Raw genomic sequence first — 57,671 nt, 5'->3', positions numbered from 1 at the left:
TGCGTTCACGCCCCCAAACAGCGTCATTCCCTAGAGCGAAGAATGAGCGAGTAGGGAATCTCTCACTTCCAATTGCGCAGACAAACGAGCCGTTAACTCGCAAAGAACTCGCGACGAAAATCTGCCACCTCTTGCTCGTAATAACGCTGCCATTCCGAGTCCGATAAACCCGCGTGGCTAGTCGCTCTTTGTGTGGCCAGTTTGGATTCAAGCTGCTGCAACTCACTCTGATAATCGCGCACTTGCTGCTTTTGCTCGGCGACTTGTTGTTCGCGAGCGCGTATCTCTTCACTCTCTTGCTCAGAAAGGTAAGTTTGTTGAAGCTCCTCAATCAAAGCCTCGCGCTCTGTTTGGCTTACGTTATCCGGAATTAACGCCACCGCACGCTCATACTTTGCTTGCTCGCTGGCTAATCCCAACGTTTCTTCATTGCCTTGCCACTCTTGAACTAAATCCTCAAAGGCTTGCACGTAGTCTTGAGCGGGAGTCGAATTCAACTGCTCTGCCTGCAAACTAAAATCGTAAAGGGCAAATTCATCAGCAAAAATGACTTCGGCCAATTCACCCCATATTTTTCTTGCTTCCGCTTTGAGAAGAGCAACACGAGAGGCGAGCGGTTGCTGCTCATCAAACAACAAATCACCCACACTTTGCTGCCACAAACTATTGAGTTGATGGTAGTTCGCCAGTAAAGCAAAGCGCTCACCCGACATATAACTTTCCAGTTCGGCCAGCTTAGATTCGCAGTTATGATCAGACATACACGTGTGCCAGAAGGTCTCTATCTCGGCTTTTAATGCACGACCTCTGGCGTCATTCAAACGTCCAGCAATGGCTTTAATTGGAGAAGGGGTATCTTTGGCTTTCGGGACAATTTTTTTACTGGCAGTTTGATTTACTGATGAAGAAGAATGACCACTAGTATTTTGCTCAGCACGCCCTTCAATCACAGCAGAAAACGGCAACAAGCTTTCACGCTTATCACCTGCCATTGAGAACCAAATCGTGCCCGCCACAACGGCGGACACAGTAACTAACGCAATACGCTTCATGGTTTGATCACAGCGCTAACAGGGAAGTGATCCGACAGATTGTAATGCTTCCACAAACTCTCTGCGGTAGAGCGCGGAACGTCGACACGGTTATCGTTAAACGACTTCACGCCATATTCATTGCTCACCATCACGTAGTCGAGGTACTCCACATTCTCGCCACCAGATAAAGCCTCTCCGGCAAAGTTATTGATGCGAGGATCGAAAGTCGAAGCGGTATAACCTGAGTACTGGGGTTCTATCGCACTTAAATTCGTAATCATCTGCTGATAGTCACCAGGGAACTTCAACTTGTTCACGTTAAAGTCGCCGCTGTAAACCACAGTCTCGTTGGCAGGGATATTCAGAGATTGAGCCATTGTGCGCATTTGCTTGAACTGGCGCTGACGATATTCGCGCGCCGTATCCGTATCAAAAGACGCAGTATGAGTCGCGAACACATGATAAGCCTGACCACCTTTGATGATCTCCGCATAATTCACGCCCTTATCGGCAAAACAATCCGTACCCGAGCAATCTGGGAAGACGTATTGAGCCTGATTGACGATAGGGTAGCGGCTCACAATGATCACGCCGCCGTCGTAAATATTGAAGCCATCTTTATCCAACATCTTAGTCTGGTATGGGTATTCCTTTGCAAGTTCACGCAAGAACGCATCACGTCCACTTGCAAACACCTCTTGCAGTGCCAGTACATCGTAACCTTTGACGTAATCAGGAATCAGCTCGTAACGATCGCCAATGTGAGAAGCAATCGCAGGCAGTGCCCAGATGTTATAAGTCATCAGCTTTAGGTTCTGCTCATCGGTATCGACGACTTCATCCACCTTGTTTGGCGTGATGGTGTAATACAAATCATCATAACGAGCCGTGCTGGCAGATTTGAACGCTAGTTCTGACGTCCGATCGCCAAATGCATCGGTACTAGAGCGGTGAATATTGCGATCGTCTTTAAGAGCTAAGCCCACATCCGCCGCAGACAAGCCATATTCAATCGTAGAGTTATACCAATGGCCTTCCATCACTTGGTTAAGCGTGATGCTCTCACCTTGTGGGTTAGACACTACGGTTTCAAAGCGATAGTTCTGACCAGATTTCACGCCTTCCCAGCGATTAAAGCTCAGTACGGATTTGGTTTCCCAAGGGCCAAGCACTTGCACATGCTGCTGCCATTCTTCTCCGTATTTCAGTAAATCACTGCCTTCGTGTTTCACCTGAATGGTTAACGGTTGGTCTGAGTTATTGGTGAGGTATACGTCCGTATCTGCCAAGCTTGGTAATGCCACTAAACCGCTTAGCAAAAGACTCCACTGCGAAAATTTCATCTTGTTTATCCATAAGTTGTGTTAGAGCAATAATTCTTATTTATAAATATGACTAGCACGTTAAATATGGATGACAGAAAGGCACTCAGCAGAAATAGTTAGCGAGTTGTGATCTTTGTTCGGATTTACCGCTCGGGAATATAAAGCGCATATGGTGATATTTTGCTCTACAGGTAAAAGAATTATGCATCAGAACATGGGATTATCTTGAATTGAAGAATGCTGAGTGGAAATTAGTTAAGAGTAAATAAGATATGGAAATCACATGCCATTGCGGGAACATCGTTGTTCAAGCTGACGTACCGAAAGAGATAGCGTCATGTAATTGCTCTATCTGCCGTCGGTATGCAGCTTATTGGGCTTACTACTCGCCAGAGCAAGTATCAGTTCGTTACGTTAAAGAGCCTTCTGTCTTTTATATCTGGGGTGATAAAGAAGTCGAGTTTCACCGCTGCAATCTGTGTGGGTGTTTGACACACTACGTAACGACAGAGAAATGTGACGTTGATATCGTCGCCATCAATATGAGGATGGCAGAAGAGGAAGTCTTGAAAGATATCCCGCTGAGACTCATTGATGGTAAGCGCTACTAACCAAAAAGCCAGACACATGTCTGGCTTTTCTCTTTCTAGTTAACTGACTTTATCTTTGATATTTCAATCAGTTGTGTAACGTTTTCGGCGAGAGATAATCTGCAAATCTGGCAATTTGTTTATAAATTAGAGTTAAATATCTAATTTCTGAACTAACTTCATAAATCCTATGCAACTCAATTCACCTTGTTTGTTGTAAGGAATATAACAGCGCCCTCAAACATATAACTAATTAATGAGTGTTGTTATGTCTCATACCCGTCTATTCCCACGTCATCGCTTGGCGCTAGCTTGTATGCTTGCCAGTGTTTCCAGTTTCTCATTCGCTCAAGAACAGTGTGATATTCCTGATCTTCAACAGGCGCCTGATCTTGCTTTAGCCGTTTCTGAGGCGACTCATCATTGTTATGGTGCTTGGTTCTCTGCGCCTGCTGATTCGCTGAACGACATCTACAGTGAAGCGAGCTTAAGCCGTATTCAAATCGCGTTAAACCAAGCCATTGCAAGTTACCGCGGTGAGGCAGAACAAGCGCGCAAACTCGAAAACCTTGGTGAGTTTGTCCGCGCGGCTTATTACGTTCGCTATAACGCGCAACAGCCGGACTTTTCTCAGGCATTAGGCCAACGTTTTGCTCAGTCGATTAATGCGTTCTTAGCAAATCCACACGCGCTAGACCAAGGACGCGAACAAGTCGGGGCGATGAAAAGCCTGACGTTGATGGTCGACAATGTGAAGCAACTTCCTCTAACGATGGAAGCACAACTTGCGTCACTGCGTCACTTCAATCGCGAAACGGCGCAAGATACACAGTGGGTCGATGGGTTGAATAACCTTTTCCGTGCGATGGCTGGCCATGCTTCGCGAGATGATTTTTACCAATACATGGCCAGCCATACGCAACACATTGATACGTTAGCGGCGTTTGCTCGTGATAATGCTTGGGCATTGGATACGGATGCGAGCTTCTTGGTTTACAACGCTGTTCGCGAAACCGGACGTTTACTAGCCAGCCCAAACCAAGCAACCAAAGAGAAAGCGCTGCGTGTGATGCAACAAGTGATGGAGCAAAACCCGCTTGGTAGTGAACACGATAAGCTTTGGTTAGCCGCAGTAGAGATGATGAGCTACTTCGCGCCAGAGGGTTTAAATGGTCTGGATTTAGATCAAGCGAAGCGTGATTTAGCGGCTCGCGTGCTACCGAATCGTCATGAGTGTGATGGTCCGGCCATCATTCGTTCTCAAGATTTAACCCAAGCCCAATCTATTGAAGCTTGTGAGGTTTTAGCTGCAAAAGAGGCCGACTTCCACCAAGTGGCAAACACAGGGCATCAACCTGTGGCGGACGACAACAACGAGCGAGTGGAAGTAGCTGTGTTTGCGAATAACGGCAGCTACGTAGATTACTCGTCTTTCTTGTTTGGTAACACGACGGATAACGGCGGTCAGTACCTTGAGGGGAATCCGGCACAAGCAGGCAACGTGGCGCGCTTTGTCGCTTACCGTTACGACAATGGTGAGGCGCTTTCTATTCTCAATCTAGAGCATGAATACACCCATTACCTAGATGCGCGATTCAACCAATATGGCTCATTCAGCGATAACTTGGCACATGGTTACATTGTTTGGTGGCTAGAGGGCTTTGCTGAGTACATGCATTACAAGCAAGGTTACGACGCGGCGATTGGGCTGATTGCTGACGGTAAGATGAGCCTATCGGACGTGTTGGCGACCACTTACTCTCACGATACCAATCGAGTTTATCGTTGGGGCTACTTAGCGGTTCGCTTTATGTTGGAAGAGCATCCGCAAGAGGTAGACAGCTTACTAGCGCTTTCTCGTTCTGGTCAGTTTGCTGAGTGGGCAAAACAGGTTCAATTATTGGGTGAACAATACAATGGCGAGTTTGACCGTTGGTTAGATTCAGTCTCTAGTGAATCTCAGCAGCCTGATCCAAACCCAGATCCAAATCCGGGTGAGCCGACAGAGCCTTCTGATCAAGTAACGCAACTCGCAGCAAATCAAAGTGTGGTGCTCAGTGGCGCAGCATACAGCGAGCAACTGTTCTATGTGGATGTGCCAGAAAACACAACTCACTTTGACGTGGCGATTCATAGCAATAGCCAAGGCGATGCCGATTTGTACATGAGCTTTGAGAAAGAAGCCCATTACTATGACTTTGAGTTCAGCCAATATGGTGATGGCAGCAACGAGTTAGTGACGTTTGAGCCGGAGCAATCGGGTTACATTAAGCCGGGTCGTTACTACATCAGCATCGCGGGCCGTTCGGACTTTAATGACGTGACATTACAGGCGTCATTAGTGACAGAAACCCCAACACCGCCAGCACAAGAGCAAGATGACTTAACCCCAGTGGTATTGGAATCTGGCCAAGCACAAACCTTAACGGTGCACCAACAGCGTTACGCAGCGGTTTATGTACCGCAAGGCGTACAAGAGGTGCGAGTGTGGCTAACCGACAAAAACGGCAACGCAGATAATGGCAACGTTGATCTGTATGCGAGTAAAGCGTATTGGCCAACAGTAGGGCAACACGAATACGCATCAAACTACTGGGGCAGTAATGAATACCTGCAAATCCCAGTGACAGAAGAAGGCTATGTCCACTTCTCTTTAAATGCTGAGCTGCAAGGGGATGAGGTCGAGATGCTGGTGTACTTCTACTAATTCGCCGTACCGAAATCAAACCCTCATAAAACCAAAGCCGGACATCAGAGTCCGGCTTTTTACTGTGTGTTATTCGTTACGTAACCTTTTTCTAGGTTGTTACTTGGGATTTGGCTTTCTTTTTCATCTTTAATGTTGAGTACACCGAGAAGATCGCTAGCAACACGAAGGCAAGTGCGATTGGTCGTTCATACAAGAATGACCATGAGTTGTCGTACATGAGCAAGGCTTTGCGTAAGTTGGTTTCTGCCATTGGCCCTAGAATGATGGCCAACAGTATTGGTGAGGATGGAATGTCCATCTTGCCGAGGGCGAAGCCCAGTAAACCGAACGCGATAGCGATGCCGACATCAAACATGGAGTTGTTAATTGCATAAGCACCAACCACGGACAGGAAGATGATGATTGGAATCATCAGTATTTTCGGAACTTCGATGATGCGACAGAAGAAACGAATACCAAGTAAGCCAACCAGCAGCATGACGATATTAGCGACCAACATCGAGCTAAAGACGCCATAAACCACCTCAGGGCTTTGGCTAAACAGCAGAGGCCCAGGCGTTAAACCTTGCACAATCAGTGCGCCCAACAAGACTGCTGCAACGGCATCACCCGGAACACCCAGTGTGAGCAAAGGGACTAATGAACCACCGGTTACGCCGTTGTTACCGGATTCAGCTGCGGCCAATCCATGAAGTGACCCCTTACCAAACTCTTCCGGTTTTTTCGCTGAACGTTTGGCTTCGTTGTAACAAACGAAAGCCGAGACATCTGCACCAGCGCCGGGTACAGAGCCAATCGCAGTGCCAATCAGGCCGCTTTTAGTGGCTGTAGGCAGGATTGTCTTGAGGTCTTTTTTGCTTAGGATTTTACGATCAAACGTTGGTACTTCTGCATGCTTCTCATTGATGATCTTCTCGATCTGATTGATGGCTTCTGACAAGGCAAACAAGCCAATAAGCACCGGAATAACATTGATGCCGCTATAAAGATCCATCATTCCAAATGTGAAGCGCTGAACGCTACTGATAGGGTCAAGACCAACCGTCGACACCAATAAACCAATGCTACCAGCCAACAAGCCTTTCAAAATGTTTTGAGAAGAAACGCTAACAATAATGGTTAGGCCAAACAGAGCGAGCGCAAAGTACTCGGGCGCGTTAAAGCGTAGTGCAAAGTTTGCTAAAAGCGGGGAGATGGCAATCAAGACCATCGTACTCAGTAGTCCGCCGACAAACGAGGCAACCGCAGAAATGCTGAGCGCACGAGCAGCTTGTCCTTTTGCTGCTAAGGTGTGTCCATCGAGTACCGTCGCGGCCGAAGCCGGTGTACCCGGTGTCTTCAATAAAATAGCGGCAATCGAGCCTCCGTAAATACCACCAATATAGACGCCAATAAGCATCACCAGTGCTGGTGTGGAATCCATACCAAAGGTAAAAGGCAATAGAATCGCCACGCCCATGGTGGCCGTCAGTCCGGGTAGTGCTCCCAAGATGATTCCACCGACAACGCCGAAAATTAAGATGGGCAATACTTCTGGGCTAAATGCGGTTAGTAGGCCATTGAGTAAGTGTTCAAACATAGCCTCTCCTTAATAGTACAAGCCTTGAGGTAGAGCGATGTAAAACACCTCTCCAAATAGGTAATACACCCCAAATACAAAACACCAAGCGATAAGGTAATACAGCGGCTTTTTGACTTTGAAAAAGACCAAGTAAGCAGTGAACGCGACTAAGCTTGCGATCAAATAACCGACGATATTAATCAGCAGCGCATAAGCCACGAGAAAGCCGACGCCAAATATCGCCATTTTTGAAAACAGGGGAACGGCAGGCTGTTGAACGGATGCTTTTAGCTTTCGTTGGACGATAAGAGCGATGCAAATGATGATTTGTGCAATTGCGATAGCACTAGGAAAGAATTGGGCGTTAACGCTGGCGTCTTGGTAGTGTGGTTCATCGAATTGGCTGATGAGCACAAGTACGACGCTGCTAATGACGATCATCAAAAGCGGGAAAAAGATCTCTCTATCCAGTTTTGATGAGGGTTGGTTTTGAATGGGTTCTGTGGGCTGTGAGCCGCTTTGTTGTAGGCTGTTTTGACTCATGCTGATTCTCCTCAACACGAAGAGCATCGTGGTGATGCTCTTCGCTTAAAACATCACTTACTGAATTAGTTTTGCGAGTGCTTTGCTGTCTTCATCAACAAACTTGGTAAACGCTTCTGCATCCATGTTGTGAATCGTCATTGCGCCTTTTTCCATAAACTCTTTGAACTCTGCCGATGCCATCGCTTCATCAAAGGCTTTACCTAGCGTTTCAATAACTTCATCTGGCGTGTTCTTTGGTGCGCCAATACCGCGCCATGTACCAGTGACGACATCAACACCTTGCTCTTTTAATGTCGGAACATCGGCGATGTATTCAATGCGTTCGTCTGACATGACGCCCAATGCTTTCAATTGACCTGAACGCAACTGAGCAATGGCTTCTCCTGGCGTTACCATGGTGACGTCTGTGTGTTTACCAAGTACCGCGGGAATCGCTTCCGATGCACCGTTGTATGGAATGGCGTTAAGTTTGATTCCTTGGTTCTGCTCTAATGCCATCAGGTAGAAGTTTGGCGCCGCAGTCGAGGCAAACTTCACTTTACCTTCGCCTTTTTTCGCTTCGGCGATCAGGTCATTGATGGTGTTGAAAGGGCTGTCTTTATGAACCAAAACTACGGCAGGATCGAGGTTAACCATTCGAATCAGTTTAAAGTCGCTCGCATCATGTCGCATTAAACCCATTTGAGGGAGAGAAGCGATTTCACGAGTGACAACAGTAAGCGTGTACCCATCTGGACGCTGCTGAGCACCAAAGCTCATGCCCACCGCGCCAGCGCCTCCAGTGCGGTTCATCACGGCGATGTTTTGTCCTAGTACATCTTTTGCGGAGTTAGCCAGAGTTCGACCGACGGCGTCTGTACCACCGCCTGCACCAAACGGAACAATAAGACGGATGTTTTTCGTTGGATAATCCGCGGCAATAGCCGTTGCAGAGACCATGATGCCAGCGGCGACAAGTAGAGATTTAAGAAGCTTGTTCATAATAATCGACCTTTTGTTTCCGTTAGTTTTTGTATGCTTGTGTAGGGTGGTTTGTTTTATTGTTTTGATATTCGCTCATGCAGAGCTGCTCAAACGCGACGGCGATCCAGCCGCTTATGAGCATGTCATACCATTGCTCGACACCACTGCACGCAACGACAACGTCGCCATGTACAAATGAGCCGAAGAACAGCAAGTCGTTTTCTTGTAGAGAAGAGGTTTGGGTGGTTTGGTTATGAATATTAGGGCGGCCGTTGCGCCACGCTTGTTGTGCTTTGTTTCTTGCGAACTCATCAAATGGAATCGTCCATTCTTGTGGTTTTCCCAGAGATGTCTCGTAGAGAACGGCATCAGTAAAAGACGCTTCCCATGGTTTGACTCTAGGATCCATCACCACGATATGAAGCTCTTTTCGATTGGTTCGTTCGAATAATCGGTCTATGGATGGCTTGACTAAGTCGACAGCATCCATGGCAATTTCAACATGACTTTTCATCATTGATTCCTTTTGATGTTCTTACCTGAACTTGCAAAAGAAATGATATTGTATGACAAGTAAGTGCGAAACGTACGAAACGATTAAATGATGGTCAGATCACTTGTGAATCAAGAGAATAGTGCGAGGGATCTAACTTTAATAAGGATATTGGTTATAAAAGTGAGGGCTGAATCAAGTTTTATAACTAAGACAATAAATGGCCCTATGGAGAGATAAATTAGATGGATTTGAGCGCGAATAAAGAACGTTTTGCCAAGATAAATTCGATAAAGCCGGACATCAAAGTCCGGCTTTTTGCTATTTGTGCGCAGGGCTTTATCTGCTTAGATAGGTACGCTCACTTTGCTCTTTGTCGCGACTTTGCCATCGGTAGAATACGCAAGCTCACCTGCAATGTAAGTGGCTTCGACGTTTCTTTCGTCACCCAACATCATCAAGGCAAACAACTTGTCTTCTAAGCTTTTGGAATGTTGGTAACGCAACTTCTGCAAATCCGTTGCTGCCCAGTTAAGGACAACAAAATCGGCCTCTTTACCTGCTTCGAAATTACCTATCTTGTCATCGAGACTCAGCGATTTCGCGCCGCCCAATGTCGCTAAATACAAGCCTTTAAACGCAGAGAGTTTCTTTCCTTGTAACTGCATGATTTTATAAGCCTCATTTAAAGATTCTAACTGAGAAAAACTGGTGCCTGCGCCAACATCTGTCCCCAAACCGACGCGTACATCTTTTTGCTCTGCCTTTTCTAAATCGAACAGACCGCTACCCAGAAATAGGTTGGACGTTGGACAAAAAGAAATCACGGAGTCGGTACGCTGAAATGCACTCCATTCTTTATCCGTAAGGTGAACAGCGTGTGCGAAGATGGAACGCTTGCCAGCCAAGCCGTAGTGCTCGTAAACATCGAAGTAGCCTTCACGATCCGGGAAGAGTGATTTCACCCATTCGATTTCGTTTTTGTTTTCTGACAGGTGTGTGTGCACATACACATCTGGATACTCGGCTTTTAGCTTTCCGGCCGCCGCTAACTGTTCTGGCGTTGAGGTCGGCGCAAAGCGAGGCGTAATGGCGTATTTCAATCGCCCTTGGTTGTGCCATTTGTTGATCAGGTTTTTGCTTTCTTGATAACCCGTCTCAGGCGTGTCGAGTAGGTAGTCTGGCGCGTTGCGATCCATCATGACTTTCCCCGCGATGATGCGCATGTTCTTGTCCAGAGCTTCCTCAAATAGTGCTTCTACAGATTGAGGGTGCACAGTGCCAAACACTAACGCGCTGGTGGTGCCGTTCTTCAGTAGTTCATTGATAAAGAACTGGGAGATGGCTTTAGCGTGGGCTTTGTCTTCAAACTGCTTTTCTGTGGGAAAGGTATAGGTTTCTAGCCACTCCAACAGCTGTTCACCATAGGCGGCGATCATTTGTGTTTGTGGGTAGTGGATGTGTGTGTCGATAAAGCCCGGCACGATGAGTTTTCCCCTGTGATCGACAATCTCTTGGTACTGTGTCGTATCGTTTTCACTGAACGCTTTAATGGCTTTGATGTGTCCATCTTCAATCACTAATAAACCGTCTTCGAAGTACTGGTAGGCATCAGGCAGGTGTTCAACCTTGGCAGGATCATTGATGAAATGTAATAGGCTAGAGCGGATGGCGGTGACGTCCGCCGCCGCATGAGAAGAGAAGAAAGCCGTACCGAGTAAAGATAGAAGGATCGCGTTTTTGTTCATAAGTCACTCCATTGAATCGTTTGAAAATCCATGGTTTTTGACTTATTCGAGCAAGCCCTTGTCAATAGAGTGTAACAACCGAAAACCATTAAAAGCGAAGTGACTGTTGCGAGATGTATGCCAATCAACGGTAAAGCGGTTAATGGTAGGCAGTACAAGGCTTGAGGGCGAACCCTCGAGACAATAAGTAGATATTCGCTAACCATGATGGTGAGGAAAAACAGACAGTTGAACCGATGTGGTGCATTTCATGTTTTGCTAATAAATGACCTTGGGCTGCAATAAAGCTGTCATGTTTGGGTTATAAGTTGTGCGACTTAAATGGCTATGCCAGATGAGAAGCCCAAGCCAGATGAAACAAGTAAACCATGTGGCTAACAACGTAACCAGTAGATTGGAGAACCATGGCAAGAGTAGTAAACGCAGCCGATGAAGTGATCATTAAGTTGCTCCAAAACCAAGGCTTTATTAAAAGCGAAGCTGAAGCCCGCTTGAAAGAAGAAGTGTATCGTTTACACCCACACGAAATCGAAAAAGTGAAAAACTACGATCAGCACTTTGGCATCAATGCAAAAGAGAAATTGATTGATGAGATTTTAGATCTTAGACGTGAAGCATTGATCAAGAAAATATCCCGCCCAGAGACTGCTGTTTTTAAGTAGCTTGTCCTCAAACTATCCAAGACATTTGATCGACACTCAATGTGTAAAAGTAAGTAAATAAGAGAGTCAAAGTTAGTGAGTGGTTTGACACTTATGGAAATGCGTTTTAGTTTTCGATTCAATCAATCTTTGTCATGAATGGGTATAGATAGCAGGATATGGATTCAATCACACAAGCTGCATTAGGCGCGACTGTCGCCGGTGCGATTGCCGGTAAGCGCTGTAATGCGAAGGTATTACTGATGGGTGCTGCGCTCGGCACTTTGCCAGATCTGGATGTGATTCTGGATTATGGTGACGCAGTACAAAATACAATCAAGCATCGCGGCTTTACGCATTCTCTCTTGGTGTTACCTCCTTTTGCTTTGCTGATTTCTTGGCTTTATTGCCGCTGGCGACCAGATACGTTTTGGACGCTTTCTCGTGTGTTCTTTTTAACCCTGAGCGTGTTCGTTACCCATACTTTGTTGGATGCAATGACAACGTATGGCACGCAGTTGATTTGGCCATTTGAGGGCTATTTTGAGCTGCGGAACGTGTTCATTATCGATCCGCTTTACACTCTGCCTTTATTGCTTGCCATTGGTGTGGCTCTGTTTTCCAAAACTCGCGGCGGACGTTGGTGTCAGAGTTTAGTGCTAATCTCTACGCTTTATCTCGGTTGGGGTTACGCATCGCAGCAAATGATCGCATCTCGCGTGGAGCATAACTTAGCGGCGCAGAACTTACCGAATCAACAAGTGTTGATCACGCCAACACCGTTTAATACCTTCCTGTGGCGAGTGGTGGTGATGGATGATGGTCAATATTACGAGGGCTTGGCATCGGTACTCGATAGCGATGAGCGTATTGATTTTGTCTCACACCCGCTAGGCAGTTGGCCTTTGGCAGACAAGCCGGAGACTTTGAAAGGGCTCAAGGCTTTTTCACATGACTATCTGAACTATCGAGTGGAAGATGACGCACTGATTGTGTCTGACTTGCGTTTGGGAATGTCGAACAACCTTTCCTTCGAATTTATCTTTGCGGAGAAGGGCAAAGATGGCGATTGGCAGTTGTTGGAATCAACGCAACGCTACCCAAGTGAGCGTAGCTTGGATTTGTTAGGCCAACTTTGGGAAAGGCTGAAAGGCGACCAGAGTATTGATGCGAATTTGGAGCGTGTGGAGTTGAGCGCGCGTTCATAGATTAGGTGCATAGAGCTCCCTAACTTGCTCTGAGGATGACGAGACGAGAGCGTGTTATCGGGAATCTCTTCATGAAAATGAATGCTAACACCAAACTGAACAAAGAAAGCCGGACGTGATGTCCGGCTTTTTCGTATTTGCTTTAATCAACTATTGGTCGAACTCTCTACGGGAATTCATACCCGTCGTGCGAGTTGGTCAGGTAGTAGAACGTAGCTTGAACATAGTCAGTTGGGTCACCTGAGTTGTTTTGGTTGTACACGCCTGCTTTAAAGTACATGTATTGGCCGCCAACATCGTAGCCGCTGGTGGTCATATCTACCGTTTCAGTGACGTCTTCGTGGTCATCACGCTTAATGGTGACGATAAGTTGGTTGCCTTGCACTTCGATGCGGTAGAAGAATAACTCGTTCAGTGCGATACCATCTTCAGGTTCTGAAGCGTTGGATGCTGAACTACCAATAAGATTAATGAACTGCTCTGGATCTGATGACGCGTCTTCGTTAGGTTCATGCGCAAAGTAAAGCGAACCTTTGGTGTGGCCAGGCAATAAACGGTAGTAGAGGCGGATTGGTTCATCGTTATTTGCGTGGATCTGACCAACGATTACGCGGCCCACTTGGCTAGAATCACCCGTTGTCGTAACAGCGTTAACGGCCAATGTTGCTTCTAGAACACCATCCACACCGCCAGAATTGTTTTGATCATCGCTTGGTGCGCTCGCAAATACCCAGTTGTTTTTGGTGATGCCTGTGGTTGAGATACTGGTGTCGCCACGACGGAGCATTTCACGCATTTCTGAACGTGTGTATTTGGTATTTGCAGATGTGGTTGCGCCTTCGACGGGTGAGATGAACACCAAACCGCCGTCATCACCAGTGTAGAAGAACTCGCTGTTCTCAAAGCCGCTAGAGAGTTCGCCTTCTTTCACTTCTTGAGCATCGCCAGACGCGTTACCGTTATCATCAACTGGCAGGTCGAGTTTCCAATCTAATAAGTCGAAGTTGCCTGATGGTGGCAGGGCAGGGTCGAGATCGAAGACAGGCAATGAAGTGGTCGGCGGGTCAATGATTTCAGAAGATGTGAGTTTGAAGAGATCGACACGACCCTCAGCGCCACTGTATTCACCAAAGACAGTGATTTCCGTTGCATCTCCTGAGTTGAAGGTAATGGTGGTTTGCGCCCAATCTGAGTTTGAAGCGGTTTTGCTAAAAGTGTCGCTGCCAACATTCACACCGATGTTCGCATCTGCCAGCACGTACGCGCTCAGTGTGTATTCGGTATTGCTTGTGACCGGAACTGACTGCTCTAGACGTGCGCCACTGCCAGAGAATTTTGCTGACTTTGCACCGTCATAGGCAACACCGGAGACAGCGGTTGGATCTATCTCTGTCCATCCAGAAAAATCTTGTTCAAAACTTGGGTTAACGAGATTGACTTCGGCACTGTGTGCGGCAAAAGAGCTCAGTAAAACGGCACTGCCGACAATATTGACTAACTTGCTTTTCATGTTGTTCTCCACGGTTTTCAACGATGGCTTATCTTCTAATCCTGTAGAAGTAAGTTGTGCTTCATGTATTTTAATAACACAAATAAGCGTTGGTTCTTTCTCCATAGAACAAAGATGAAGATGAAAAGCGAACTTCTGTATTTTGGTTGCGGTTAACTAGCGATCTTACGCAACTATTTGCAATGTAATTCTTTAGCATGCTGTGTTGATCTGGAAGCGCGATGGCACTTTGTAGGCGTCAAAGCAAAGAAAAGTCTTTCAGGAATAGAGGGTTACAAGCTATACAATATGAATAATTGTGAGCGAAGATCGGTTTTATTAAGACGAAAAAAAGCCGAACATGACGTCCGGCTTTGAATTAGTTCCCGATTTTTACATTAATTTTTAGTGACTAGCTAAAGATTAAATTTGTGCGAATGCGCCTTCCCAAGTGTAAGTCACACCGTCGAACTCAACGCGATGTGCAGCGTTCTGTTTGTCTTCGTCTAGGTTGCAGATAGCGAAGTGGTAAGTGTTGCCTGTGGTAGTTTGCAGACGAATCACGGTACCCACTTCGTTGTTGCCAACGACGGTTACTGATTCTACTAGGCCACGAGCGCCAACTGATGCTTCGATAGACTCGTTGAAGTAACCGTGCGTTTCTAACACAGAAGCAAACACGTGGTTTTGACCAGATTGACGTAGGATCAGTGCTGGTTCGCTCTTCAAGTTGAAGTCTGGATCATTTGCGCCAGCGCGAGTGAAGAACACTTTGCCGCCGTTTGTTGCGCTTGTGATTAGCGAGTAGTAGCTGTTGTCGTGCAACCAGCTTACAAGCGAGCTGCCTTGAACTTGGCCTGAACCCACATTCCATAGATGCTGGTAACCGTTGTCTTCGCCCATTGGACGCAGCGTGCTTTCTACATCGTATTCAAAATCTGTACGAATGATTTGACCAGAGTAGTGCACTGGCAGGTCGTATTGGTGCTCTTGATCTGCTTCGATGCGGTAAACATCAATCACAAGCGGTTTTTCGAATTCTGGCAAATCAGCAAGAATGATGCTGCGCTGCATGTCTACACCGTTGTAGTAACCAGAAATACGACCGCTCATGCCTTGCAGTTTTTCGTTATCAGCTTTGAAGAAGTGCTTAGAACCGAACTTGGTTTCTGCTAGCGCTGTGTCGAAGTTGTTTTGCGTCTTTTGGTCAACGGTTACTGTGTTGTGTGCGACAGTCTGTTTACAGTAAGACTTGTTCTCTGGGATGTAACGACCGCCAAATTTAGGCTCAACGTTTACCCAGCGACCAAAGCCGTAATCGTGCAGCACTTCATGACCGCGGTTAAACACGCTTAGGTGCAGACCATCGTAGTGACCGTGGTCTAGCGCTGAGTGGTACTGGTGATCGCTGCCGTGCTGACCAAACCAGATAAGCGCCATTGTGTCGTCATCTTGTTCGTCACGGTGACGAAGAATGCTTACGCCGCCTTTTTCGCCTTCAGGGCCGTCAGTAACGAATAGGCTACCCCAGTTGAATGGTTTGATGTTGTCTGTTGCTGCAACCGCGTCAGACAATGTTTTCCCTGAGATATGAACCCAAACATCTTGCTGGTGGTCTGCCATGCCAAGTAGCGTTTCAGACTGCTCATAACGGTGGAAACATACTGACGTTGCCATGATTACGCCTTCATCGTTAATCGAAATCGTCTTCGATGAATCGTTCAATGCTGGCAAAGTACCATCTGGGAATGCCGTCTTAAATACTGCGTAAGACGTAGTCTTGATTACCGAGTCGTTGAACTCGTAAATACCAAGCTCAGGCTGACGACGTTCAATCGCTTCTGCGAATAGGTAGATTGGACGCAGCGAGAAACGGTGGTAGTAAGGACCTTCCATGTAGTAGCCGTCTGGCGAGAACAGTTGGTCTAACTGAGCTAGGAAGCCGCCGCTAACTTTGTCCAGTTTCAAGCCGTAAAGCGCTTTGTCGACTGCATCTTGATCGTTAATTGCGTAACCACAGATACCTACAGCTGCTACTGCCCACAGACCGTGGTTGTGTACGATGTCGAAGTCGTGACCGTAAGTGACTACGAACAGCTCAATCATTTGTTTGAACAGATCGTTTTCAATCAGTGTTTTTTGCTCTTCTTCCAATGTGTGGTAAATGCAGCTGTACGCACAAGACGCGTATAGCATCCACATGTTCTCATTCAGAGTTTGGTGGAAGATCTTACCCGGAGGGTTAGAGTCACGGCTGGTGTTGCTTTCTAGCGTCGGGTAAACCTTCGCGTAAGCCGTTAGCATGTCCACGATGTAATCGCGGTACTTCTGTTCGCCCGTGATAAGGAATAGGCGACCCGCTAGATCAATGTGGATGTAGTTTTGCTTGTGGCGGTTGTGCTCGTAACCGCCGCCTTCGCCGTGACCTGGAACTTCAATACCTACCTCAGCCATGTAAGCGTCAGTTTGTTTGATGTCACGTGCTAATGCATTTCCTAATAGGCTATCCGTGCCAAGTGCTTTGCTTAGTTCTGCCGCTTCTTCAAAGTTCATTAATAGCGGTTGGTAAGACTGGGTTTGGTAGCTCATTATTATTTCTCCTGCCCGAATGCATTCACTTCTAGAGAGTAGAAGCCATTCCAGCTGTAGGTTTTACCGTTCATTTCTACTTGGTGTGGGGTTTGGTCGTCAGCGCCTAGAACATTGCTGATCATCACAGTAACCAGTGATTTTTCAGTCGTGATTTCTACGATGCTGCCAACGGCGTTGTAACCCACGACGCGGATATCTTTCACCTGACCACGTGCATTCACCGACTGCTCAAACTCTTCGTTGAAGTAGCCGTGTGTTTCTAGCACAGAAGCAAATAGTGTCGATTCGCCCTTGCTGCGTAGAATGAATGCCGGTTCGCTACGTAGGTTAAAGCTTGGGTCATTGGCGCCAGTGCGAGTGAAGATCACTTCATTATCGCCGTTCTGTTTCGCGCTGCTGCTGGTGCCTAACCAAGTGTAGTAGGTGTTGTTTTGTAGCCAGCTAACCAGCGCCGTATCTTGCACTGTGCCGCTTGCTACTTTCCAAAGGTGTTGGTAACCGAAGTCATCGCCAAGCGTGTTCAGTTCACCAAAGCTTTGGTAATCAAAGTTAGTGCGTACGATTTGACCATCGTATTGATGAGAGTAGTCGTACTGATGCTCGCCTTCACCTTCGATGCGATAAAGGTCTAGCAATAGCGGTGCTTCAAGCTCATCTAGGTTAAGCATGAACACACTGCGCTGCATGTCTGTGTTCGGGTAATGGTCGTTCGCAAACGCACTCATACCGTTGATTTCAGTGCCTTCTACTTTGAAGAAGTGAGGCAAACCGTGCACTGAATCAGCGCGGTCTACATCGAAACCGTTCTGACATTGCTCATCAATCGTTACCGCGTTGTGCGCGATAGTTTGACGTGCGTACGATTTGTTTTCGTCTAGGTAACGACCGCCGAATTTAGGCTCTACGTTTACCCAGCGACAGAAGCCGTATTCACGCAGCACTTCTTGACCACGGTTGAAGAAGGTAATGCCAAGCGTATCGAAGTTACCATGTCCCATGCCGTGTTGACCGTAGTTCATCACAAGCTGTGACACATCACCGGTTTTATCCTGCATACGGATAAAGCCTTGTGCACCGTTGTTACCAGTTGGACCTTCGTTTAGTTCCACACTTGGCCAGAAAGGCATACCGATTTCACGGTCAGCAATCGCTTTATCGTAAGCTTGAGAAAGCTCTAGACCACATGGGTGCATCCAAACGGCGTTTTGAATCTTCGCCATGCCTAGGATGTTGTCATCCATACCGTAGTGTTTGCTGTAAACGCTCACTGCAACTTGAACACCCATGTCGGTAATGCTCATGGTACGAGATGCGTCGTTTAGGGCAGGGAACTCACCATTCGGGTAAGCCGTTGCCAGCATCGCTTGTACTGTGTTGCCAATCACTTTGTCTTTGTAGTTGTAGATGTCTACTTCAGGCATGTGACGGTGTACTACTTCTGCAAATACACAAGTTGGACGAATCGCATAACGATGGTAGTACGGACCTTCCATGTAGTAACCAGAAGGGGCGAACAGTTGCGAGATTTGCGCTAGGAAGCCACCGGTATCATCACGGTCTTGACCGTATACCGACATCTCTAGATATTCAGGTTTGCCAATGGCTAGGCCACAAATACCAACAGCCGCAACTGCCCAGATACCGTGGTTGTGAATACGGTCGAAATCGTGCGCGTATTTCACGGTGAACATGTCTAGCATTGGTTCGAAAATGCGCTCAACAACGGCTGTGCGCTCTTCTTCTGTCATCACTGATGCCACGCAAGAGTAAGCAAGGCTAGTAAACATTAACCAACAGTGTTCATTAAGGATCTGGTGGAAAAGACGACCTGTTGGGTTAGTGTTTTTCTGTACGTGGAAATCAAAAGTGAGGTACTTCTCTGCGTAAATAGCGAGAAGATCTTTAACGAACTGCGCGTACTTTTCTTCTTGAGTGATCAAGAACAAACGACCCGCTAAGTTCATGTAGGTATAGTTTTGTTTGTGGCGGTTGTGCTCGTAGCCACCCGCTTCGCCGTGACCTGGTACGTCTAGAGGCAGACGCATGAAGGCTTCAAGTTCCTTGCGATTCGCTTCAATGGATTTGCCCATTAAGCTCGGCTTTCCGACTTCCTTTCTTAGTAGTTCGACTTCTGCTTCAGTCAACAAAATCGGTTGTGTAGTCATTTCTTTACCACCCTCAGATGAAGTGTGTTGTTTTCTTAAACTTTCTATAAAGTAATACAATATTAAGTTTGGGTGTAGTTTTTGTGGCAAAAAGGGAGAGTGAAATCACGCGAATTTAGCTAAGCCATTGATTTATATTGTTGTGATAATCCTTGTTGTGGCTGATGTTTCGGCGTTATCAATCGTTAAGTGGAATGCTTTAGCGAGCACCGTTTGATGAATATCACATATTTTTAGATATATTGTATGACAATTAAAATAGATCGGATATGCTCGTTACCAATTCGACAGCAGACCCTTTCACTTCGCGTTTCACTTTTATCAATACGACGCTTTTTTAAGAGAACCTTTTAATAAAGCATGGTTAAGAATGAAGTGCAGTAGGGTTCGCTTTAATAGAGACTTTTTAGGAGTATGACGATGAATTCTTTCTTTGTATTAGATGAGAACCCGTGGGAAGAGCTAGGCGGCGGTATCAAACGTAAAATTGTTGCTTACACAGATGACCTAATGGCGGTTCACCTATGTTTCGACAAAGGCGCGATTGGTGCTCCGCATACTCACGAAATCCACGATCAAATCGGTTACGTGGTACGTGGCAGCTTTGAAGCAGAAATCGAAGGCGAGAAGAAAGTACTAAAAGAAGGCGACGCATACTTTGCTCGTAAGCACATGATGCACGGTGCGGTTGCACTAGAGCAAGACAGCATTCTTCTAGACATCTTCAATCCAGCTCGTGAAGACTTCTTAAAATAATCTATAGCGCAACCTCAGTTGCTAAGGTGACAACATGAAATCATTAAACATCGCGGTCATTGGCGAATGTATGGTTGAGCTACAGAAAAAGGAAGGTCAGCTAAAGCAGTCATTCGGTGGTGATACGTTGAATACCGCACTGTATTTATCTCGTTTGACCAAAGCTCACGATATTAAAACCAGCTATGTAACGGCTCTGGGTAACGATCCTTTTAGCCAAGAAATGCTATCAGCATGGCAAGAAGAGGGCATCGATACTAGTCTGGTTCTTTCCGTTAAAGAAAAGCAACCAGGTATCTACTACATCGAAACCGATGAAACTGGCGAACGTTACTTCCACTACTGGCGTAACGAAGCGGCCGCTAAGTTCTTATTCGAGCAAAACGAGTCTCCGCTATTAGTCGACAAACTTTACTCGTACGATGCGGTTTACTTGAGCGGTATTACATTAGCGATCCTTACTGAAGAAGGTAAGACGCAACTGTTTGGCTTCCTTGAGCGCTTCAAGGCACAAGGTGGTAAGGTTATTTTCGATAACAACTACCGTCCTAAATTGTGGGAAAGTCGCGAGAATGCCATGTCTTGGTACCTTAAGATCCTTAAGCACACGGATATTGCACTGCTCACATTTGAAGATGAGCAAATGCTTTACGGTGACGAGCATCTAGAACAGTGCATCGAGAGAACCTCTGCACTGGGCGTGGATGAAATCATCATCAAACGTGGTAGCAAAGATTGCTTGGTTGTGGCGAACGGCGAAGCACAATACGTGGCGCCAAACAAAGTCGACAACGTGATTGATACAACAGCGGCTGGTGATTCTTTCAGTGCGGGCTTCTTGGCGAAGCGTTTGACTGGCGGTAATGCAGCTGAATCGGCTTACTCTGGTCACTGTATGGCTGGCGCGGTAATTCAACATAAAGGTGCCATCATTCCACGTGAAGTGATGCCAGATCTTCCTTTGTAATTCTTTTGCGGAGCGTTGAGTAATCGGCGCTCCGTAGTGATTTATTGAACTCAAGTTAACGACGACGAGTACACTCTTATGACGACATTAAACGAACAATTAGCAAACCTAAAAGTAATTCCTGTTATTGCCATCAACAAAGCAGAAGATGCGATTCCACTAGGCCGCACTTTGGTTGAAAACGGTATGCCTTGCGCAGAAATCACGTTCCGCACAGAGTGTGCTGCAGAAGCGATTCGTGCTATGCGCGCTGAGTTCCCAGAAATGCTGATCGGTGCAGGTACGATCCTAACTAACGAGCAAGTTGACCAAGCGATCGAAGCTGGTGTGGACTTTATCGTAAGCCCAGGTTTTAACCCTCGCACGGTTCAATACTGCCTAGACAAAGGCGTGGCTATCGTACCTGGCGTAAACAACCCAAGCCTAGTTGAGCAAGCGATGGAAATGGGTCTGCGTACACTTAAGTTCTTCCCTGCTGAGCCATCTGGCGGTGTGGGTATGCTTAAAGCGCTTACGGCGGTTTACCCAGTGAAATTCATGCCAACAGGTGGCGTGAGCCTAGGTAACGTAGACGAATACTTGTCTATCCCTTCAGTACTGGCATGTGGCGGTACTTGGATGGTGCCAACAAAGCTTATCGATGAAGGTAAGTGGGATGAACTAGGTACACTGGTTCGCGACGCAGTGGCTCACGTAGCATAAGTGTCGTAACACCCCGATACAACTAGCGAATAGAATGAAAAGCGAGCCTCAGGGTTCGCTTTTTTTGTTTGAAAGAGGCGAGATGTGAGGATCGAGATGCGAGAAAAAGAAGTGAGAGATTAGAATCGAGAAACGAGGTTTGAGAGGTGAGAACGGAAAGCGCTGAACTTTCCCTGCGTCATTCTCGAGAGCGACGAAGGAGCGAGTCGGAGATCTTGCTTGTTACATTCATCTAAATCCCACTTTCTATCCTATGCCTTCGAAACATCTCATTACGTTTCGCTCAAAGAAATACCACGCATTTTTGATCTTCAGACAAAGCGTGAAGAAGAAAAATATTCCATACTTTAATGAATTTGTAATAGATTATTTGTATTACAATATAATTTATTGTTGAGTGGCGGATAATCTGACTTAGAATGCCAATAGCCCAATAAAACAAAGGATTTCTCGCCAATTTTTCAATGAAATAACTTATGTTCCAGATCACAATTAAAGCTTATTGTAGTACAAATAAAACAATGAACAGAGTAGTCTAGGCGTTAGAAAATGATCAAACTTGAAAGGCTGAAAAAATGACTATTGATACTCTTGTTGTTCTTGCCTACTTCTTCTTCTTAGTTGCAATTGGTTGGATGTTCCGTAAGTTCACTACCTCAACCAGTGACTACTTCCGAGGGGGCGGTAAGATGTTATGGTGGATGGTAGGTGCTACCGCCTTCATGACGCAATTTTCAGCATGGACGTTTACAGGTGCCGCAGGACGCGCGTTCAACGACGGTTTCGTTGTTGTAATCCTATTCTTAGCCAACGCATTTGGCTACTTTATGAACTACCTCTACTTTGCTCCAAAGTTCCGTCAGTTACGTGTAGTGACGGCGATTGAAGCAATTCGTCAACGTTTTGGTAAAACTTCAGAGCAGTTCTTCACTTGGGCTGGTATGCCAGACAGCTTGATCTCAGCCGGTATTTGGTTGAATGGTCTTGCGATTTTCGTGGCAGCGGTCTTCAACATTCCTATGGAAGCGACCATCATCGTTACTGGTTTAGTGCTAATGCTAATGGCGGTAACGGGCGGCTCTTGGGCGGTTGTTGCATCTGACTTTATGCAGATGTTGGTTATCATGGCAGTGACGATCACTTGTGCGGTGGCGGCATACTTCCACGGTGGCGGTATTGGCAACATTGTGTCGAACTTCCACGGCGACTTCATGCTGGGTAACAACCTGAACTACGTCAGTATCTTTATCCTTTGGGTAGTGTTCATCTTTGTTAAACAGTTCGGTGTAATGAACAACAGCATCAACGCTTATCGTTACCTATGTGCAAAAGACAGTGAAAACGCACGTAAAGCAGCAGGCCTTGCATGTGTGCTGATGATTGTTGGTCCTATCATTTGGTTCCTACCACCTTGGTACGTAGCGGCATTTATGCCTGATTTCGCAGAGCAATACGGCTCAGTAGGTGGTGATGCAGCTTACCTAGCATTCGTACAAAACGTAATGCCAGCGGGTATGGTAGGTCTACTGATGTCAGCAATGTTTGCGGCGACCATGTCTTCAATGGACTCTGGTCTAAACCGTAACGCGGGTATCTTCGTGATGAACTTCTACAGCCCGATTGTACGTCCACAAGCGTCACAAAAAGAGCTGGTTATCGTGAGTAAAGCAACGACTATCGTGATGGGCTTCATCATCATTGGTATCGGTCTATTCATTAACTCGCTACGTCACTTGAGCCTGTTCGATATCGTACTGAACGTGGGTGCATTGATTGGCTTCCCAATGCTGATTCCTGTACTACTTGGTATGTGGATTCGTAAGACGCCGGACTGGGCTGGTTGGGCAACACTGGTTGTTGGTGGCTTTGTTTCTTACATCTTCGGTATCTCACTACAAGCAGAAGACGTAGAGCGCCTATTTGGTCTAGAACAAGCGTTTACAGGCCGTGAGTGGGCTGACCTGAAAGTAGGCTTGAGCTTAGCGGCACACGTTATCTTTACTGGTGGTTTCTTCCTACTGACAACACGTTTCTACAAAGGTCTATCACCTGAACGTGAGAAAGAAGTGGCTCAATTGTTCGAGAACTGGAACACGCCACTTGTGGCTGACAGCGAAGAGCAGCAGAACCTAGATACAAAACAGCGCGGCATGCTTGGTAAGCTTATCAGCGTAGCGGGCTTCGGTATCCTAGCGATGGCTCTGATTCCAAACGAACCATCAGGTCGACTACTGTTTATCTTGTGTGGTGCGATTGTTCTCTCGGTCGGTGTTCTATTGGTGAACGCAGCACGAGGGCCTAAAAGCCCAAAGTTAGCTAACGCGAAAAGCTAACCACAATTAACGACTCTCTATGAAAAATCCCACAGTATCGCTACTGTGGGATTTTTTATTTTCGACTTTAAGCACCAAGAGAAAACCGAGTGATTAGGCTGTCTTGCTTCTTGCTTCTTGCTTAAGGCAATTCGACTTAAACAGGAATACCACTGTGGAATTTGAAGTCTTCGTCTGGCGTTGAAATCAGTTCAGCTTCGATACGTCCAAACTCTGCAACGCGCTCGCTAATGTCTTTACCCGCGATTTGTTCTGCAAGGACTAGATAGTCTTGGTAATGACGAGCCTCTGAGCGAAGCAGAGAAACATAGAACTTCGCGATGTCTTCGTCCATGTGCGGAGCCAGTTTCGCAAAACGTTCACATGAGCGAGCTTCTATGTAGGCACCGATGATGAGCTTATCAATCAAGGTTTCTGGCTCATGTGTTTTCATGTTCGAAATCAGCGTTTTTGCATAGCGGCTTGCTGGAATGTTTTTGTATTCCACGCCACGGCTTTCCATGATTTCTAGCACTTGGTAGAAGTGGTGCAACTCTTCTTTGATCAGCAGAACCATCTTGTCGATCAGATCTTGGCTGTACGGCGAATCTGATTTAGCAATGATGGCTTTTGAAATGTTGCTTTTGCCTTTAAGCGTCTCTAGTGAGCCGGTCTTACGGTAGGCAAAGTCCTCGTATGGTTTGAACCAATCGAGTAGGGCATGTGAGCTTGCTTGGTCTACTGCGTATTTACGGATCAGGAACATTGCCGACTGACCCGCTTTGAGTTCGCACAGTAGGTGGTCTAACAAAATGGTTGGAAGGTTTTCAGGCTTCTTTGCTTCCTCAACCCATTCATCTGGGGTGTTGCATTGCAAGAATTGGTTAATTGGAGCAAGAAGATCCTGATAGGCGTCGAGATTAATCATTTTAATTTTTAGTACTTTACATTCAATTTTGGTTTATCCGGCTAATGTCTATTCAAATCAAGAAGACACAAAAAAGGCTGCAAACGCAGCCTTTAATCGGATAGGGCGGAAAGCTTAAGCGGAGTTTACCACTTTTTCTTCTCGCCGAAGAGCGCATCCATGTCACTGTCGCGTTCTTTGTCGGCAATTTGCTGCATTTCTGCTTCATTCTTGTCTTGGCGTTTCTTATCCAAGTCACCAAGCATTTCTTCGAGCTTTTGTTTTGCTTGAATAGAGTAAGCATCGTTTTTGGTGCTTAACGCATCAATGCCTTTACGAAGCAGTTGCAGAGCGGTTCCCGGTTGACCGCGAGCAATAGAGTCATTCGCACGCTTAATCACGTTCTCGATGTTGATGCGAATTTGCATCGTTTCAAGACGCGCGTTTTCAGTTACGTAAGTTTGCGTATCTAAACGGCCTTTGTTGTGCTCGTTACGAACCGCATCACGAAGACGTTTCACGAGCTTTAACATTACAATGGCTTGTTTATCGCTGCTTGGCATCTTGAATGTGGTGCTTTCACCGTTTGCGCTGCTCTCATTCAATTGAGCAATTTGCTGCTTCATGTTTTCGATGCGCTGCACGAGCTGCTTGTTCTTTGGATCAAGGTCGCGCATGCTTTCAAGTGCATCAAGAATACGGTTATTAAGACACAGCAGTAAGTCCTTGCTGAAAGGAATATGATGAGCGTGCCCGATGAGCTCTTCAGTACCGTCAATCAGTGCCACATAGCGAGCAGATTCCTGTCTTTTCGCGGTCTCTACTTTTACCTTGTACTGCAACATGATGTTATAGCCAAGGATCAATACCAGTAGGATGGCAACCAAAGCAATTATTAAAGGCATATTCATATTTTTGCTTCTACTACTTGTTATTTTTCTGTGTCCAGCGTTCAAGAATACATGAATCTTATCTTTCTCGGCACCCTATTTATTTGATTATTTTGCTCCAAACACATTTTCCTGTGGATTTAAGTAAAGAATGCGGTGAGCTGTTTAAAAAGTGAATTTTGAAGATTCAACTCCATGCATATTTAGAGAAGGTGAGTAATTCGCTATGAGCTTGAGCTATAAGTTAGAAATTACTGTTCATTTAGTTGCTAACACGTTATAACTAATCATTATATCTACTCGGGCGAGTAGACTAGATAAGTATGACGTTATTATCTCAATCAATGAGTAAGGGATTACGATGAAACTGCAACAACTGAAGTACATTGTTGAGGTTGTGAACCATAATCTGAATGTGTCTGCGACAGCAGAAAGCCTATACACTTCTCAGCCGGGCATCAGTAAACAAGTCCGTCTATTGGAAGATGAACTGGGTATTCAGATCTTCGAACGAAGTGGTAAGCACTTAACGCAGGTGACACCCGCCGGTGAAGAGATCGTGCGAATTTCTCAAGAGATTCTAGCGCGTGTTGAAAGCATCAAGGCCGTGGCAGGGGAGCATACTCACCCTGAAATGGGCACACTGAACATTTCTACCACTCATACCCAAGCACGTTACGCACTTCCTGACGTGATCAAAGGCTTTACGGCACGTTACCCGAAAGTATCGCTGCACATGCACCAAGGTACGCCTTCTCAAATGTCTGAAGCGATTGCCAAAGGTACGGCAAACTTCGCGATTGCGACAGAAGCACTTCATTTATACCAAGATGCCATCATGCTGCCTTGTTACCACTGGAATCGCTCTATCGTGGTACCAAAAGATCACCCATTAGCGAAGAAAGACCGTGTAACTATCCACGATTTAGCCGCTTACCCGCTAGTAACTTATGTATTCGGCTTTACAGGCCGTTCTGAGTTGGACACCGCATTTAACCGTGAAGGTTTAACACCGCGCGTTGTGTTTACTGCAACGGATGCCGACGTGATTAAAACTTACGTTCGTATGGGTATTGGTGTTGGTGTGATTGCGAGCATGGCAGTTGATGAAGAGCAAGACAGCGATTTGGTTGCGATTGATGCAAGCCATTTGTTTGGCGCGAGCACAACGAGCATTGGCTTCCGTCGTGGTACTTTCCTCCGCTCTTACATGTTCGACTTTATGGAGCGTTTTGCACCGCATTTAACTCGTCCGGTTGTAGAGCAAGCGATCTCGCTTAAATCAAACACCGAAATTGAAGAGATGTTTAAAGACATCGAGCTTCCGGTCAGATAACACTTCATTGATGTTTCGATTCCCTCTACAATGCGCTCGTTGTAGGGGGAGCTATGAAAACGCAATTTCAATTTATTAATGACTGCTTAATTGAAAACCAATCTTTGTGGCGATTCGAGCCTTTTAAAAGCAGCATTCACGCATCATTACCTTGGCAAGAGCAACATCCTCAGTTGTGCCAGTGGTTAGCGTCTCTTTCTCCCTCTCAGATTGAAGAATACAAAGCGGAACCGGAACTTGCCTTAAAAGCACTTAGTCCATTCTTGCCTGAACTTGAACAACTTTCAGAACTCACTCGCTTAGAACCGCTAGCTTTAAAAGGCTTGGAACTCGCTCGTGGTTTAGATAACGGCATTCCCGGTCGTAAGTTGGAGCAGATTAGTTCGATGGGTGAAGCGGCTATTCAGCTTCATCATGGTGACGAATGGTTAGAGTGGTGCTCAGGCAAAGGTTATTTGGGAAGAATTCTGACCACACAGACAGAGCAGCCTGTCACCAGTTTTGAATACCAACAAGCGTTGTGCGATTCGGGGCAACAAGCAGCCAATGAGCATCATTGGAAGATGACGTTTATTCAAGGCGACGCGTTCGATAGCAAAGCGAAAGCCGTATTTAAGCCAACGCAACACGCAGTTGCGCTCCATGCCTGCGGTGATCTTCATGTTCGCTTGATGCAGTACGGCAGTGAAAACGGTATTGCTGCGATGACAATCTCGCCTTGTTGTTACCACTTGATTCAGTCTGAGCAATATCAGCCGATGTCGGTGCAGGGCAGGGCTTCTTCTCTCTCATTGTCTAAGCAAGAACTGCGTATTCCGTTACAGCAAACCGTCACTGGTGGTGAACGTGTGCGACGCCATCGTCAGCAGGAAATGGTGTTTCGTCTTGGGTTTGATTTGATTACGCGACAAGTTTTGGGAATGGACGAGTATGTACCTGTGCCGAGTATCCGTAAGTCGCAATTAAGTGATGGTTTTGAATCGTTATGTCGCTGGGCAGCGGAACAGAAGGGCATCGATCTTCCGCAAGAAATCGACTTCGATCGTTTTGAAAAGTTAAGCGAACAACGCTTTTGGCAAATGGAGCGTTTGAGTCTGGTTCAGTTGGTATTTCAACGACCGTTGGAGATTTGGCTTGCTTTAGACAAAGCACTTTATCTTGAAGAACGTGGTTATCGTGTTAGATTGGCAGAGTTTTGCGCTAAATCAGTCACACCTCGAAACATTTTAATTTGTGCTTATAAGATTTAGATCTGTTTTATAATTAAATGCTCTATACAAAAAAGCCCACTTTAGAGTGGGCTTTTGTAAACAAAACGTGACAATTTATGCGTTATTTTGTCATTAGTTGAACATTGCGATTGCTTGCGCTGGTTCAACGTATTCTAGGTCAAAGCTCTCAGCAACTTCTTTGCAAGTCACTTTGCCGTGGATAACGTTTAGACCTTCAAGGAAGCCATTGTCTTCTAGAAGTGCTTCACGGTAGCCTTTGTTTGCAAGCTTCACGATGTATGGAAGCGTTGCGTTGTTCAGTGCAAATGTTGAAGTACGAGCAACTGCACCAGGCATGTTTGCAACACAGTAGTGAACCACTTCGTCAACGATGTATGTTGGTTCTGCGTGCGTTGTCGCGTGAGAAGTCTCGAAACAACCACCTTGGTCGATAGCAACGTCAACCACCGCCGCGCCTGGCTTCATCTTAGCGATGTGCTCTTTTGTTACCAATTTAGGTGCTGCAGCACCAGGGATTAGAACCGCACCGATCACTAGGTCTGCTTCTAGAACATGCTTCTCGATAGCGTCTTCAGTAGAATAAACCACTTTAGCGCGACCTTGGAATTCTTCGTCTAGTTTACGCAGTGTATCTACGTTACGGTCAAGGATTGTTACATCCGCACGAAGACCTACAGCCATACGAGCTGCGTTCGCGCCAACGACACCACCGCCGACTACAACAACTTTCGCTGGCTCAACACCAGGTACGCCACCTAGTAGTAGACCACGACCGCCGTGTGATTTTTCCAACGTTTGCGCACCTGCTTGAATAGACATCCGACCTGCCACTTCTGACATTGGTGCTAACAGTGGCAAACGACCCATATTATCTGTTACAGTCTCATACGCTATACAGACAGCTTTGCTCTTGATTAGCTCTTCAGTTTGTGGAAAATCTGGTGCTAGGTGTAAATAAGTAAATAAAATCTGCCCTTCGCGGAGCATTGCTCTCTCGACAGCTTGGGGTTCTTTTACTTTTACAATCATATCTGCTTTCGCAAAAACGTCTGTAGCAGTAGGAAGAATGGATGCGCCTACAGCGATGTAATCATCGTCTGAAAAACCAATGCCGGCACCTGCATTGGTCTCAACCAAAACTTGGTGACCATGTGAGATAAGTTCTCTCACGCTAGCTGGGATCATACCCACACGGTATTCGTGGTTTTTGATTTCCTTAGGTACGCCAATGATCATCCTGTGTCCTCTTTCTAAAATGGTTGTATTAACTGTTTGTAGGGTGTTATTGTCGAATTAATATCTAGTATAGATGTTGATTTGTAATATTTGGCACCAAATATTAAAAAGTTGTAGTATATTTTTTTGCAAGGAAGTAATAAGGTGGAATAAAAAATGGCAGACAACTATAAGAAGCCGTCCAAGGAACTAGACCGTATCGACCGCAACATTCTTAATGAACTGCAGAAAGACGGTCGTATTTCGAACGTTGAACTTTCAAAACGTGTAGGACTTTCTCCAACGCCGTGTTTGGAGCGTGTGCGTCGCTTAGAGCGTCAAGGTTATATCACTGGGTACACTGCGTTATTAAACCCGCAGTTCCTAGATGCATCACTGTTGGTATTCGTAGAAATTACGCTTAACCGTGGTGCGCCTGATGTATTCGAACAGTTCAATGCGGCTGTTCAAAAACTAGACGACATCCAAGAGTGTCATCTAGTATCAGGTGATTTCGACTATCTTCTAAAGACTCGTGTATCAGACATGGGTGCTTACCGTCGACTACTAGGTGATACGTTACTACGTCTTCCAGGCGTGAACGACACTCGCACCTACGTAGTTATGGAAGAAGTGAAGCAAACTAACCAGCTTGTGATTAAAACTCGTTAAATTCTTGCAAAGAAAGCGGTAAATGCTTCCGCTTTCTCGATAGAGTAATTGGGTTTTTCTCTTTGATATGGTTAAATCAATTTACCGAGCGGCTTTGTGCCGCTCGGAATGTTTTGCTTATTCCTAATTCATTTCCATATTCAAGTTGATTTATGTTCAAAGAGAACGCAAAGAAAGTCGAAACCATCATCAAAACCAGTGAAGAGCCTCAGTCTTCACGATTAAATGGCTTCCAACGCTTAAAAGAGTGCTGCTTTATCGTTGGCGTTCTTAGCTCGATATTGCTAGCCGTTGCATTATTTACCTTTAGTCCAGCCGATCCGTCTTGGTCCCAAACTGCTTGGGGCGGTGAGATCGATAACGCTGGTGGCCTGTTCGGCGCTTGGTTAGCCGACACGTTATTCTTTACCTTTGGTTCCCTCGCGTATCCATTACCCTTCCTGTTAACCGCAGGTGCATGGGTAATTTGTCGCAAGCGTTCTGAAGACGACCCTATTGACCTTATGTTGTGGGGCACTCGTCTACTTGGTTTAGTTATCCTTATTCTTACCAGTTGTGGTCTTGCTGATATCAACTTTGACGACATTTGGTATTTCTCGTCTGGTGGCGTCGTTGGTGACGTACTGACGAGCTTGTCTCTGCCTACATTAAATGTACTGGGCACAACGCTTGTACTTCTTTTCCTATGGGGTGCTGGCTTCACACTATTTACTGGTATTTCTTGGCTTAACATTGTTGAGTGGTTGGGTGATCGTGCACTTGGCGTTGTTGCAGCGTTAACAAATAAAGCACGTGGTACCGAGCATGAAACTCTAGAACCGCAGTTGGACGAGTTTGCTGAAGACCGCGTAATGAGCAAACGTGGTTCAGATGACATGGAAGACGAGCCTATGCCTCATCTTACTGCTTATGATGTCGAAGAGCCGAAACAAGAAACACCAACACACGAATACCCAATCTACATGCCACAATCGGCGGTAGAGCAATCGACTGTAGATAAACCTAGACAGCAGCAAACAGCGCAGCCTAACGTTCAGCCAGCTCCGCAACCTGCAGTTGTAAATACCGCGCCTGTGCAGCCTCAAATGCAATCTCAGGTTCAAGAGCAAACTCAAACTGTTGAGCCAGTGCGTGCGGTGAGCACAGATAATGTGGATCCATTCGTTGAACGTACTAAACAATTGAACGTAACGATTGAAGAGCTAGAAGCGGCTGCACAACAAGCTGACGATTGGGCAGATGAAGAACCACAGGTTCAAGAAGCGCAAGTTGCACCTGTTCAAACTCAGCCTGAAGTTCCACAGTCTGTTTCTCAGGAATTTGCTCCACAGCAAGCCGAGCATCAACAAGCGCCACAAGAACCGTTTGTGACACCTGAACCAACTGTCTCTGAACCGTTCGATAACGCACCAAGCTACGATGAGTATGCTCAGTTTGAAGCAGAGCAGGCCCAACAAGCCCAAGTTGCACAAGAACCAGCGCCGGTTCACGCGCCAATCGAACAGCCAACCACAGAACAACCTTCACACGAAGAACCTGTGATTAGCGCTTCTGCGTTGGATAACATTGCTGAACAAACAGAGTCAAGCCAACACATCGAACCAACGATTTCGAACTTCGATGTATTGGATGACGAAGACGATTACCCGGCGCAGCAGCCAGTTCAACAAGCTCAACCGGCTTATGCTGAGCCGCAGCAACAAGCGATTCAGCCACAAGAGCTAGCTCAACAACCGCCTGTTCAAGAGCAACCTGTTCATCAGCCTGTTGCAGTTCAACCTCAACCGGTAACGCCTGCTCCTTCCGCTACCTATGAACCTGCACCTCAAGAAGTCGAGGTAGAAGAGGTTCAAGACGGCGATCAAGATGTGGCTGCATTCCAAAACTTGGTATCGAACGCTCAAGCGAAAGTGGCTGCTCAGCAGAACCCATTCTTGGTACAACAAGAGCAAAACTTGCCAGTGCCAGAAGAGCCATTGCCAACACTAGAATTGCTTTACCACCCAGAGAAGCGCGATAACTTTATCGACCGTGATGCACTGGAAGAGGTGGCACGTTTAGTTGAAACCAAACTTGCAGATTACAAGATCAAAGCAGACGTTGTCGGTATTTATCCAGGCCCTGTTATCACTCGATTTGAGCTTGATTTGGCGCCGGGCGTGAAAGTAAGCCGCATTTCTGGTCTGTCTATGGACTTGGCACGTGCACTTTCTGCAATGGCTGTACGTGTTGTAGAAGTGATTCCGGGCAAACCTTATGTGGGTCTAGAACTGCCTAACATGAGCCGCCAAACAGTATTCTTGTCTGATGTAATCAGTAGCCCTCAGTTTGAACAAGCAACGTCACCAACGACCGTTGTTCTTGGTCAAGATATCGCGGGTGAAGCGGTGATTGCCGATATCGCGAAAATGCCTCACGTACTGGTAGCAGGTACAACCGGTTCTGGTAAGTCTGTGGGTGTTAACGTGATGATCTTGAGTATGCTTTACAAAGCATCACCAGAAGATCTGCGTTTCATCATGATTGACCCGAAAATGTTGGAGCTTTCAATCTACGAAGGTATTCCTCATCTACTTTCTGAAGTAGTAACAGACATGAAAGACGCATCTAACGCACTACGTTGGTGTGTGGGCGAGATGGAACGTCGTTACAAACTGATGTCTGCATTGGGCGTACGTAACGTGAAAGGCTTTAACGAGAAGTTGAAGATGGCAGCAGATGCCGGTCACCCAATTCACGACCCATTCTGGCAAGAAGGCGACAGCATGGACACTGAGCCGCCGTTGCTAGAGAAACTGCCTTACATCGTTGTGGTTGTCGATGAATTCGCTGACCTGATGATGGTGGTAGGTAAGAAGGTTGAAGAACTGATTGCTCGCTTGGCGCAAAAAGCGCGTGCGGCAGGTATTCACTTGATCCTTGCGACACAGCGTCCATCGGTTGACGTTATTACCGGTCTGATTAAAGCGAACATCCCAACACGTGTGGCGTTCACCGTATCAACTAAGACTGACTCACGTACTATCCTTGACCAAGGCGGTGCAGAATCGCTATTGGGCATGGGTGATATGCTTTACTTACCACCAGGTTCAAGCCATACGACCCGTGTTCACGGTGCGTTTGCATCGGATGATGATGTTCACGCGGTTGTGAACAACTGGAAAGCACGTGGTAAGCCAAACTACATCGATGAGATCATCAGTGGTGACCAAGGCCCAGAAAGTCTGCTTCCGGGTGAACAGATGGAATCGGATGAAGAAGTGGATCCACTGTTCGATCAAGTCGTAGAGCACGTAGTGCAATCGCGTCGTGGTTCTGTTTCTGGTGTACAACGTCGATTCAAGATTGGTTACAACCGAGCGGCTCGTATTGTCGAGCAGCTTGAAGCGCAAGGCATCGTAAGTACTCCGGGACACAATGGTAACCGCGAAGTACTGGCTCCTGCGCCACCAAAAGATTAATGAACTTGTGTTACTCACCTCAGTCCAACTGAGGTGAGTGGTTCTAACAATAGGTATCTGAATGAAAAAACTATTTTCAGCGAAACTTTTCTCTGCGCTTGTTTTAAGCTTTTCTCTCTTCTCTATTGCACACGCCGCGTCTCCCAAAGATGAACTAAACAAACGCCTTTCTATGAATGATGGCTTCAGTGCGGATTTCTCTCAGCAAGTTATCAGCCCAGAAGGCGAAACGGTGATGGAAGGAGAAGGCACGGTTGAGATCGCTCGTCCAAGCCTGTTCCGTTGGAGCACGACATTCCCAGATGAAAACCTACTGGTTTCTGACGGTAAAACATTGTGGTACTACAGCCCATTCATCGAGCAAGTGAGTATCTACTGGCAAGAGCAAGCAACAGAGCAAACGCCATTTGTTTTGCTAACGCGTAATCGCGCAAGTGATTGGGATAACTACAAGATTTCCCAAAAAGGTGATGAGTTCATCCTCATTCCTACTGCAGTAGACTCCACACAAGGTCAATTCCAGATTAATATTGATGCTAAAGGTGTGGTGAAAGGCTTCAATGTGGTTGAGCAAGACGGTCAAAAAGGTTTGTTCACCTTTAATAACGTGAAGCTGGGTAAACCAAAAGCAGACAGATTCACATTCACAATTCCAAAAGGTGTGGAAGTGGATGACCAAAGGAATTAATTGGTAGTGAGCAATTACACATTAGATTTCTCGGGGGACGAAGATTTTCGTCCCCTTGCTGCTCGTATGAGACCGGAAACGATCGAACAATACATCGGACAGCAGCACATTTTAGGTCCCGGTAAGCCACTGCGCCGTGCGCTAGAGGCGGGTCACATTCACTCGATGATCCTTTGGGGACCACCAGGCACAGGCAAAACGACATTAGCAGAAGTGGCTGCAAACTATGCCAATGCTGAAGTTGAGCGCGTGTCTGCCGTGACGTCTGGTGTGAAAGAAATCCGTGCAGCAATCGAGAAAGCACGTGAGAACAAAATGGCGGGTCGCCGCACCATCTTGTTTGTGGATGAGGTGCATCGCTTCAACAAATCTCAACAAGACGCGTTTTTGCCGCATATTGAAGATGGCACAGTTACCTTTATTGGAGCGACGACAGAAAACCCATCGTTTGAGCTAAACAACGCATTGCTGTCACGTGCACGTGTTTATAAGCTAACGTCTCTCGACAAAGATGAAATCTCGTTGGCGTTGAACCAAGCCATTAGCGATAAAGAACGTGGGCTGGGTAATACACCTGCACACTTCGCTGATAACGTATTAGACCGCCTAGCAGAACTGGTAAACGGTGATGCTCGTATGTCTCTCAATTACCTTGAGCTGCTCTACGACATGGCAGAAGACAATGCGCAGGGTGAAAAAGAGATCACGCTTAAGTTGCTTGCGGAAGTAGCAGGGGAGAAGGTCTCTCGTTTCGATAACAAAGGTGACATCTGGTACGACTTAATCTCTGCGGTTCACAAATCAATTCGTGGCTCAAACCCGGATGCTGCGCTGTATTGGTCTGCGCGTATGATTGCTGCTGGTTGTGACCCTTTGTATATTGCTCGACGCTTATTGGCGATCGCTTCTGAAGATGTAGGTAATGCTGACCCTCGCGCAATGCAAGTGGCACTGTCTGCTTGGGATTGCTTTACCCGAGTTGGTCCAGCAGAAGGTGAACGTGCGATTGCACAGGCGATCGTGTACTTAGCGTGTGCGCCGAAAAGTAATGCTGTTTACGTGGCGTGGAAACAAGCGCTCACAGACGCTCATAACTTACCTGAATATGAAGTGCCGCATCACCTTCGAAATGCACCAACCAGTTTGATGAAAGACATGGGTTACGGTGCAGAGTATCGTTATGCTCACGATGAGCCTGGCGCTTACGCTGCGGGTGAGCAATATTTGCCACCTGAAATGGGCGATCGTAGGTACTATCAGCCGACAAATCGTGGTCTAGAGACCAAAATCGGCGAAAAGTTAGATTACTTGGCTACTTTAGACGCAAATAGCCCACAAAAGCGCTATGAAAAGTAGGCGTTTTTGGATACATTTGTTCAGTAAATTTTTTTAACGCGTACGCTTGGAAAGTGCGCGTGATTTCACAACAAAAAGCATAGGATTAACAATGCTGGATTCTAAATTACTTCGTACAGAGCTGGATGAAACAGCTGCTAAACTGGCGCGTCGTGGCTTTAAGCTAGACGTAGATACTATTCGTAAACTTGAAGAACAACGTAAGTCCATTCAAGTAGAAGTAGAAAATTTACAATCCACGCGTAACTCCATCTCCAAGCAAATCGGCCAAAAAATGGCGGCTGGCGACAAAGAAGGCGCAGAAGAGATCAAGAAACAAATCGGTACTCTAGGTAGCGATCTTGATGCGAAGAAAGTTGAACTTGAGCAAGTAATGGCTCAACTAGACGAATTCACGCTTTCTGTACCAAACATCCCAGCAGACGAAGTGCCAGATGGCAAAGATGAAAACGACAACGTTGAAATCTCTCGTTGGGGTGAGCCAAAATCTTACGACTTCGAACTGAAAGATCACGTTGACCTAGGCGAAATGGGTGACGGTCTAGACTTCGCAAGTGCTGTTAAGATCACAGGCGCACGTTTCATCGTGATGAAAGGCCAATTTGCTCGTCTACACCGCGCAATCGCTCAGTTTATGCTGGATCTTCACACTGAAGAGCACGGCTACACAGAAATGTACGTACCTTACCTAGTAAACTCTGACAGCCTATTCGGTACTGGTCAGCTTCCTAAGTTCGGTAAAGATCTTTTCCACACTGAGCCGCTAGTAGAAAAAGTAAACGACGAAGAGCCACGTAAACTGTCTCTAATCCCTACTGCAGAAGTACCTGTAACGAACCTAGTTCGTGACACGATTTCTGACGAAGCGGATCTACCAATTAAGATGACAGCTCACACGCCATGTTTCCGTTCAGAAGCAGGTTCTTACGGTCGTGATACTCGTGGTCTGATTCGTATGCACCAGTTCGACAAAGTTGAGCTAGTACAAATCACTAAGCCAGAAGATTCAATGAACGCACTAGAAGAGCTAACAGGTCACGCTGAGAAAGTTCTACAACTTCTAGAGCTTCCTTACCGTAAAGTGGTTCTATGTACAGGTGACATGGGCTTCGGCGCTCGTAAGACTTACGACCTAGAAGTTTGGGTTCCTGCTCAAGAAACTTACCGTGAAATCTCTTCATGTTCTAACATGTGGGACTTCCAAGCTCGTCGTATGCAAGCGCGTTTCCGTCGTAAAGGCGAGAAGAAACCTGAGCTTGTACACACGCTAAACGGTTCTGGTCTTGCTGTAGGTCGTACAATGGTTGCTATCCTAGAAAACAACCAAGAAGCAGACGGCCGCATTGCGATCCCTACAGTACTTCAGAAGTACATGGCGGGCGCAACGCACATCGGTTAATCCATTAACCACTAGAACACCAAAACCCAGCCTTAGTGCTGGGTTTTTTGTTATCTGCGTCGAGTGAAAATACGTTGTTATGTAAATATAGGATGAGGTATTGCATAGTTAGCCTAAATTATTAAAACCAGTCCCTAATGATATTTTTCTAAGCTTCATTGAGCGTGACAAGCTCCTCCAAAATATAAAGAGGAGGTACTTTCATGGCTTCAATAAGAATAAGCGGCTCTGTTGGCTTGGGTGGTAAAAATGTGGATGCTGATATTCGTACGGTACAAAGGTCTATTAACCAATTGCTTGGTTCTTTAAGGGGAGTAAAGGAACTTAAAGTGGATGGGAAACTGGGCTCAAGACCGGAAAACTCCAAGACTGTCGCCGCAATTAAAGCTTTTCAGAAAAGCCTTGTTGGGATGGTTCGTCCAGATGGAAGGATAGATGTGAATGGAAGAAGCCATCGTAAGCTGATGCAAGGTATCACGGTTTTGAGTGCGAAGAAGGCTGTGCCTGTCTCAACCTCCCTCAAAATGAAGCTCAAGGCTAAATTAGAGCAATATGAGGGAAGAGTCGAGCATATGTATTTGGATACCAGAGGCTATCTCACTGTTGGGGTAGGTAGTATGTTAAGCGACGTTACCGCAGCAACAAAGCTCCCATTTGTTCACAATTCTACAAATGAACCGGCTACTTACGAGCAAATCAAAGAAGAGTTTTTGCGTGTTAAGGCCCGGCCTTTTGGAGAGTCAGAGCCAGCTTCAAGGTTTAAGCCTTTTACAGCCCTCAAATTAACTGAAAGCGTGATGAACGAGCAAGTAGCACATCACATACAGTCTTTCGAAAAAGAGCTTAAGGTTATCTATGGAGATGAAGCGTTTACATCTTATCCGGACAACGTAAAGCTAGCGCTTTTTGACATGATATTTAATTTAGGTATGCCAAAACTTAAAGATACTTATCCCAAGTTTAATGGGCATATTCGAAACGGAAATTATCAGCAAGCGGCCCTCGAGTCGAAAAGAAATGGTGTACAAGCAGAAAGAAATGCTTATGTAGCAAACTTATTAAGGTCTCATCAATGAAATCACTCTTCCTTGTACTAGGTTTATCTTCTTCTAGCTTATTCGCAAACCTAATTTCGATAGAGCCCTTCTATAGCCCTTACAATAACTCTGATCGTTTTTTTGTCGAAAAAGTGACCTTTTTAACTCAGGATAATGTCAGAGCAGTTTATGGAGCAGAGTGGTATTTTGAGTTCCCACTTAAGTCCGCATCTGGAGAAGTCTCAGTAGCTAGAAGTTGTGCAGAACTCGAGCTGAAAAGCCCAAAAAACTTTAGCGCTAAAATAGACTCAGAGCATTCTGCGTTACTGGCAACAAAAGTCTTATGTGAATCTTGGAAAGTGATGGGCTCTCTTAAACCATCTAATACTTCTTACATATCAGAAAACATCATTAGTGAGAGTCTTCCGGATATATCTCCATCAGAGTTGAGTTTTATCATCTCTGATCAACAATTGAGAAAATCAAAAGAAGCACATCGATGGGCTGATATGGATAAAATCACTAGTTTTGAGCGATTGAATGACTTTCAGGCTGTATTTTACGATAACTCCGATGGCTACCAAAAAGTTACTCTTCTTGCGACCGGGGACTACAATGATGATGGTTTGGAAGATGTAATACTGTTAAAGGAAAATAGTGTGTTAAGCGGAAGCTATGGTTCTACTCACGGGTATGTTCTTTCAAGGCTTCAGGAGAATGAGTCATACCAACTAATTAAAGAATGGTAATTGGTTTTAGGTTATCTATTTTTACCAAAACGTAATAGTGTTTTCGAATTTACCCTAATTATCTTGTTATTTGTAATCGATATAATCATCCACCTTACCACGGTAAGTAGATTTTCTCATTCAAGTAACGAGGAGGGCTTATGGCCGTAGGGTGGGCAAACGACGATAGTGTCAGCCAACAAATTCAAAACACAATAGACGACGAGATTTCCCGTGTTCGTGGCAGTATCACAAAGGGTGAGAGCGCCCATTACTGCGATGAGTGTGGTGATGAGATTCCAGAAGCGCGTCGTCTTGCAATGAAAGGCGTTCGCTTGTGTATCGAATGTCAGTCAACAATCGAATTGGTGTCTCAACGCCAAGCATTGTTCAATCGACGAGCGAGTAAAGACAGTCAACTTCGATAGCTTTACTGCCCTGATAAATAAAGAGACGGTTTGAGTCTCATACTCAAACCGTTTTTGTATTGAATTGGATTATGAAGCGAAGCAGTCTTTGCGTTGCAACGCTGCGTCAATCGCATTAACTAGCTTCTCAATATCTTCCGGTTTGCTGATGAACGGCGGCATCATATAAATCAGTTTGCCAAATGGACGAATCCACACTCCGTGTTCAACAAACAAGGCTTGGATGGTTTCCATATTCACAGGGCGATGCGTCTCCACTACGCCAATAGCACCCAACCAACGGGTGTTTTTCACCAAGTCGTATTCTTCAAGTTTTGGTAGTAACTCAGAAAACAGCGTTTCAATTTGTTGGGTTTGTTGCTTCCAATCACCTTGCTCGATCAATTCCAAACTAGCAGTAGCTACAGCACAAGCGAGTGGATTCCCCATAAAGGTTGGACCGTGCATAAAACAACCTGCATCACCGCCACAAACGGTGTCTGCTACGTGTTTGCTCGCGAGGGTCGCAGAGAGGGTCATGTAGCCTCCAGTGAGTGCTTTCCCAACACACAGAATGTCTGGTTGAATATCTGCATGTTCGCAGGCAAACAATTTGCCGGTACGTCCAAAACCGGTAGCGATCTCATCTGCAATCAATAACAAGCCGTATTTGTCGCAAAGCTTACGCACGCCTTTGAGAAATTCTGGATGGTAGATACGCATGCCGCCTGCGCCTTGAACGATAGGCTCTAGGATCACCGCAGCAAGTTCTTTATGGTGAGTCTCAATCTTGTGCTCGAAGTCGGTAAGGTCTTCTGGCTTCCATTCATCCCAATAACCACAGGTTGGTGACTCCGCAAAGATATGCTCAGGCAAAAAGCCTTTGTAGAGAGAGTGCATTGAGTTATCAGGATCGGTAACCGACATGGCTGCAAACGTATCGCCGTGATAACCGTGTCGCAAAGTAAGAAACTTCGGTCGGCGTTCACCTTTTGCATGCCAATATTGCAGTGCCATTTTTAAGCTGACTTCTACGGCAACGGAGCCTGAATCGGCAAGGAATACATGCTCAAGATTACTTGGCGCTAGGGATAGCAACTTTTTACACAAACTGATTGCTGGCTGGTGGGTAATCCCGCCAAACATCACGTGAGAGACTTGATCGATTTGCTGGTGAGCGGCTTGATTTAAATGAGGATGGTTGTAGCCGTGGATCGTCGACCACCAAGAAGACATGCCATCGACAAGCTCAGTACCGTCTTCCAATTTAATGTGAACACCATTTGCCGATGCCACTGGGTAGCAGGTCAGAGGTGTCAATGTCGAAGTGTAAGGATGCCAGATATGCTGGCGGTCGAAGGCGAGATCCATGTGCGATTCCAATAATAATTGAGATTAAAAAGTAAACAGATGTAAACTTTGTTCTTTTGTGTTGTGTTGACAGTTTATCGAGACTCAGTAGACTGTCAACACAACAAAAAAAGTGACTAAAGGAATACACGTGGAAGTTCGTCATAACTGGACGCATGCTGAAGTGCGCGATCTCATGGAAAAACCGTTCATGGATCTGCTATTCGAAGCACAGCTTGTTCATCGTCAATACCAACAAACCAACCATGTTCAAGTAAGCACGCTTCTCTCGATTAAGACAGGTGCTTGTCCAGAAGATTGTAAGTACTGTCCTCAGAGTGCTCGTTACACCACAGACATCGAAAAAGAGCGTCTGATGGAAGTAGAACGCGTACTCGACGCTGCGCAAAAAGCGAAAAACGCGGGTTCTACTCGATTCTGTATGGGCGCAGCGTGGAAGAACCCTAAAGAGCGTGATATGCCGCACTTGACCGACATGATCAAAGGCGTAAAAGGCATGGGTTTAGAAACATGTATGACGTTAGGCATGTTGACGCCAGACCAAGCAAAGCAACTGGCAACCGCAGGTCTGGATTACTACAACCACAACCTAGATACCTCTCCTGAGTTTTACGGCAACATCATTACCACACGTACTTACCAAGACCGTTTAGATACTTTGTCTCACGTACGTGATGCTGGCATGAAGATCTGTTCCGGTGGCATCATCGGCATGGGTGAAAGTGCTAACGATCGAGCTGGTCTGTTGGTTGAGTTGGCGAACTTACCAGTGCACCCTGAAAGCGTTCCAATCAACATGCTCGTGAAGGTAAAGGGCACACCACTAGAAGAAGTCGATGATGTTGAGCCATTCGATTTCATTCGCCTGATTGCGATTGCACGAATCATGATGCCTCAATCAGCCGTTCGTTTATCCGCTGGCCGTGAAAACATGAACGAACAAATGCAAGCGCTGTGTTTTATGGCGGGTGCAAACTCCGTCTTCTACGGCTGCAAACTTCTGACCACGCCAAACCCTTCTGAAGACAAAGACATGATGCTGTTCAACAAGCTCGGCATTAACAGCCAAGAGGTGTCTCAAAAACCTGATGAAATCGAAGAAAACGAGTTGCTGGATCGCGTCGTAGAGCGCGTTGCTGCTCGCCCGACAAAAGACGACCTTTTCTACGATGCCAGCGTTTAAATCTCGTATCGAGTCCGCCCTTACTGAGCGTAAGACGCAAGGGTTGAATCGTTCTATGAATGTGGTGTTTGCCGGTAACCAGTCCGTTTTGGAACACGAAGGCAAACGCTACATTAATTTCTCAAGTAATGATTATTTAGGATTGGCCAATGACCAAGCGCTTGTTCGGGCTTGGCAGCAAGGTTTAAGCGTATACGGCAGTGGCAGTGGAGCATCGCCAATGGTCACTGGCTTTAGTGCCGCACACAGCAATTTAGAAGCCGCACTGACCGAATGGCTGGGTTATGACAGAGCGATTCTGTTTGGTTCTGGATTCAGTGCTAATCAAGCCTTGTTGTTCACCTTGTTAGAAAAGTCAGACGTATTGATCCAAGACCGTTTGAACCATGCCTCACTGATGGAAGCGGGGGCGTTGTCACCAGCTAAGATGAAGCGCTTCAAACACAATGACATCGAGCACCTAAAGTCGTTGATTAATAGCGAAGACAACCATCTAGTTGTGACTGAAGGGGTATTCAGCATGGACGGCGACTGTGCGCCGCTCACCGATATAGTTGAAGTCACTCGCAGTAATGATGCTTGGTTTGCTGTCGATGATGCTCATGGTATTGGCGTTCTTGGTCAATCCGGTGGTGGTTCTTGCGAGTTGGCAAAGGTTAAACCTGAGATACTGATCGTTACTTTCGGCAAAGCGTTTGGTATGTCTGGCGCGGCTATTTTATGTGACCACGCAACGGGAGACTTTTTGACTCAGTTTGCTCGTCACCATGTGTATTCCACAGCGATGCCTCCGGCACAAGCCTATGCGCTAACGCATGCGGTTTCTATCGTTCAAGAGCAGTTTTGGCGACGTGAAAAGCTTTCAGAGCTTAGTGAAGTGTATCGAGACTGCCTCAGCGATCTGGAGGGCTTTGTTGAGACTCAGACTTCGATTAAGCCGTTTGTGATTGGTGAATCTGAACTGGCTTTGCAGGTTGCGAGCGCTTGTCGCCAAAATGGTATTTGGGTTACCGCTATTCGACCTCCGACGGTGCCTAAAGGGATGTCTCGCCTTCGAATCACACTCACTGCCAATCACACCAACGAACAAGTTAAAACGCTTTCAATGGCATTGAAACAAGCATTAGGAGCGCTGTAATGGATAATGCAGAAAATATGACATTGGAGAGCTTTTACCAAGACAAAGAAGCGATCGCCTCTTCGTTTGGTAAAGCAGCAGAAACGTACGACAAACACGCGGCCTTTCAGCGTGATGTTGGACATCGCTTGCTTGATAAACTTCCTGAAAATTTGACGGGAAAACGTATATTGGATTTAGGGTGTGGCACGGGTTACTTCTCCCAACTGCTTCAACAACGTGGTGCGGAAGTTGTCTGCGGTGATATCTCTCAAGCCATGTTAGACAAAGCAGAGTTGCGTTGTGGTGCAGTACGAATGCATTACCAAATTGCTGATGCTGAAAACTTACCATTTGACGATGAGAGCTTCGATTACGTGTTTTCAAGCTTAGCGCTGCAATGGTGTACAGATTTAAGTTACCCACTCAGAGAAGCGCGCCGTGTACTAAAAACCGGTGGAAAGGCGTGTTTCTCTACGCTGGTTGATGGTTCGCTTTATGAGTTGCGCGAGTCTTGGTCAAAAATTGATACATATCAACACGTGAATAACTTTATTACCCACAATCAGGTAAAAATTGCGTTAGCGCAATCTTGGTGCCACAACCATCATCTAGACTTGACCCCCATCACAGTTTGGTACGATTCAGCGTTTTCTGTCATGCGTGATCTCAAAGGCATTGGTGCAAATCACGTAAGCGGGCGCTCACATGGCCTGACGAGCCGTCGCACTTTATTGCAAGTTGAGCGCGCGTACCAAGCATTTAGAAACGATCAAGGTCTTCTACCTGCAAGTTATCAGGTTTGTTTTGGAGTCATAGTTAAATGATTGATGCATTTTTTATTGCTGGTACGGATACTGATGTAGGAAAAACGGTAGCGTCTAAAGCTATTTTGCAAGCACTCGGTGCGAAAGGGCTTAACACCATTGGTTACAAACCAGTGGCAGCAGGAAGCGATAAGACGGCAGAAGGTTGGCGCAACTCGGATGCATTGCATCTGCAAAAAGCGGCAACGCTGGATATCGCGTACGACGATGTAAACCCATACGCTTTGGAATTGCCTGCTTCTCCTCACATCGCCGCAAAGCATGAACATGTAGAAATTAAATACGAAGTATTGAGTGAAAAATTAGCTCAACACAAAGAGCAATCAGACATTGTTCTAGTGGAAGGTGCTGGTGGTTGGCGTGTGCCTGTGTCTGACACAGACAGTTTGTCGACTTGGGTGCAACAAGAACAGTTGCCAGTTGTACTGGTTGTCGGTATTAAACTGGGCTGTTTGAGCCATGCATTGCTCACTGCTGAGATCATCAAAGCGGATGGTCTGAATCTCGTAGGTTGGGTGGCAAACCGCGTTAACCCAGGCACGGAGCACTATGCAGAAATCATCGATATGTTGGAAGAGCGTCTAGACGCGCCGAAACTCGGTGAGATCCCATACATTCCAAGCGCGAAGCGCAAAGAGTTGGGTAAATACATCAACGTTGAACCGTTGCTAAACGTATAATTAATCGACAAACAAAAATACAAAAAGGGCTGCATCATGCAGCCCTTTTCTCATGTAAACCTTTGTGCCTTATCGTAAGATTCGACGCTTAGTTTATTTCTCTTGGCTAAGCCCCATCAACGCTTGTTGTGTCTCTGCAACACGCTTTGACATTTGAGCATCAGTTGAAATACCTAGCTGTTGTTTTGCCTCATCCTCTGAGATACCTAGGTGACAACAAAGTAAATCGATAGCCATTTGATAGTCGTTAGTTTCTACCATGATTTTTCCCTCAAGACATGGAAGTTTGGAGCTGCTTAATTGTCCTAAAAGCTAACCCCGTTTCGTTCATCTAACCCGAATCTAGCACGTACAGATAGTCGCACAATAAGACCAAAGTCTATACTCGGTCTAAAGTGCTGATTTAAGAGTGTAAAAAGGTGTGTATTATTTCAGTCTCGAAAACAAATGTTGCAATTTATTGCTTAACCTTGTTTTTAACGCGGATAGACTATATCTATAACGCAACAGAGCTTGAATCTAGCGAAATCGCCTCGTAGAGTTCTGTTTCATATAACAACCGTTTTTATAAAAACGATAAGCTTCCTCGGAGAAAAGTAATGAAGCGAATTATGTTATTCCTAGCAACTAACCTAGCAGTCGTGCTAGTGCTTAGTGTTGTTCTGAATATTGTTTACGCTGTAACTGGAATGCAGCCAGGCAGCCTGTCTGGTCTACTACTGATGGCAGCAGTGTTTGGTTTTGGTGGCGCATTCATCTCGCTAATGATGTCTAAGAGCATGGCACTACGCTCGGTAGGCGGCATGGTGATTGAGAGCCCACGTAACGAAACTGAACATTGGCTTCTAGAAACAGTTGGTCGCCAAGCTCAACAAGCGGGCATCGGTATGCCAACCGTCGCTATTTATGATGCGGCAGACATCAACGCATTTGCAACCGGTGCTAAGCGTGATGATTCGCTAGTTGCAGTATCTACAGGTCTTTTGCACAACATGACTCGTGATGAAGCGGAAGCGGTACTTGCGCATGAGGTTAGCCACATCGCTAACGGTGATATGGTGACCATGACGCTAATGCAAGGTGTCGTGAATACCTTCGTTATCTTCCTATCTCGTTTCATTGCTAACATTGTTGCTTCGAATGACGATGAGGAAGGCCAAGGTACAAACATGATGGTTTACTTCGGTGTGTCTATGGTGCTTGAACTGGTATTTGGTTTCCTAGCTAGCTTCCTGACTATGTGGTACAGCCGTCATCGCGAATTCCACGCTGACGCGGGTGCAGCGCATCTTGTGGGTAAAGAGAAGATGATCGCGGCGCTTGAGCGTTTGAAAATGAGCCACGAATCTCAACTGGATGGCACTATGATGGCGTTTGGTATCAACGGTAAGCGTTCGATGACTGAGCTTCTAATGAGCCACCCACCGCTAGATAAGCGTATTGCGGCACTACGTAGCCAACAGTACTAATCATTCAGCAAATAAATAGTTAATCTCCTGAAAAGGCTTGGTTTTTTGACCAAGCCTTTTTTTGTATCTATTGATCGCTACCGCACTCCATCACGTATCACTCTACAGAAACAAAGTTATACAAAAATATTTTTGTACAACTTTTCATGATTGGTCTATCTTGTACATATAATAATTTTGTACAACTGTTGAAGTAGTATAGGAGCATAGAAATGGACATTCATTCAGTTGGCAACATATATCAAAAGCTGAGCAAAGCGAATTTGCACTTGCTTGAAGGGGTATACCACCAGGATGTGGTTTTTGAAGATGCTGCTCATCGTCTAGAGGGTTGGCCTGCGCTTTCCGATTATTTTCAATCGCTCTACACCAACGTTATCCGTTGTGATTTTATCATTCACGATCATCAACAAGTGGGCGAGACAGGATTTCTTACTTGGACCATGGATTTACAGCACCCGAAACTACAGAAAGGCGCGCCGATTTCAGTCAATGGTGTTTCTCATCTCAAGTTCAGTGAAGGGCAGGTTATCTACCATCGAGACTATTTCGATTTAGGAGAGATGCTGTACGAAAACCTTCCTCTACTTGGCTCTGTCGTTAGAACCATTAAGCAGAGGCTAGGACAATGAGCGGTTCAGTTCTTATCACTGGCGCGACGTCTGGCATTGGTAAGCAGCTCGCTTTGGATTACGCCAGTGAAGGTTGGAAAGTGATTGCGTGCGGCCGGAATGAAGCTGTGTTGGCTGAGCTAGAAGCGGCGTCGACTAACATCTCGACATCACGCTTCGATGTGACTCAGTACGATGAAACGATTCAAGCGCTTTCACAACTGCCGTTCACTCCTGAAACTTGGATCTTTAACGCTGGCGACTGTGAATATATGGACGACGGCATAGTGGATGCGAAACTCATGGCGCGTGTCATGAACGTTAACGTCGTAGGTGTGGCGAATTGTGTTGAAGCGTGTCAGGGACAGTTTGAACGTGGGCATCGCGTTGTAATTGTCGGGTCAATCGCATCAGAGGTGGCATTGCCTCGTGCAGAAGCCTACGGCGCGTCCAAAGCGGCAGTGAGTTATTTTGCTCGCACGCTAGCCGTCGACCTGAAAAAGAAAGGCATCAAAGTCGTGACGGTGTTTCCTGGCTTTGTTGAAACGCCACTCACAGATAAGAACACCTTTGATATGCCAATGATTGTTACGGCCAATCAGGCCTCGGCTGCCATCCGAAAACAATTGGATGCCAACAAAAGCCACATTTATTTCCCAGCGAGATTTACCGGAATTTTACGTTTTATCTCGTTGCTTCCATACAGCTGGCAAGCTCGGCTAACCGCAAAACTCGTATCATAAGAAGGAAGAAGCATGAACACGGCAGGAAGAAAGAAAATCGCCATCGTTGGAACGGGTATCTCTGGCCTTACTTGTGGCTATTACTTGCACAAAGAACATGACGTAACACTATTTGAAGCGAATGATTACATTGGCGGCCACACTGCAACTGTCGATGTCAGCCTTGATGGCAAAGAATATGCAATCGATACTGGGTTTATCGTATATAACGATCGTACGTACCCAAACTTTATCAAAATGATGAACGAGATTGGCGTTGAAGGTCTGCCGACTCAAATGAGCTTCAGTGTCAGAAACGATGGGAATGGGCTAGAATACAACGGCCATACCGTGTCGACATTGTTTGCTCAAAAACGTAACTGGGCAAACCCTAAGTTCTATCGCTTTATCTTCGAGATCTTGCGTTTTAATAAACTTGCAAAGCGCTTTGCTAACGATCCATCAACGCAATCTCAGACGCTTGGCGCTTTTCTTGATGAGCACAAATTCAGTGCATTCTTTTCTGACAATTATATTCTGCCAATGGGCGCTGCGATTTGGTCATCGACTTTAGCGGATATGCGCGCGTTCCCGCTCATGTTCTTCTTGCGCTTCTTCCTCAACCACGGTCTGTTGGATGTGACTAACCGACCACAATGGTATGTGATTAAAGGTGGTTCACGTTCTTACATTCCACCATTGACTAAAGGTTTCGCCGAGAATATTCGTCTAAACAGCCCTGTAGAAAAAGTGATTCGCAACGAAAAGGGTGTTGGCGTTCAAGTTCTCGGAGAAACACATTGGTTTGATGACGTGATCTTCGCTTGTCACAGCGATCAAGCAATGCGAATGCTAGAGGATATCAGCCCAATCGAGCAGGAAATATTGGGGGATATGACGTACCAAGCTAATGAAGTTGTTCTTCATACCGATACCGGTCTATTGCCAAAACGCAAGGCGGCGTGGGCATCTTGGAACTACTTATTGGAAGGCAGCGAAGACGAGCAACAACGTCTTCCTTCGCTCACTTACAATATGAACATCCTTCAGCACGTTCAATCAGAACATACATTTTGCGTAACGTTGAACAGCACCAATCAAATCAACCCAAATAAAATTTTGCGCTCGTTCACTTATCATCATCCTGTGTTTACTACGGAGTCGATAGCAGCGCAGCAGCGCAAAGACGAAGTTCAAGGTAAACAGAGCACATGGTTCTGCGGCGCTTATTGGTATAACGGTTTCCATGAAGATGGTGTGCGCAGCGCGATTGACGTAGTTAAGGGATTAGAAGAAAAGTATCGCGAACAAAATGTGGTTCCTTTTGAAAAAGGCGCGGCGTGATATGGAGAGCCAGATGAACAGCCGACTGTTTATAGGAAACGTTCGCCACCGTCGATTCATGCCTGTGAATCATGAATTGAACTACTCATTGTTTATGCCTGCCATCGATGTTGATGAGCTTGATGCTTTAGAGAAAAAAGTATGGGGCTTTGGTTCGCGTTGGTGGCATTGGGCACGCTTCAAGCGTAGTGATTACATCGGTGAAGGTAGCGTTAAGTCGGCAGTGCATAACAAAATTGAAGAACTGACGGGTGTTCGCTGTACTGGCAGAGTCGTCGCAGTTTGTCACTTGAGGTATTTAGGGCTGTATTTCAGTCCAGTTAATTTCTACTACGTTTATAACGAGGAAGGTGAATGGAAATACCTCCTAGCAGAGGTGAGTAATACCCCTTGGAATGAACGACATTATTACGCCGTATCGGCAGACAAAGAAGACAAGGAATTTGGTTGGGAGCAAGATAAAGCGTTCCACGTCTCACCATTTAATCCAGTTGACCAACTCTATCGTTGGAAAGTTAAACCTCTGACAGACAAGTTGAACATTCATCTTGAATGTCACAAAGGTGAAAAACACTTCGATGCCACGATGGCAATGAAAGCCAAACCGCTTTCAAGCAAAACCTTATTGAAATGCTTGATCGTTACGCCAATTCAAACGGTAAAAGTAATGGTCGGTATCTATTGGCACGCTCTCAAACTATGGCTTAAAGGCGCGCCGTTTTATTCACATCCTAAATATGCTCAACCTGAGACGACAGAACCTGAGCAAGTGAGTAAAGAAGAAAAGAATAATAAGCACAAGGAGAACTCTGCATGTTAAATACGACTTCTATGGCAATGCCGCGCGAATTAACGACGACTCAAAAAGCGGCGCGTGGAGTTCTTTTCCAGTGCCTGCAAAAAATGGAAATTGGGTGTCTGACGGTGATTGAAAGCTTCAAGACCGAGACGACGGAGCGCAGTGAGCGCTTTTCAACTCCAAACGGGGACTACAATGGCGAACCTGTGGCGGCGACCATTGAAGTGAAGCATCCTGGATTTTACTCGCGTCTATTGCAAGGTGGCAGTATTGCTGCTGGCGAAGCTTACATGGATGGCTGGTGGGACAGTCCAGATTTGACGGCTCTAATGAAGCTGATGGCGCTTAACTTACGTGCGCTCGACAAGCTGGAAGAGCAGGGCAGTTGGCTTACTAAGCTGCTGTACAAGTTCAGCCATTGGTCCAACAGAAACTCTGAAGAGAACTCGCGTAAAAACATCCATGCCCATTACGATTTGGGTAACAACCTTTATGAAGCGTTCCTTGATACCAATATGTTGTACTCGTCAGCGCTTTACAATCATGCGGATGACTCTCTAGAGCAGGCTCAAATCAACAAAATGGATCGTCTATGTCAGCAACTTGAGCTGAAGCCTACTGATCATGTTGTTGAAATTGGCACTGGGTGGGGCGCTATGGCGATTTACATGGCCGAACAATACGGTTGTCAGGTCACCACAACAACGATATCTGAAGAGCAGCACGCGTACGCAGAGCAGAAGATCAAAGAGCGTGGCTTAGAAGACAAAATCACTCTACTGAAAGAAGATTACCGCAACCTAACCGGTACTTACGACAAGCTTGTTTCTATTGAAATGATTGAAGCCGTGGGTAAACAATTCCTGCCTTCGTACATTAAGGTTTGTGAGTCTTTGCTGAGGTCTGGTGGTTTGATGGCGATTCAAGCGATTACGATTGCCGACCAACGTTATGATTACTACAGTAACAACGTCGACTTCATTCAGAAGTACATTTTCCCTGGCGGCTTTTTACCTTCTGTAACCTCACTCACTCAAGCAACAACAAAGTACAGTGACTTAGTGACGCGAGATTTGTTCGATATTGGTTTGGACTACGCCAAGACGCTGAACGAATGGCACCTACGTTTCAATCGAGCAGAGAGTGAAGTGCGCTCATTTGGCTACGATGACCGCTTTGTGCGTATGTGGCGCTACTATTTGAGCTACTGTGAAGGTGGCTTTTTGGCTCGCACGATCAGTGCCGTTCACATGACGTTTCAACGCCCGTAGTTCGTTATGAAGGTATTTCTTGCTTCGACATGGTTCCAACTCTGCTGGTTTGCTGCAGTGCTTGGAACCTATCAATGGCAATGGGTTACGTTATTCCTTACTTTGGCAACCCTACTATATTGTCTAAAAACCGACGCATCTTCGCTCAAAAGTATTGGTGTGATCGTCACGATCGGGCTCGGGCTTGATACGCTCAATCAACAACTCTTTGTTTTTGTCTTTCCAACCCCATGGCTGCCTATCTGGTTATTATGCTTGTGGGTTTTGTTTTCTTGGTATGCCTATCAACTTAAGTCAATTTTGTACCGTTTCCCAAAAATCTACGTATCAATAGTAGGCGGACTCGGAGGAACAGCGAGCTACTTTGCTGGCTATAAACTCCAAGCCGTTGAATTTGGATTTAGCGTTGGCACTACTCTCATGATCTTATTCGTCGAATGGTGCGCAATGATGCTGTTGATACTCAAGGTGTACGGAAATGAAAAGCTTGAAGATAAATTGGAAACGGAAGCTGACTAGCAGTGTAATGGCCGCCTCCTTGTTCTGTGCGGTGCCTTTGCAAGCTCAGAATGTCGCGGGCTCTAGTATCACAACAGACACGAGCAGTTGGCAACAATGGCAGACGGTGGGTGAAGCTCAGCTTACGTGGTTTATTTTTGACATTTACAAGTCTCGTTTAAAAACGCCCGACGGGCAATATCAAGTGTCTGGTGACGTGTCACCACATCCTTTTGCGTTGGAGATTAACTACCAGCGCGATATAAGCAAGGAACAGCTCTTGGATGTTACTGATGAACAATGGCAGAAACTGGGATTTACTCAGGCCTATCGTCAGCAGTGGATTTCCGAATTGAACACGATGTTCCCGGACATCAAGAAAGGCGACGAGCTTACTTACCTCACCGACGGTAAAAACGGTCAGCTAATTTATCGCCAAGCAGGCAGCAAGCCTTACCAGACTATTGGTTATGTTAAGGACGAGCGCCTCAATGATGCATTCCTTTCTATTTGGCTGTCGCCACAAACAGAATTTCCCAAACTTCGTAAACAACTGATAGGGCAGGTAAGGTAGTGAAATTACTAAAACGAATGCTCAAAGCGCCCTTGATTGCGGCGGTAACGTTGCTCAGCGCGTGCTCTGCTGACATTGATAATTACCAAGCGTCATCGCCAGCCTTTGACCTGTTTGGCTATTTCGACGGTGACGTCAAGGCATGGGGAATGGTGCAGGACTACACCGAGAAACAAACTCGTCGATTTGAAGTCGATATCGTTGGCACGGTTGAAGGCAATGAACTGACGCTTGTGGAAGACTTTGTATTTGATGATGGCGAGCTAGACCAGCGTATATGGGTCATTACCAGACTCGAAGACGGTACTTATCAAGGTAAAGCGGACGACATCATCGGTGTTGCCACCGGTAAAGAGATAGGTAATGCGCTGCAATGGCAATATGACTTCGAGTTGAAAATGGATGATTCAACCATAACGGTATCATTCGATGATTGGTTGTACCGCCAAGATGACATGCATGTGTTTAACCTTACCAAGATAAAGAAGTTTGGGGTTGAAGTAGGGACGATTACACTTTTCTTCCAAAGGCAATAGAAATAAAGAATCGTGATTTGGGAGCGCTTCGCTTTAGGAAATGGGAGTGGGGCGTTGAAAGTTTAACGAAGGGAAGTCGAATCTAGAAAGTGTTGATAGCAATCGCCACCTTATCTTTTATCCCTAATCTTAGTGTCCCATAGGGCGAAGCCCGTTCCCATAAAAAGAAAGGGTTGACGCTTTCATGTCAACCCTCACAATTATCCGATTCTCGATTCTCGATTCTCGATTCTCGATTCTCGATTCTCGATTCTCGATTCTCGATTCTCGATTCTCGATTCTCGATTCTCTTACAGCTTATCTGTCAGCTCGATTGCTTGACCGATGTAGTTCGCTGGCGTCATCTCTTTCAGACGTGCTTTCTCGTGCTCAGGAAGCTCAAGGCCGTCGATGAAGTTACGCATTGCTTCGCCGTCTACACGCTTACCACGAGTTAGCTCTTTTAGCTTCTCGTATGGCTTCTCGATGCCGTAACGACGCATTACCGTTTGTACTGGCTCTGCTAGTACTTCCCAGTTCTTGTCTAGTTCAGCAAGAAGCGCTTCACGGTTTACTTCTAGCTTGCTGATGCCTTTAAGCGTAGAAGTGTAAGCGATGATTGCGTAGCCAACACCAACACCAAGGTTACGTAGAACTGTTGAGTCAGTTAGGTCACGTTGCCAGCGAGAGATAGGCAGTTTTTGTGCTAGGTGACCGAATACAGCGTTCGCAAGACCTAGGTTACCTTCTGAGTTTTCAAAGTCGATTGGGTTAACTTTGTGAGGCATTGTTGAAGAACCGATCTCACCAGCAATAGTTTTTTGCTTGAAGTGGCCTAGTGCAATGTAACCCCAAACGTCACGGTCGAAGTCAATCAGGATAGTGTTGAAACGAGCGATAGCGTCGAACAGCTCAGCGATGTAATCGTGTGGTTCGATTTGAGTTGTGTAAGGGTTCCAAGTTACGCCTAGAGACTCAGTGATGAACTCTTCAGAGAACTTGTGCCAATCTAGCTCTGGGTAAGCAGAAAGATGTGCGTTGTAGTTACCTACTGCACCGTTGATTTTCGCTAGGATCTCAACGTTTTCGATTTGCTTGAATTGACGCTCCATACGGTACGCCACGTTTGCCATTTCTTTACCCATAGTAGATGGAGAAGCAGGCTGACCGTGTGTACGAGATAGAAGAGGAATGTCGCGGTATTCCACTGCTAGCGCTTTGATAGCGTCGATTAGGTTACGGATTTCTGGAAGAATCACGTTCTCACGCGCTTCTTTAAGCATTAGAGCGTGTGATGTGTTGTTGATGTCTTCAGAAGTACATGCGAAGTGGAAGAACTCGTTTACTGCGTGCAGTTCAGGAACGTCTGCTACTTTCTCTTTTAGGAAGTACTCAACCGCTTTTACGTCGTGGTTAGTTGTACGCTCGATCTCTTTGATACGGCGTGCATCTTCTTCAGAGAAGTTTGCAGCAAGGTCGTCTAGGAATTGGTTTGCTTCTGCGCTAAACGCTGGCACTTCTGCAATTTCAGCAGTAGCAGCAAGCTTTTGTAGCCAGCGGATTTCAACGATAGTACGGTACTTTAGTAGACCGTATTCACTGAAAATTTCGCGTAACGCAATTGTCTTGCTTCCGTAACGGCCGTCTACTGGTGAAACAGCAGTCAATGCTGACAGTTCCATGATGTTCTCCTGAATTGGGTTTCTAAATTTCGTGAGCTTTATACCAATAACTGTGGCAATTGTCACGAATATTGCGCAAACGTTTGCGCGAGATTTGTTTTGGTCGAAAAAAATGAGCTCGCGATAAACGCGAGCTGCTTACTTGATACCTTATTACATTCGAGCAAGAAGGATTTGTGCTTGCTCTACCATCTTCTTGCGTCCGAAAATCAGGTGGCGACGCTTGCCGCCAACTTGACGCCAGAGTACTGCGCTACGAATACCCGATAACAACAGCGCACGAACTTTGTGCTGGTTAGAGGTTTGTTGCAGTACCGATGGAGTACCAGTTACTTGAATACGAGGACCAATAGGGCTGACTACATCCAAGTAAATGCTTGCTAGGTTGCTGATCATTTGATCATCTAGCAATTCAAAATGTTCCGTTTGACGCTGAGCCATTTGAATGCGGTCACCAAGTTGTGACATTGCATCGTTACGACCCGATAGCTTGCGCTCTAATGCCATTAGGCTGATGATGTAGCGAGTGACTTCACTTCCCGATGGGGTGCTATCAATCCCTTTCACCAAGCATTCAAGACCCAGCTTAAGGTCGGCTTCGCGGCCGAAAACACCAATGGTGTTCGCTGGGCTAGTATTCAAAATGGCGTTAATTGACGTTTCAAAGGCATCTTGATCACAATGTCCGTTTCTCGCTACCTGTTGAACTAAGGCAACAGCTTGGCAGATACCTGCAAAAGCGATAGTACGGTCATAAAGTGTATTCGCCACGTAACGACTCCTAAGCTTGAGAATATTTAATGCGTTGCTCGATGATGCCGCCACCTAGGCACACGTCATCTTTGTAGAACACTGCTGATTGACCTGGAGTTACAGCAATTTGTGGCTCATCAAAGATCACTTTAATGTTTTCATCATCGATAGGGATGATTGTACAAGGAATATCTTCCTGACGGTAACGAGTTTTCACTGTGCACTTCATAACATCGCGAATTGGCTCACGATCTACCCAGTGAAGTTGTGATGCAAGTAGACCTTCTGATTTCAACATTGGATGGTCTTTACCTTGAACGGCAATCAAAACGTTACGCTCTAGGTCTTTCTCACCAACGAACCATGGGTCTTCGTTACCACCGCCACCTTTACGGCCACCGATGTGCAGACCTTTACGCTGACCAAGTGTGTGGTACATCAGGCCTTGATGTTGACCAATCACTTCGCCCTCAGGTGTTTCGATGTTACCTGGTTGAGCTGGAAGGTAGCGACCTAGGAATTCTGTAAACTTGCGTTCACCGATGAAACAAATACCCGTAGAGTCTTTCTTCTTCGCTGTGATTAGATCTTGCTCTTCCGCAATGCGGCGTACTTCTGGCTTTTCTAGATCACCAACAGGGAATAGGCTACGTGCGATTTGCTCGTTGCTTAATGTGTATAGGAAGTAGCTTTGATCTTTGTTGCTATCGAGACCACGTAGCATCTGTGGTTTTTCACCGTTCTCAGGGAAAGAGCGACGCACGTAGTGACCCATTGCAATGTAATCCGCATCAAGCACTTCATCAGCGAACTCTAGGAATGCTTTGAACTTGATTTCTTTGTTACAAAGAATGTCTGGGTTTGGTGTACGACCTGCTTTGTATTCTGCAAGGAAGTACTCAAATACGTTATCCCAGTATTCAGCAGCAAAGTTGATGGTGTGTAGATGAATGCCCAGCTTGTCACATACTGCCTGAGCATCAGCAAGATCTTCTGCTGCTGTACAATACTCTTCGTTGTCATCTTCTTCCCAGTTCTTCATGAACAGGCCTTCTACTTGGTAGCCTTGTTGCTTTAGAAGATACGCAGAAACAGATGAATCAACGCCGCCGGACATACCGACGATGACTTTCTTTTGGCTGTTATCAGACATTACTAAACACCACTAAAATTAACGGGACGCAGATTCTACCAGAATCCACTGACCGGTGACAGATCCGAGATCGAAATCACACTTCGATTTTGGCTTAAATTTATCCAAATGCGAAGGTGAGGGTTAAATTCGATAAGTATAGAAGGGTTATATATGGCATAGTTGGCAAAAATCCAAGAGGAAAAAGCAAATGACTGAAGAAAACCAATTTATGCAAGAAAGTGAGTTGATTGAAATTGTTGAAAATCAGCTAGAAGATGGCAATCCGCTCAAAGTAAAAGAAACCCTGATGCGTTTAATGATGACAGGTACACCACGTGAAGATGCGGTTGCTATGATGGCATGTGCAATGTCGATTGAGATTTTCGACGTGATGAAAAACGAAGGTGAATTCAATCTGAAACGCTACAGCGAGCACCTTGATCAATTACCAGATTTGGGTTTCATGGAAGGCGAATAGGCCGATTGAAAGAAAAAAGCAGACTGCAAACGTTTGCTATAATTGCCTTTATTGCTGCTTTAATAACGGCGGTATAGAATCCGTTCTCCTTTTCATCCCTTACTCAGACTAACAATATGAAATTTCCTGGACAACGCAAATCCAAGCACTATTTTCCTGTTCATGCTCGTGACCCATTGGTGAGCCAAGCACAAGAAAGCAAAAAGATGACGCGCACTCACATCATCGGCATTGATCAAACGCTGGTTGATATTGAAGCGAAAGTGACAACGGATGTGATTGAAAAGTACGGTTTGAGTAAAGGACACTCGTTGGTTATTGATGATGCAACAGCAGAAGCTTTGTACCAACAGCTAAAAGCAGAATGCCTGATTACCAATGAGTATGCAGGTGGTACGATCGGTAATACGCTGCACAACTACTCCGTGTTGGCCGATGACCGTTCAACACTTCTTGGCGTAATGAGCCAAGATATCAAAATCGGCAGCTACGGTTACCGCTACCTATGTAACACATCTAGCCGTATGGACCTGAACTACCTACAAGGCGTTGATGGTGCAATCGGTCGTTGTTTTGCTCTGATTACCGAAGATGGTGAACGTACTTTCGCAATCAGCGAAGGTCAAATGAACCAACTTCACCCAGACAATATCCCCGAGAAGATCTTCAAGAGCGCATCTGCTCTAGTTCTCACTGCATACCTAGTTCGTTGTAAAGAAGGCGACCCAATGCCGGAAGCAACGATGCGCGCTATTGAATACGCGAAGAAGCACGATGTACCAGTGGTATTAACGCTAGGTACTAAATTCGTTATTCAAGATGATCCAACATTCTGGCAAGAATTCATTCGCGACAATGTTTCTGTCGTTGCGATGAACGAAGACGAAGCAGAAGCATTAACGGGCGAGTCTGATCCTCTAGCTGCTTCAGATAAGACGCTTGAGTGGGCTGATCTGGTTCTTTGTACTGCTGGTCCTGTAGGCCTGTTTATGGCGGGTTACACTGAAGAAAGCGCTAAGCGTGAAACTTCATTGCCACTGCTTCCTGGTTCTATTGCTGAATTTAACCGTTTCGAATTTAGCCGTCCTGCTAAGAAAGACTCATGTGAAAATGCAATTAAAGTATATTCACATATCTCTCCATACATGGGTGGCCCTGAAAAAATTAAGAACACCAATGGTGCAGGTGATGCGGCATTGTCTGCGGTTCTTCACGATATGGCAGCAAATAAATACCACAAAGAAAATGTGCCTAACTCAAGTAAGCACAGTAATGAGTATTTAACTTATTCTTCGTTCTCTCAAGTTTGTAAATACGCGAACCGAGCAAGTTACGAAGTGTTAGTGCAGCATTCTCCACGTCTTTCACGTGGTCTTCCTGAGCGTGAAGATAGCTTGGAAGAGGCATACTGGGAACGTTAATTCATTCTGTTGAATTACCCAACTTTGCACATAAGTGAAAAAATGGCGCATTTCGAATGCGCCATTTTTGTATCTATTTATAGATAAATAA

51 protein-coding genes are annotated in these 57,671 nt (G+C 45.9%); 33 read left to right on the top strand and 18 right to left on the bottom strand.

Translation table 11 applies throughout. The features are described 5' to 3' along the window. Positions 1 to 92: 92 nt before the first annotated feature. Positions 93 to 1,052, bottom strand: coding sequence for a chromosome partitioning protein ParA (locus A9237_RS02505; RefSeq protein ID WP_078607568.1), 960 nt, complete (start codon positions 1,050 to 1,052; stop codon positions 93 to 95). Beyond that, entirely contained in the window at positions 1,049 to 2,377 is a 1,329-nt protein-coding gene (locus A9237_RS02500; RefSeq protein ID WP_078607566.1) for a sphingomyelin phosphodiesterase, read from the bottom strand. The genes A9237_RS02505 and A9237_RS02500 overlap by 4 nt, the downstream gene beginning before the upstream one ends. Positions 2,378 to 2,631: 254 nt before the next feature. Here A9237_RS02500 and A9237_RS02495 point away from each other — a divergent pair, with 254 nt between their 5' ends. Together A9237_RS02495 and A9237_RS02490 are read left to right on the top strand one after the other, a co-directional pair. After that, positions 2,632 to 2,970: a GFA family protein gene (locus A9237_RS02495; protein WP_078607564.1), complete on the top strand. Its 339-nt coding sequence runs from the start codon at positions 2,632 to 2,634 to the stop codon at positions 2,968 to 2,970. A gap of 247 nt (positions 2,971 to 3,217) precedes the next feature. Then, a complete protein-coding gene (locus tag A9237_RS02490) occupies positions 3,218 to 5,656 on the top strand; it encodes a M9 family metallopeptidase (RefSeq protein ID WP_078607562.1) in 2,439 nt (812 codons plus the stop codon). A 91-nt stretch (positions 5,657 to 5,747) separates the two neighbouring features. On the opposite strand, the gene A9237_RS02485 is transcribed toward A9237_RS02490, so the two are convergent. The 5 genes from A9237_RS02485 to guaD all read right to left on the bottom strand — a co-directional run bounded on the left by A9237_RS02485 (position 5,748) and on the right by guaD (position 10,970). Further along, complete coding sequence (locus A9237_RS02485) at positions 5,748 to 7,238, bottom strand: tripartite tricarboxylate transporter permease (protein ID WP_078607560.1); 1,491 nt, start codon at positions 7,236 to 7,238, stop codon at positions 5,748 to 5,750. A gap of 9 nt (positions 7,239 to 7,247) precedes the next feature. Continuing rightward, positions 7,248 to 7,661, bottom strand: coding sequence for a tripartite tricarboxylate transporter TctB family protein (locus A9237_RS02480; RefSeq protein WP_078608697.1), 414 nt, complete (start codon positions 7,659 to 7,661; stop codon positions 7,248 to 7,250). A gap of 159 nt (positions 7,662 to 7,820) precedes the next feature. Next, on the bottom strand, positions 7,821 to 8,747 hold the full coding sequence (locus A9237_RS02475) for a tripartite tricarboxylate transporter substrate binding protein (RefSeq protein ID WP_009705724.1): 927 nt from the start codon (positions 8,745 to 8,747) through the stop codon (positions 7,821 to 7,823). Positions 8,748 to 8,769: 22 nt separating this feature from the next. Beyond that, entirely contained in the window at positions 8,770 to 9,243 is a 474-nt protein-coding gene (locus tag A9237_RS02470; RefSeq protein WP_078607558.1) for a hypothetical protein, read from the bottom strand. A 326-nt stretch (positions 9,244 to 9,569) separates the two neighbouring features. Next, on the bottom strand, positions 9,570 to 10,970 hold the full coding sequence (gene guaD / locus A9237_RS02465; RefSeq protein ID WP_078607556.1) for a guanine deaminase: 1,401 nt from the start codon (positions 10,968 to 10,970) through the stop codon (positions 9,570 to 9,572). 404 nt (positions 10,971 to 11,374) lie between these two features. On the opposite strand from guaD, the gene A9237_RS02460 reads away from it, so the two are divergent. Beyond that, positions 11,375 to 11,632, top strand: coding sequence for a hypothetical protein (locus tag A9237_RS02460; protein WP_078607554.1), 258 nt, complete (start codon positions 11,375 to 11,377; stop codon positions 11,630 to 11,632). Between the two features lie 158 nt (positions 11,633 to 11,790). Next, entirely contained in the window at positions 11,791 to 12,819 is a 1,029-nt protein-coding gene (locus A9237_RS02455; RefSeq protein WP_078607542.1) for a metal-dependent hydrolase, read from the top strand. Between the two features lie 166 nt (positions 12,820 to 12,985). On the opposite strand, the gene A9237_RS02450 is transcribed toward A9237_RS02455, so the two are convergent. The 3 genes from A9237_RS02450 to A9237_RS02440 all read right to left on the bottom strand — a co-directional run bounded on the left by A9237_RS02450 (position 12,986) and on the right by A9237_RS02440 (position 19,065). Continuing rightward, positions 12,986 to 14,329, bottom strand: a complete 1,344-nt coding sequence (locus tag A9237_RS02450) for a polysaccharide lyase family 7 protein (protein ID WP_078608696.1) — start codon at positions 14,327 to 14,329, stop codon at positions 12,986 to 12,988. Between the two features lie 402 nt (positions 14,330 to 14,731). Next, positions 14,732 to 16,897: a heparinase II/III domain-containing protein gene (locus A9237_RS02445; protein ID WP_078607540.1), complete on the bottom strand. Its 2,166-nt coding sequence runs from the start codon at positions 16,895 to 16,897 to the stop codon at positions 14,732 to 14,734. Between the two features lie 2 nt (positions 16,898 to 16,899). Next, positions 16,900 to 19,065 carry a heparinase II/III domain-containing protein gene (locus A9237_RS02440; protein WP_078607538.1) on the bottom strand — a complete coding sequence of 722 codons (2,166 nt, stop codon included), beginning with the start codon at positions 19,063 to 19,065 and terminating at the stop codon, positions 16,900 to 16,902. A 420-nt stretch (positions 19,066 to 19,485) separates the two neighbouring features. Here A9237_RS02440 and A9237_RS02435 point away from each other — a divergent pair, with 420 nt between their 5' ends. The 4 genes from A9237_RS02435 (at position 19,486) to A9237_RS02420 (ending at position 23,823) form a co-directional block, all read left to right on the top strand. After that, positions 19,486 to 19,821 (top strand): cupin domain-containing protein, encoded by a 336-nt coding sequence (locus A9237_RS02435; RefSeq protein WP_005450851.1) that lies wholly within the window; start codon positions 19,486 to 19,488, stop codon positions 19,819 to 19,821. A 34-nt stretch (positions 19,822 to 19,855) separates the two neighbouring features. After that, positions 19,856 to 20,788 carry a 2-dehydro-3-deoxygluconokinase gene (gene kdgK / locus A9237_RS02430; RefSeq protein ID WP_005437155.1) on the top strand — a complete coding sequence of 311 codons (933 nt, stop codon included), beginning with the start codon at positions 19,856 to 19,858 and terminating at the stop codon, positions 20,786 to 20,788. A 78-nt stretch (positions 20,789 to 20,866) separates the two neighbouring features. Next, positions 20,867 to 21,490 (top strand): bifunctional 4-hydroxy-2-oxoglutarate aldolase/2-dehydro-3-deoxy-phosphogluconate aldolase, encoded by a 624-nt coding sequence (locus A9237_RS02425; protein ID WP_005388506.1) that lies wholly within the window; start codon positions 20,867 to 20,869, stop codon positions 21,488 to 21,490. Positions 21,491 to 22,065: 575 nt separating this feature from the next. Then, the gene (locus tag A9237_RS02420) at positions 22,066 to 23,823 is read left to right on the top strand and encodes a sodium:solute symporter family transporter (protein ID WP_045478728.1); all 1,758 of its coding nucleotides are present in this window, start codon (positions 22,066 to 22,068) and stop codon (positions 23,821 to 23,823) included. Positions 23,824 to 23,959: 136 nt separating this feature from the next. Here A9237_RS02420 and miaE read toward each other — a convergent pair whose 3' ends face one another. Together miaE and A9237_RS02410 are read right to left on the bottom strand one after the other, a co-directional pair. Continuing rightward, a complete protein-coding gene (miaE, locus tag A9237_RS02415; protein WP_078607536.1) occupies positions 23,960 to 24,730 on the bottom strand; it encodes a tRNA isopentenyl-2-thiomethyl-A-37 hydroxylase MiaE in 771 nt (256 codons plus the stop codon). A 125-nt stretch (positions 24,731 to 24,855) separates the two neighbouring features. Continuing rightward, positions 24,856 to 25,620 (bottom strand): hypothetical protein, encoded by a 765-nt coding sequence (locus A9237_RS02410; RefSeq protein ID WP_009705733.1) that lies wholly within the window; start codon positions 25,618 to 25,620, stop codon positions 24,856 to 24,858. A 340-nt stretch (positions 25,621 to 25,960) separates the two neighbouring features. Here A9237_RS02410 and cysB point away from each other — a divergent pair, with 340 nt between their 5' ends. Both cysB and A9237_RS02400 read left to right on the top strand, forming a co-directional pair. Continuing rightward, a complete protein-coding gene (cysB, locus tag A9237_RS02405; protein WP_009705734.1) occupies positions 25,961 to 26,935 on the top strand; it encodes an HTH-type transcriptional regulator CysB in 975 nt (324 codons plus the stop codon). A gap of 53 nt (positions 26,936 to 26,988) precedes the next feature. Next, a complete protein-coding gene (locus A9237_RS02400; RefSeq protein WP_078607534.1) occupies positions 26,989 to 28,185 on the top strand; it encodes a methyltransferase in 1,197 nt (398 codons plus the stop codon). Between the two features lie 93 nt (positions 28,186 to 28,278). Here A9237_RS02400 and ald read toward each other — a convergent pair whose 3' ends face one another. Next, complete coding sequence (ald, locus tag A9237_RS02395; RefSeq protein ID WP_005437167.1) at positions 28,279 to 29,403, bottom strand: alanine dehydrogenase; 1,125 nt, start codon at positions 29,401 to 29,403, stop codon at positions 28,279 to 28,281. Between the two features lie 156 nt (positions 29,404 to 29,559). Between ald and lrp the strand changes: the two genes are divergently transcribed. From lrp to A9237_RS02355, 8 genes are all read left to right on the top strand, one after another. Next, positions 29,560 to 30,054, top strand: coding sequence for a leucine-responsive transcriptional regulator Lrp (lrp, locus tag A9237_RS02390; protein WP_005437169.1), 495 nt, complete (start codon positions 29,560 to 29,562; stop codon positions 30,052 to 30,054). 152 nt (positions 30,055 to 30,206) lie between these two features. After that, complete coding sequence (locus A9237_RS02385; RefSeq protein ID WP_078607532.1) at positions 30,207 to 33,515, top strand: DNA translocase FtsK 4TM domain-containing protein; 3,309 nt, start codon at positions 30,207 to 30,209, stop codon at positions 33,513 to 33,515. Between the two features lie 61 nt (positions 33,516 to 33,576). Then, complete coding sequence (gene lolA, locus A9237_RS02380; RefSeq protein ID WP_078607530.1) at positions 33,577 to 34,203, top strand: outer membrane lipoprotein periplasmic chaperone LolA; 627 nt, start codon at positions 33,577 to 33,579, stop codon at positions 34,201 to 34,203. After that, positions 34,204 to 35,559 (top strand): replication-associated recombination protein A, encoded by a 1,356-nt coding sequence (locus A9237_RS02375; protein WP_020196990.1) that lies wholly within the window; start codon positions 34,204 to 34,206, stop codon positions 35,557 to 35,559. It begins immediately after the preceding gene. A gap of 91 nt (positions 35,560 to 35,650) precedes the next feature. Beyond that, positions 35,651 to 36,958: a serine--tRNA ligase gene (serS, locus tag A9237_RS02370; protein WP_005437179.1), complete on the top strand. Its 1,308-nt coding sequence runs from the start codon at positions 35,651 to 35,653 to the stop codon at positions 36,956 to 36,958. A gap of 203 nt (positions 36,959 to 37,161) precedes the next feature. Continuing rightward, positions 37,162 to 38,034, top strand: coding sequence for a peptidoglycan-binding domain-containing protein (locus tag A9237_RS02365; protein ID WP_078607528.1), 873 nt, complete (start codon positions 37,162 to 37,164; stop codon positions 38,032 to 38,034). Continuing rightward, on the top strand, positions 38,031 to 38,744 hold the full coding sequence (locus A9237_RS02360; protein WP_078607526.1) for a hypothetical protein: 714 nt from the start codon (positions 38,031 to 38,033) through the stop codon (positions 38,742 to 38,744). Before A9237_RS02365 ends, A9237_RS02360 begins: the two co-directional genes overlap by 4 nt. A gap of 140 nt (positions 38,745 to 38,884) precedes the next feature. Further along, positions 38,885 to 39,151 carry a DksA/TraR family C4-type zinc finger protein gene (locus A9237_RS02355; RefSeq protein WP_005437185.1) on the top strand — a complete coding sequence of 89 codons (267 nt, stop codon included), beginning with the start codon at positions 38,885 to 38,887 and terminating at the stop codon, positions 39,149 to 39,151. Between the two features lie 69 nt (positions 39,152 to 39,220). Here the strand turns inward: A9237_RS02355 and bioA are convergent, their stop codons facing one another. Further along, the gene (bioA, locus tag A9237_RS02350) at positions 39,221 to 40,501 is read right to left on the bottom strand and encodes an adenosylmethionine--8-amino-7-oxononanoate transaminase (protein WP_078607524.1); all 1,281 of its coding nucleotides are present in this window, start codon (positions 40,499 to 40,501) and stop codon (positions 39,221 to 39,223) included. Between the two features lie 130 nt (positions 40,502 to 40,631). Between bioA and bioB the strand changes: the two genes are divergently transcribed. Genes bioB through bioD form a run of 4 tightly spaced genes read left to right on the top strand, consistent with a single transcriptional unit; the run spans position 40,632 to position 44,308 of the window. After that, the gene (gene bioB / locus A9237_RS02345; protein WP_005378222.1) at positions 40,632 to 41,684 is read left to right on the top strand and encodes a biotin synthase BioB; all 1,053 of its coding nucleotides are present in this window, start codon (positions 40,632 to 40,634) and stop codon (positions 41,682 to 41,684) included. After that, complete coding sequence (bioF, locus tag A9237_RS02340) at positions 41,671 to 42,822, top strand: 8-amino-7-oxononanoate synthase (protein ID WP_078607522.1); 1,152 nt, start codon at positions 41,671 to 41,673, stop codon at positions 42,820 to 42,822. The genes bioB and bioF overlap by 14 nt, the downstream gene beginning before the upstream one ends. Next, the gene (bioC, locus tag A9237_RS02335) at positions 42,822 to 43,628 is read left to right on the top strand and encodes a malonyl-ACP O-methyltransferase BioC (protein WP_078607521.1); all 807 of its coding nucleotides are present in this window, start codon (positions 42,822 to 42,824) and stop codon (positions 43,626 to 43,628) included. The genes bioF and bioC overlap by 1 nt, the downstream gene beginning before the upstream one ends. After that, positions 43,625 to 44,308 carry a dethiobiotin synthase gene (bioD, locus tag A9237_RS02330; RefSeq protein WP_009698190.1) on the top strand — a complete coding sequence of 228 codons (684 nt, stop codon included), beginning with the start codon at positions 43,625 to 43,627 and terminating at the stop codon, positions 44,306 to 44,308. Before bioC ends, bioD begins: the two co-directional genes overlap by 4 nt. Positions 44,309 to 44,401: 93 nt before the next feature. Here the strand turns inward: bioD and A9237_RS26925 are convergent, their stop codons facing one another. Further along, positions 44,402 to 44,569 carry a hypothetical protein gene (locus A9237_RS26925; RefSeq protein ID WP_005450789.1) on the bottom strand — a complete coding sequence of 56 codons (168 nt, stop codon included), beginning with the start codon at positions 44,567 to 44,569 and terminating at the stop codon, positions 44,402 to 44,404. 338 nt (positions 44,570 to 44,907) lie between these two features. Between A9237_RS26925 and htpX the strand changes: the two genes are divergently transcribed. The 9 genes from htpX (at position 44,908) to A9237_RS02285 (ending at position 52,132) form a co-directional block, all read left to right on the top strand. Further along, positions 44,908 to 45,777 carry a protease HtpX gene (gene htpX, locus A9237_RS02325; protein ID WP_009705745.1) on the top strand — a complete coding sequence of 290 codons (870 nt, stop codon included), beginning with the start codon at positions 44,908 to 44,910 and terminating at the stop codon, positions 45,775 to 45,777. Between the two features lie 212 nt (positions 45,778 to 45,989). Further along, the gene (locus A9237_RS02320) at positions 45,990 to 46,409 is read left to right on the top strand and encodes a nuclear transport factor 2 family protein (RefSeq protein ID WP_005437198.1); all 420 of its coding nucleotides are present in this window, start codon (positions 45,990 to 45,992) and stop codon (positions 46,407 to 46,409) included. Then, on the top strand, positions 46,406 to 47,131 hold the full coding sequence (locus A9237_RS02315; protein ID WP_078607519.1) for an SDR family oxidoreductase: 726 nt from the start codon (positions 46,406 to 46,408) through the stop codon (positions 47,129 to 47,131). Before A9237_RS02320 ends, A9237_RS02315 begins: the two co-directional genes overlap by 4 nt. A gap of 12 nt (positions 47,132 to 47,143) precedes the next feature. Then, the gene (locus A9237_RS02310) at positions 47,144 to 48,454 is read left to right on the top strand and encodes an NAD(P)/FAD-dependent oxidoreductase (protein WP_009705747.1); all 1,311 of its coding nucleotides are present in this window, start codon (positions 47,144 to 47,146) and stop codon (positions 48,452 to 48,454) included. A 1-nt stretch (position 48,455) separates the two neighbouring features. After that, positions 48,456 to 49,274 carry a DUF1365 domain-containing protein gene (locus tag A9237_RS02305; RefSeq protein WP_078607517.1) on the top strand — a complete coding sequence of 273 codons (819 nt, stop codon included), beginning with the start codon at positions 48,456 to 48,458 and terminating at the stop codon, positions 49,272 to 49,274. Continuing rightward, a complete protein-coding gene (locus tag A9237_RS02300; RefSeq protein ID WP_078607515.1) occupies positions 49,268 to 50,524 on the top strand; it encodes an SAM-dependent methyltransferase in 1,257 nt (418 codons plus the stop codon). The genes A9237_RS02305 and A9237_RS02300 overlap by 7 nt, the downstream gene beginning before the upstream one ends. 6 nt (positions 50,525 to 50,530) lie before the next feature. Continuing rightward, a complete protein-coding gene (locus tag A9237_RS02295; RefSeq protein WP_078607513.1) occupies positions 50,531 to 51,043 on the top strand; it encodes a DUF2878 domain-containing protein in 513 nt (170 codons plus the stop codon). Then, positions 51,003 to 51,596, top strand: coding sequence for a chalcone isomerase family protein (locus tag A9237_RS02290; protein WP_078607511.1), 594 nt, complete (start codon positions 51,003 to 51,005; stop codon positions 51,594 to 51,596). The genes A9237_RS02295 and A9237_RS02290 overlap by 41 nt, the downstream gene beginning before the upstream one ends. Positions 51,597 to 51,613: 17 nt before the next feature. Further along, positions 51,614 to 52,132, top strand: coding sequence for a DUF3833 domain-containing protein (locus A9237_RS02285; RefSeq protein ID WP_078607508.1), 519 nt, complete (start codon positions 51,614 to 51,616; stop codon positions 52,130 to 52,132). Between the two features lie 290 nt (positions 52,133 to 52,422). Here the strand turns inward: A9237_RS02285 and purB are convergent, their stop codons facing one another. The 3 genes from purB to mnmA form a co-directional block, all read right to left on the bottom strand. Then, positions 52,423 to 53,793, bottom strand: a complete 1,371-nt coding sequence (purB, locus tag A9237_RS02280; protein ID WP_005378198.1) for an adenylosuccinate lyase — start codon at positions 53,791 to 53,793, stop codon at positions 52,423 to 52,425. Positions 53,794 to 53,946: 153 nt separating this feature from the next. Beyond that, positions 53,947 to 54,564: a high frequency lysogenization protein HflD gene (gene hflD, locus A9237_RS02275; RefSeq protein ID WP_005437207.1), complete on the bottom strand. Its 618-nt coding sequence runs from the start codon at positions 54,562 to 54,564 to the stop codon at positions 53,947 to 53,949. A 10-nt stretch (positions 54,565 to 54,574) separates the two neighbouring features. Beyond that, positions 54,575 to 55,699, bottom strand: a complete 1,125-nt coding sequence (gene mnmA / locus A9237_RS02270; protein ID WP_005427513.1) for a tRNA 2-thiouridine(34) synthase MnmA — start codon at positions 55,697 to 55,699, stop codon at positions 54,575 to 54,577. A 190-nt stretch (positions 55,700 to 55,889) separates the two neighbouring features. Here mnmA and A9237_RS02265 point away from each other — a divergent pair, with 190 nt between their 5' ends. Both A9237_RS02265 and A9237_RS02260 read left to right on the top strand, forming a co-directional pair. Next, a complete protein-coding gene (locus tag A9237_RS02265) occupies positions 55,890 to 56,159 on the top strand; it encodes a hypothetical protein (protein WP_005437209.1) in 270 nt (89 codons plus the stop codon). A gap of 116 nt (positions 56,160 to 56,275) precedes the next feature. Next, positions 56,276 to 57,580 carry an inosine/guanosine kinase gene (locus A9237_RS02260; protein ID WP_009705753.1) on the top strand — a complete coding sequence of 435 codons (1,305 nt, stop codon included), beginning with the start codon at positions 56,276 to 56,278 and terminating at the stop codon, positions 57,578 to 57,580. Positions 57,581 to 57,671 lie beyond the last annotated feature (91 nt).

The organism is Vibrio owensii (genome assembly GCF_002021755.1).
GTDB lineage: Bacteria > Pseudomonadota > Gammaproteobacteria > Enterobacterales > Vibrionaceae > Vibrio > Vibrio owensii.
Note: the sequence above shows the minus strand (reverse complement) of the source record. Positions and strands in the feature narration are given on the sequence as shown.

Coding starts and splice junctions, on each gene's coding strand:
- A9237_RS02505 (WP_078607568.1), bottom strand. CDS start 1,052: ATGAAGCGTATTGCGTTAGTTACTGTGTCCGCCGTTGTGGCGGGCACG.
- A9237_RS02500 (WP_078607566.1), bottom strand. CDS start 2,377: ATGAAATTTTCGCAGTGGAGTCTTTTGCTAAGCGGTTTAGTGGCATTA.
- A9237_RS02495 (WP_078607564.1), top strand. CDS start 2,632: ATGGAAATCACATGCCATTGCGGGAACATCGTTGTTCAAGCTGACGTA.
- A9237_RS02490 (WP_078607562.1), top strand. CDS start 3,218: ATGTCTCATACCCGTCTATTCCCACGTCATCGCTTGGCGCTAGCTTGT.
- A9237_RS02485 (WP_078607560.1), bottom strand. CDS start 7,238: ATGTTTGAACACTTACTCAATGGCCTACTAACCGCATTTAGCCCAGAA.
- A9237_RS02480 (WP_078608697.1), bottom strand. CDS start 7,661: ATGATCGTCATTAGCAGCGTCGTACTTGTGCTCATCAGCCAATTCGAT.
- A9237_RS02475 (WP_009705724.1), bottom strand. CDS start 8,747: ATGAACAAGCTTCTTAAATCTCTACTTGTCGCCGCTGGCATCATGGTC.
- A9237_RS02470 (WP_078607558.1), bottom strand. CDS start 9,243: ATGAAAAGTCATGTTGAAATTGCCATGGATGCTGTCGACTTAGTCAAG.
- guaD (WP_078607556.1), bottom strand. CDS start 10,970: ATGAACAAAAACGCGATCCTTCTATCTTTACTCGGTACGGCTTTCTTC.
- A9237_RS02460 (WP_078607554.1), top strand. CDS start 11,375: ATGGCAAGAGTAGTAAACGCAGCCGATGAAGTGATCATTAAGTTGCTC.
- A9237_RS02455 (WP_078607542.1), top strand. CDS start 11,791: ATGGATTCAATCACACAAGCTGCATTAGGCGCGACTGTCGCCGGTGCG.
- A9237_RS02450 (WP_078608696.1), bottom strand. CDS start 14,329: ATGAAAAGCAAGTTAGTCAATATTGTCGGCAGTGCCGTTTTACTGAGC.
- A9237_RS02445 (WP_078607540.1), bottom strand. CDS start 16,897: ATGAGCTACCAAACCCAGTCTTACCAACCGCTATTAATGAACTTTGAA.
- A9237_RS02440 (WP_078607538.1), bottom strand. CDS start 19,065: ATGACTACACAACCGATTTTGTTGACTGAAGCAGAAGTCGAACTACTA.
- A9237_RS02435 (WP_005450851.1), top strand. CDS start 19,486: ATGAATTCTTTCTTTGTATTAGATGAGAACCCGTGGGAAGAGCTAGGC.
- kdgK (WP_005437155.1), top strand. CDS start 19,856: ATGAAATCATTAAACATCGCGGTCATTGGCGAATGTATGGTTGAGCTA.
- A9237_RS02425 (WP_005388506.1), top strand. CDS start 20,867: ATGACGACATTAAACGAACAATTAGCAAACCTAAAAGTAATTCCTGTT.
- A9237_RS02420 (WP_045478728.1), top strand. CDS start 22,066: ATGACTATTGATACTCTTGTTGTTCTTGCCTACTTCTTCTTCTTAGTT.
- miaE (WP_078607536.1), bottom strand. CDS start 24,730: ATGATTAATCTCGACGCCTATCAGGATCTTCTTGCTCCAATTAACCAA.
- A9237_RS02410 (WP_009705733.1), bottom strand. CDS start 25,620: ATGAATATGCCTTTAATAATTGCTTTGGTTGCCATCCTACTGGTATTG.
- cysB (WP_009705734.1), top strand. CDS start 25,961: ATGAAACTGCAACAACTGAAGTACATTGTTGAGGTTGTGAACCATAAT.
- A9237_RS02400 (WP_078607534.1), top strand. CDS start 26,989: ATGAAAACGCAATTTCAATTTATTAATGACTGCTTAATTGAAAACCAA.
- ald (WP_005437167.1), bottom strand. CDS start 29,403: ATGATCATTGGCGTACCTAAGGAAATCAAAAACCACGAATACCGTGTG.
- lrp (WP_005437169.1), top strand. CDS start 29,560: ATGGCAGACAACTATAAGAAGCCGTCCAAGGAACTAGACCGTATCGAC.
- A9237_RS02385 (WP_078607532.1), top strand. CDS start 30,207: ATGTTCAAAGAGAACGCAAAGAAAGTCGAAACCATCATCAAAACCAGT.
- lolA (WP_078607530.1), top strand. CDS start 33,577: ATGAAAAAACTATTTTCAGCGAAACTTTTCTCTGCGCTTGTTTTAAGC.
- serS (WP_005437179.1), top strand. CDS start 35,651: ATGCTGGATTCTAAATTACTTCGTACAGAGCTGGATGAAACAGCTGCT.
- A9237_RS02365 (WP_078607528.1), top strand. CDS start 37,162: ATGGCTTCAATAAGAATAAGCGGCTCTGTTGGCTTGGGTGGTAAAAAT.
- A9237_RS02360 (WP_078607526.1), top strand. CDS start 38,031: ATGAAATCACTCTTCCTTGTACTAGGTTTATCTTCTTCTAGCTTATTC.
- A9237_RS02355 (WP_005437185.1), top strand. CDS start 38,885: ATGGCCGTAGGGTGGGCAAACGACGATAGTGTCAGCCAACAAATTCAA.
- bioA (WP_078607524.1), bottom strand. CDS start 40,501: ATGGATCTCGCCTTCGACCGCCAGCATATCTGGCATCCTTACACTTCG.
- bioF (WP_078607522.1), top strand. CDS start 41,671: ATGCCAGCGTTTAAATCTCGTATCGAGTCCGCCCTTACTGAGCGTAAG.
- bioC (WP_078607521.1), top strand. CDS start 42,822: ATGGATAATGCAGAAAATATGACATTGGAGAGCTTTTACCAAGACAAA.
- bioD (WP_009698190.1), top strand. CDS start 43,625: ATGATTGATGCATTTTTTATTGCTGGTACGGATACTGATGTAGGAAAA.
- A9237_RS26925 (WP_005450789.1), bottom strand. CDS start 44,569: ATGGTAGAAACTAACGACTATCAAATGGCTATCGATTTACTTTGTTGT.
- htpX (WP_009705745.1), top strand. CDS start 44,908: ATGAAGCGAATTATGTTATTCCTAGCAACTAACCTAGCAGTCGTGCTA.
- A9237_RS02320 (WP_005437198.1), top strand. CDS start 45,990: ATGGACATTCATTCAGTTGGCAACATATATCAAAAGCTGAGCAAAGCG.
- A9237_RS02315 (WP_078607519.1), top strand. CDS start 46,406: ATGAGCGGTTCAGTTCTTATCACTGGCGCGACGTCTGGCATTGGTAAG.
- A9237_RS02310 (WP_009705747.1), top strand. CDS start 47,144: ATGAACACGGCAGGAAGAAAGAAAATCGCCATCGTTGGAACGGGTATC.
- A9237_RS02305 (WP_078607517.1), top strand. CDS start 48,456: ATGGAGAGCCAGATGAACAGCCGACTGTTTATAGGAAACGTTCGCCAC.
- A9237_RS02300 (WP_078607515.1), top strand. CDS start 49,268: ATGTTAAATACGACTTCTATGGCAATGCCGCGCGAATTAACGACGACT.
- A9237_RS02295 (WP_078607513.1), top strand. CDS start 50,531: ATGAAGGTATTTCTTGCTTCGACATGGTTCCAACTCTGCTGGTTTGCT.
- A9237_RS02290 (WP_078607511.1), top strand. CDS start 51,003: ATGAAAAGCTTGAAGATAAATTGGAAACGGAAGCTGACTAGCAGTGTA.
- A9237_RS02285 (WP_078607508.1), top strand. CDS start 51,614: ATGCTCAAAGCGCCCTTGATTGCGGCGGTAACGTTGCTCAGCGCGTGC.
- purB (WP_005378198.1), bottom strand. CDS start 53,793: ATGGAACTGTCAGCATTGACTGCTGTTTCACCAGTAGACGGCCGTTAC.
- mnmA (WP_005427513.1), bottom strand. CDS start 55,699: ATGTCTGATAACAGCCAAAAGAAAGTCATCGTCGGTATGTCCGGCGGC.
- A9237_RS02265 (WP_005437209.1), top strand. CDS start 55,890: ATGACTGAAGAAAACCAATTTATGCAAGAAAGTGAGTTGATTGAAATT.
- A9237_RS02260 (WP_009705753.1), top strand. CDS start 56,276: ATGAAATTTCCTGGACAACGCAAATCCAAGCACTATTTTCCTGTTCAT.